The organism is Aeromonas sp. s5 (genome assembly GCF_040907865.1).
GTDB classification, from domain to species: Bacteria; Pseudomonadota; Gammaproteobacteria; order Enterobacterales; family Aeromonadaceae; genus Aeromonas; species Aeromonas dhakensis.
In genome coordinates, this window is record NZ_JBFOCO010000031.1 from 110,446 (window position 1) to 166,455 (window position 56,010).

At 63.7% G+C, this 56,010-nt stretch carries 48 protein-coding genes, 4 tRNA genes and 1 riboswitch (2 of these 53 cut by a window edge); of the genes, 29 read left to right on the top strand and 23 right to left on the bottom strand.

The genetic code is table 11. The features are described 5' to 3' along the window. From aceE to lpdA, 3 genes are all read left to right on the top strand, one after another. Positions 1–1,014: the end of a pyruvate dehydrogenase (acetyl-transferring), homodimeric type gene (gene aceE / locus AB5Y94_RS17365; protein WP_005305627.1), read on the top strand. It extends 1,647 nt beyond the left edge of the window; only the last 1,014 of its 2,661 coding nucleotides appear in the window; the start codon falls outside the window, past its left edge; it ends in the stop codon at positions 1,012–1,014. A 113-nt stretch (positions 1,015–1,127) separates the two neighbouring features. Beyond that, positions 1,128–3,023 carry a pyruvate dehydrogenase complex dihydrolipoyllysine-residue acetyltransferase gene (aceF, locus tag AB5Y94_RS17370; protein ID WP_368206221.1) on the top strand — a complete coding sequence of 632 codons (1,896 nt, stop codon included), beginning with the start codon at positions 1,128–1,130 and terminating at the stop codon, positions 3,021–3,023. Positions 3,024–3,172: 149 nt separating this feature from the next. After that, positions 3,173–4,600 carry a dihydrolipoyl dehydrogenase gene (gene lpdA, locus AB5Y94_RS17375; RefSeq protein WP_005305622.1) on the top strand — a complete coding sequence of 476 codons (1,428 nt, stop codon included), beginning with the start codon at positions 3,173–3,175 and terminating at the stop codon, positions 4,598–4,600. A 72-nt stretch (positions 4,601–4,672) separates the two neighbouring features. Here lpdA and AB5Y94_RS17380 read toward each other — a convergent pair whose 3' ends face one another. The 3 genes from AB5Y94_RS17380 to AB5Y94_RS17390 form a co-directional block, all read right to left on the bottom strand. Beyond that, a complete protein-coding gene (locus tag AB5Y94_RS17380; protein ID WP_005305619.1) occupies positions 4,673–4,855 on the bottom strand; it encodes a hypothetical protein in 183 nt (60 codons plus the stop codon). 144 nt (positions 4,856–4,999) lie between these two features. Next, entirely contained in the window at positions 5,000–6,646 is a 1,647-nt protein-coding gene (locus AB5Y94_RS17385) for a methyl-accepting chemotaxis protein (protein ID WP_368206222.1), read from the bottom strand. A 132-nt stretch (positions 6,647–6,778) separates the two neighbouring features. Then, on the bottom strand, positions 6,779–8,686 hold the full coding sequence (locus tag AB5Y94_RS17390) for a methyl-accepting chemotaxis protein (protein WP_026141003.1): 1,908 nt from the start codon (positions 8,684–8,686) through the stop codon (positions 6,779–6,781). 247 nt (positions 8,687–8,933) lie between these two features. Here AB5Y94_RS17390 and AB5Y94_RS17395 point away from each other — a divergent pair, with 247 nt between their 5' ends. From AB5Y94_RS17395 to AB5Y94_RS17405, 3 genes are all read left to right on the top strand, one after another. Continuing rightward, positions 8,934–11,192: a patatin-like phospholipase family protein gene (locus tag AB5Y94_RS17395; protein ID WP_368206223.1), complete on the top strand. Its 2,259-nt coding sequence runs from the start codon at positions 8,934–8,936 to the stop codon at positions 11,190–11,192. A gap of 228 nt (positions 11,193–11,420) precedes the next feature. Further along, positions 11,421–14,018 (top strand): bifunctional aconitate hydratase 2/2-methylisocitrate dehydratase, encoded by a 2,598-nt coding sequence (acnB, locus tag AB5Y94_RS17400; protein ID WP_005305603.1) that lies wholly within the window; start codon positions 11,421–11,423, stop codon positions 14,016–14,018. A 164-nt stretch (positions 14,019–14,182) separates the two neighbouring features. Beyond that, positions 14,183–15,763, top strand: coding sequence for an EAL domain-containing protein (locus tag AB5Y94_RS17405; RefSeq protein WP_368206265.1), 1,581 nt, complete (start codon positions 14,183–14,185; stop codon positions 15,761–15,763). Positions 15,764–15,767: 4 nt separating this feature from the next. Here AB5Y94_RS17405 and AB5Y94_RS17410 read toward each other — a convergent pair whose 3' ends face one another. Next, positions 15,768–16,676, bottom strand: coding sequence for a LysR family transcriptional regulator (locus AB5Y94_RS17410; RefSeq protein ID WP_042049829.1), 909 nt, complete (start codon positions 16,674–16,676; stop codon positions 15,768–15,770). A gap of 76 nt (positions 16,677–16,752) precedes the next feature. Here AB5Y94_RS17410 and AB5Y94_RS17415 point away from each other — a divergent pair, with 76 nt between their 5' ends. The 4 genes from AB5Y94_RS17415 to mdtD all read left to right on the top strand — a co-directional run bounded on the left by AB5Y94_RS17415 (position 16,753) and on the right by mdtD (position 21,475). Then, entirely contained in the window at positions 16,753–17,370 is a 618-nt protein-coding gene (locus tag AB5Y94_RS17415; protein WP_368206224.1) for a LysE family translocator, read from the top strand. A gap of 123 nt (positions 17,371–17,493) precedes the next feature. Then, complete coding sequence (locus AB5Y94_RS17420) at positions 17,494–18,888, top strand: D-arabinono-1,4-lactone oxidase (RefSeq protein ID WP_368206225.1); 1,395 nt, start codon at positions 17,494–17,496, stop codon at positions 18,886–18,888. Between the two features lie 9 nt (positions 18,889–18,897). Then, on the top strand, positions 18,898–20,025 hold the full coding sequence (locus AB5Y94_RS17425; protein WP_368206226.1) for a GTP-binding protein: 1,128 nt from the start codon (positions 18,898–18,900) through the stop codon (positions 20,023–20,025). A gap of 61 nt (positions 20,026–20,086) precedes the next feature. Continuing rightward, the gene (gene mdtD / locus AB5Y94_RS17430) at positions 20,087–21,475 is read left to right on the top strand and encodes a multidrug transporter subunit MdtD (protein WP_362850577.1); all 1,389 of its coding nucleotides are present in this window, start codon (positions 20,087–20,089) and stop codon (positions 21,473–21,475) included. Between the two features lie 9 nt (positions 21,476–21,484). On the opposite strand, the gene AB5Y94_RS17435 is transcribed toward mdtD, so the two are convergent. From AB5Y94_RS17435 to folB, 3 genes are all read right to left on the bottom strand, one after another. Further along, positions 21,485–21,967: a YbaK/EbsC family protein gene (locus AB5Y94_RS17435; RefSeq protein WP_017766433.1), complete on the bottom strand. Its 483-nt coding sequence runs from the start codon at positions 21,965–21,967 to the stop codon at positions 21,485–21,487. Positions 21,968–22,088: 121 nt separating this feature from the next. Then, positions 22,089–22,598 (bottom strand): 2-amino-4-hydroxy-6-hydroxymethyldihydropteridine diphosphokinase, encoded by a 510-nt coding sequence (folK, locus tag AB5Y94_RS17440; RefSeq protein ID WP_368206227.1) that lies wholly within the window; start codon positions 22,596–22,598, stop codon positions 22,089–22,091. A gap of 52 nt (positions 22,599–22,650) precedes the next feature. Further along, entirely contained in the window at positions 22,651–23,022 is a 372-nt protein-coding gene (folB, locus tag AB5Y94_RS17445; RefSeq protein WP_005305573.1) for a dihydroneopterin aldolase, read from the bottom strand. A gap of 176 nt (positions 23,023–23,198) precedes the next feature. Between folB and plsY the strand changes: the two genes are divergently transcribed. The 6 genes from plsY (at position 23,199) to AB5Y94_RS17475 (ending at position 25,874) form a co-directional block, all read left to right on the top strand. Then, positions 23,199–23,861: a glycerol-3-phosphate 1-O-acyltransferase PlsY gene (plsY, locus tag AB5Y94_RS17450; protein ID WP_016352149.1), complete on the top strand. Its 663-nt coding sequence runs from the start codon at positions 23,199–23,201 to the stop codon at positions 23,859–23,861. A gap of 47 nt (positions 23,862–23,908) precedes the next feature. Further along, a tRNA-Phe gene (locus tag AB5Y94_RS17455) sits at positions 23,909–23,984 on the top strand. A 52-nt stretch (positions 23,985–24,036) separates the two neighbouring features. After that, positions 24,037–24,112: transfer RNA gene (locus tag AB5Y94_RS17460), tRNA-Thr, on the top strand. Between the two features lie 3 nt (positions 24,113–24,115). Beyond that, positions 24,116–24,191, top strand: a tRNA-Phe gene (locus AB5Y94_RS17465). 8 nt (positions 24,192–24,199) lie between these two features. Continuing rightward, positions 24,200–24,275: transfer RNA gene (locus tag AB5Y94_RS17470), tRNA-Asn, on the top strand. Positions 24,276–24,530: 255 nt separating this feature from the next. Continuing rightward, positions 24,531–25,874 (top strand): potassium channel family protein, encoded by a 1,344-nt coding sequence (locus AB5Y94_RS17475; RefSeq protein ID WP_124249718.1) that lies wholly within the window; start codon positions 24,531–24,533, stop codon positions 25,872–25,874. A gap of 27 nt (positions 25,875–25,901) precedes the next feature. Here AB5Y94_RS17475 and AB5Y94_RS17480 read toward each other — a convergent pair whose 3' ends face one another. Next, the gene (locus AB5Y94_RS17480; RefSeq protein WP_139725680.1) at positions 25,902–26,234 is read right to left on the bottom strand and encodes a hypothetical protein; all 333 of its coding nucleotides are present in this window, start codon (positions 26,232–26,234) and stop codon (positions 25,902–25,904) included. Between the two features lie 381 nt (positions 26,235–26,615). Here AB5Y94_RS17480 and AB5Y94_RS17485 point away from each other — a divergent pair, with 381 nt between their 5' ends. Beyond that, on the top strand, positions 26,616–27,788 hold the full coding sequence (locus tag AB5Y94_RS17485; protein ID WP_368206228.1) for a nucleoside recognition domain-containing protein: 1,173 nt from the start codon (positions 26,616–26,618) through the stop codon (positions 27,786–27,788). A gap of 60 nt (positions 27,789–27,848) precedes the next feature. Here AB5Y94_RS17485 and AB5Y94_RS17490 read toward each other — a convergent pair whose 3' ends face one another. Continuing rightward, the gene (locus AB5Y94_RS17490) at positions 27,849–28,862 is read right to left on the bottom strand and encodes a chemotaxis protein CheV (RefSeq protein WP_005305558.1); all 1,014 of its coding nucleotides are present in this window, start codon (positions 28,860–28,862) and stop codon (positions 27,849–27,851) included. A gap of 205 nt (positions 28,863–29,067) precedes the next feature. Here AB5Y94_RS17490 and AB5Y94_RS17495 point away from each other — a divergent pair, with 205 nt between their 5' ends. After that, a complete protein-coding gene (locus tag AB5Y94_RS17495; protein ID WP_368206229.1) occupies positions 29,068–29,787 on the top strand; it encodes an SDR family NAD(P)-dependent oxidoreductase in 720 nt (239 codons plus the stop codon). On the opposite strand, the gene AB5Y94_RS17500 is transcribed toward AB5Y94_RS17495, so the two are convergent. Together AB5Y94_RS17500 and AB5Y94_RS17505 are read right to left on the bottom strand one after the other, a co-directional pair. After that, entirely contained in the window at positions 29,774–31,840 is a 2,067-nt protein-coding gene (locus AB5Y94_RS17500) for a tRNA(Met) cytidine acetyltransferase TmcA (protein WP_368206230.1), read from the bottom strand. The two genes, AB5Y94_RS17495 and AB5Y94_RS17500, sit on opposite strands and share 14 nt — an antisense overlap. After that, on the bottom strand, positions 31,837–32,148 hold the full coding sequence (locus tag AB5Y94_RS17505; protein WP_368206231.1) for an HlyU family transcriptional regulator: 312 nt from the start codon (positions 32,146–32,148) through the stop codon (positions 31,837–31,839). The genes AB5Y94_RS17500 and AB5Y94_RS17505 overlap by 4 nt, the downstream gene beginning before the upstream one ends. A gap of 137 nt (positions 32,149–32,285) precedes the next feature. Between AB5Y94_RS17505 and AB5Y94_RS17510 the strand changes: the two genes are divergently transcribed. The 4 genes from AB5Y94_RS17510 to AB5Y94_RS17525 all read left to right on the top strand — a co-directional run bounded on the left by AB5Y94_RS17510 (position 32,286) and on the right by AB5Y94_RS17525 (position 35,969). Next, the gene (locus tag AB5Y94_RS17510; RefSeq protein ID WP_017779074.1) at positions 32,286–32,492 is read left to right on the top strand and encodes a bacterioferritin-associated ferredoxin; all 207 of its coding nucleotides are present in this window, start codon (positions 32,286–32,288) and stop codon (positions 32,490–32,492) included. A gap of 142 nt (positions 32,493–32,634) precedes the next feature. After that, a complete protein-coding gene (gene bfr / locus AB5Y94_RS17515; protein ID WP_005314068.1) occupies positions 32,635–33,114 on the top strand; it encodes a bacterioferritin in 480 nt (159 codons plus the stop codon). Positions 33,115–33,316: 202 nt separating this feature from the next. Next, positions 33,317–35,422 (top strand): DUF885 family protein, encoded by a 2,106-nt coding sequence (locus AB5Y94_RS17520; protein ID WP_368206232.1) that lies wholly within the window; start codon positions 33,317–33,319, stop codon positions 35,420–35,422. Positions 35,423–35,510: 88 nt separating this feature from the next. After that, on the top strand, positions 35,511–35,969 hold the full coding sequence (locus tag AB5Y94_RS17525) for a methylglyoxal synthase (protein WP_005305534.1): 459 nt from the start codon (positions 35,511–35,513) through the stop codon (positions 35,967–35,969). A gap of 59 nt (positions 35,970–36,028) precedes the next feature. Here AB5Y94_RS17525 and AB5Y94_RS17530 read toward each other — a convergent pair whose 3' ends face one another. Then, complete coding sequence (locus AB5Y94_RS17530; protein WP_005305531.1) at positions 36,029–36,616, bottom strand: superinfection exclusion B family protein; 588 nt, start codon at positions 36,614–36,616, stop codon at positions 36,029–36,031. Between the two features lie 194 nt (positions 36,617–36,810). Beyond that, positions 36,811–36,917, top strand: a riboswitch (yybP-ykoY riboswitch). An 89-nt stretch (positions 36,918–37,006) separates the two neighbouring features. Between AB5Y94_RS17530 and AB5Y94_RS17535 the strand changes: the two genes are divergently transcribed. Further along, entirely contained in the window at positions 37,007–37,993 is a 987-nt protein-coding gene (locus tag AB5Y94_RS17535) for a sodium:calcium antiporter (protein WP_043158789.1), read from the top strand. 85 nt (positions 37,994–38,078) lie between these two features. Here the strand turns inward: AB5Y94_RS17535 and ansB are convergent, their stop codons facing one another. The 3 genes from ansB to AB5Y94_RS17550 all read right to left on the bottom strand — a co-directional run bounded on the left by ansB (position 38,079) and on the right by AB5Y94_RS17550 (position 40,514). After that, positions 38,079–39,137, bottom strand: coding sequence for an L-asparaginase 2 (gene ansB / locus AB5Y94_RS17540; RefSeq protein ID WP_368206233.1), 1,059 nt, complete (start codon positions 39,135–39,137; stop codon positions 38,079–38,081). A gap of 131 nt (positions 39,138–39,268) precedes the next feature. Next, positions 39,269–39,463, bottom strand: coding sequence for a heavy-metal-associated domain-containing protein (locus tag AB5Y94_RS17545; protein WP_005305523.1), 195 nt, complete (start codon positions 39,461–39,463; stop codon positions 39,269–39,271). A 100-nt stretch (positions 39,464–39,563) separates the two neighbouring features. After that, on the bottom strand, positions 39,564–40,514 hold the full coding sequence (locus tag AB5Y94_RS17550) for an AEC family transporter (RefSeq protein ID WP_368206234.1): 951 nt from the start codon (positions 40,512–40,514) through the stop codon (positions 39,564–39,566). 139 nt (positions 40,515–40,653) lie between these two features. Here AB5Y94_RS17550 and treR point away from each other — a divergent pair, with 139 nt between their 5' ends. The 6 genes from treR to AB5Y94_RS17580 all read left to right on the top strand — a co-directional run bounded on the left by treR (position 40,654) and on the right by AB5Y94_RS17580 (position 47,784). Further along, on the top strand, positions 40,654–41,601 hold the full coding sequence (treR, locus tag AB5Y94_RS17555) for a trehalose operon repressor TreR (RefSeq protein WP_065017247.1): 948 nt from the start codon (positions 40,654–40,656) through the stop codon (positions 41,599–41,601). Positions 41,602–41,792: 191 nt separating this feature from the next. Beyond that, complete coding sequence (treB, locus tag AB5Y94_RS17560) at positions 41,793–43,223, top strand: PTS trehalose transporter subunit IIBC (RefSeq protein ID WP_019840679.1); 1,431 nt, start codon at positions 41,793–41,795, stop codon at positions 43,221–43,223. Between the two features lie 68 nt (positions 43,224–43,291). Further along, on the top strand, positions 43,292–44,953 hold the full coding sequence (treC, locus tag AB5Y94_RS17565; protein WP_368206235.1) for an alpha,alpha-phosphotrehalase: 1,662 nt from the start codon (positions 43,292–43,294) through the stop codon (positions 44,951–44,953). Beyond that, on the top strand, positions 44,954–45,583 hold the full coding sequence (locus tag AB5Y94_RS17570) for a sugar O-acetyltransferase (protein ID WP_017766448.1): 630 nt from the start codon (positions 44,954–44,956) through the stop codon (positions 45,581–45,583). Positions 45,584–45,925: 342 nt separating this feature from the next. Continuing rightward, entirely contained in the window at positions 45,926–46,258 is a 333-nt protein-coding gene (locus AB5Y94_RS17575; RefSeq protein WP_017779082.1) for a hypothetical protein, read from the top strand. Positions 46,259–46,686: 428 nt separating this feature from the next. Then, positions 46,687–47,784, top strand: coding sequence for a PotD/PotF family extracellular solute-binding protein (locus tag AB5Y94_RS17580; protein WP_258118582.1), 1,098 nt, complete (start codon positions 46,687–46,689; stop codon positions 47,782–47,784). An 8-nt stretch (positions 47,785–47,792) separates the two neighbouring features. Here the strand turns inward: AB5Y94_RS17580 and AB5Y94_RS17585 are convergent, their stop codons facing one another. The 8 genes from AB5Y94_RS17585 to AB5Y94_RS17620 all read right to left on the bottom strand — a co-directional run. Next, positions 47,793–48,560 carry a BPL-N domain-containing protein gene (locus AB5Y94_RS17585; RefSeq protein WP_279485227.1) on the bottom strand — a complete coding sequence of 256 codons (768 nt, stop codon included), beginning with the start codon at positions 48,558–48,560 and terminating at the stop codon, positions 47,793–47,795. 78 nt (positions 48,561–48,638) lie between these two features. Continuing rightward, a complete protein-coding gene (locus AB5Y94_RS17590; RefSeq protein ID WP_368160157.1) occupies positions 48,639–49,262 on the bottom strand; it encodes a GNAT family N-acetyltransferase in 624 nt (207 codons plus the stop codon). A 264-nt stretch (positions 49,263–49,526) separates the two neighbouring features. Beyond that, positions 49,527–50,957, bottom strand: coding sequence for a gamma-aminobutyraldehyde dehydrogenase (locus AB5Y94_RS17595; RefSeq protein WP_368206236.1), 1,431 nt, complete (start codon positions 50,955–50,957; stop codon positions 49,527–49,529). A gap of 29 nt (positions 50,958–50,986) precedes the next feature. Then, positions 50,987–51,805, bottom strand: a complete 819-nt coding sequence (locus tag AB5Y94_RS17600) for an ABC transporter permease (RefSeq protein WP_017779087.1) — start codon at positions 51,803–51,805, stop codon at positions 50,987–50,989. After that, positions 51,795–52,763, bottom strand: coding sequence for an ABC transporter permease (locus tag AB5Y94_RS17605; protein ID WP_368206237.1), 969 nt, complete (start codon positions 52,761–52,763; stop codon positions 51,795–51,797). Before AB5Y94_RS17605 ends, AB5Y94_RS17600 begins: the two co-directional genes overlap by 11 nt. Then, positions 52,760–53,773 (bottom strand): ABC transporter ATP-binding protein, encoded by a 1,014-nt coding sequence (locus AB5Y94_RS17610; protein WP_368206238.1) that lies wholly within the window; start codon positions 53,771–53,773, stop codon positions 52,760–52,762. The genes AB5Y94_RS17605 and AB5Y94_RS17610 overlap by 4 nt, the downstream gene beginning before the upstream one ends. 63 nt (positions 53,774–53,836) lie before the next feature. Beyond that, positions 53,837–54,982: an ABC transporter substrate-binding protein gene (locus tag AB5Y94_RS17615; protein WP_368206239.1), complete on the bottom strand. Its 1,146-nt coding sequence runs from the start codon at positions 54,980–54,982 to the stop codon at positions 53,837–53,839. Between the two features lie 188 nt (positions 54,983–55,170). Next, positions 55,171–56,010 carry the 3' portion of a LysR family transcriptional regulator gene (locus tag AB5Y94_RS17620; RefSeq protein ID WP_005305481.1) on the bottom strand. It continues 84 nt past the right edge of the window, so the window shows 840 of its 924 coding nt (coding positions 85–924); the start codon falls outside the window, past its right edge; its stop codon occupies positions 55,171–55,173.

Sequence of the window (56,010 nt, forward strand, 5' to 3'; positions counted from 1 at the left end):
CGCGACATCGTCTCCTACTACAAGGAAGACAAGCAGGGTCAGGTTCTGCAAGACGGTATCAACGAGCTGGGCGCCATGTCCTCCTGGCTGGCTGCTGCGACCTCTTACAGCACCAACGATTGCCCGATGATCCCGTTCTACATCTACTACTCCATGTTCGGCTTCCAGCGGATCGGCGACATGGCGTGGGCAGCCGGTGACCAGCAAGCCCGTGGCTTCCTGCTGGGTGCGACCTCCGGTCGTACTACCCTGAACGGCGAAGGTCTGCAGCACGAAGATGGTCACAGCCACATCTTGGCCAACACCATCCCGAACTGCGTCTCCTACGACCCGTCCTACGCCTATGAAGTAGCGGTGATCGTACAGGACGGTCTGCGTCGCATGTACGGTGAGAACCCGGAGAACGTGTTCTACTACATCACCACTCTGAACGAGAACTACGCCATGCCGGCCATGCCGGAAGGCGCCGAGGAAGGCATCCGCAAGGGTATCTACAAGCTGGAAACCGTGGCCGGCACCAAGGCCAAGGTACAGCTGCTGGGTTGTGGCTCCATCCTGGGTCACGTGCGCACCGCCGCCCAGATCCTGGCCAGCGAGTACGGCATCGGTTCCGACGTGTTCAGCGTCACCTCCTTCAACGAGCTGGCTCGTGACGGTCAGGACGCGGATCGCTGGAACATGCTGCACCCGACTGCCGAGGCTCGTGTTCCCTACATCGCTCAGGTACTGGGCAGCGAAGCCACCATCGCCGCGACCGACTACATGAAGTCCTTCGCCGATCAGGTGCGTGCCTTCGTGCCGACCGAAAACTACCGCGTGCTGGGTACCGACGGTTACGGCCGTTCCGACAGCCGTGCCAACCTGCGTCGTCACTTCGAAGTGAACGAGTTCTACGTAGTGGTTGCTGCCCTGACCGAACTGGCCAAGCGCGGCGAGGTAGACAAGCAGGTTGTGGCCGAGGCCATCGCCAAGTACGGCATCGATGCCGACAAGGTCAACCCGCTGTACGCGTAAGAGGATCAAGTGTCGTGCCGGGACTCGCTGCCCGGCACGACCTTGCAAAGGTTAACGCGAGAGACGCGTGACAGCAGTCGGTCACGCGGATGCACGCAAGAGGATAAAGCACAATGTCCAAACAGATTATGGTGCCGGATATCGGCGCCGATGAAGTTGAAGTCACCGAGATCATGGTGGCCGTGGGTGACAAGGTCGAACTCGATCAGTCCATCATCGCGGTAGAAGGCGACAAGGCCTCCATGGAAGTCCCGGCCCCGTCCGCCGGTATCGTCAAAGAGATCCTGATCAAGGTGGGCGACAAGGTTGCCACCGGTTCCCAGATCATGATCTTCGAAGCCGAGGGTGCTGCCGCTCCTGCGCCGGTTCAGGCCGCTGCACCGGTTGCAGCCGCACCGGCCGCCGCTCCTGCTGCTGCCGCTCGCAAAGACGTGCACGTGCCGGACATCGGTGACGACGAAGTGGACGTGACCGAGATCATGGTTGCCGTAGGCGACATGGTTGAAGCCGACCAGTCCATCATCGCCGTGGAAGGTGACAAGGCCTCCATGGAAGTGCCAGCACCGTTCGCGGGCCGCGTGGTCGAGATCAAGGTTGCCGCTGGCGCCAAGGTCTCTACCGGTTCCCTGGTGATGGTGTTTGAAGTGGCTGGTGCCGCTCCTGCCGTTGCTGCTGCACCGGCCCAGGCTGCCGCTCCCGTGGCTGCTGCCCCGGTTGCCGCCGCTGCCAAAGAGGTCAATGTACCGGATATCGGTGGCGACGAAGTCGAAGTCACCGAGATCATGGTCGCCGTGGGTGACAAGGTTGAAGCCGACCAGTCCCTGATCGCCGTGGAAGGTGACAAGGCCTCCATGGAAGTGCCTGCGCCGTTCGCCGGTGTGGTCAAAGAGATCAAGGTGAAGGCGGGTGACAAGGTCTCCACCGGTTCCCTGATCATGGTATTCGAAGTGGCTGGTGCCGCTCCGGCTGCCGTGGCGGCTCCGGCTCCTGCCGCTGCACCTGTTGCCGCTCCGGCTGCCGCTGCTCCTGCGCCGGTTGCCCAGGCTGCTGCCGCCTCCGACTTCGTTGCCAACGATGCCTACGTCCACGCCTCTCCGGCGGTACGCCGTCTGGCTCGCGAGTTCGGTGTCAACCTGGCCAAGGTGAAAGCCTCCGGTCGCAAGGGCCGCATCGTCAAAGAAGACGTGCAGGCCTACGTGAAGGATGCGGTCAAGCGCGCCGAGTCCGCTCCGGCTGCAGGTCAAGGCACTGGCAACGGCAACGGCATGAGTGTGCTGGCGTGGCCGAAGGTCGATTTCAGCAAGTTCGGTGATGTGGAAGAGGTCGATCTGACCCGCATCCAGAAGATCTCCGGTCCGAACCTGCACCGCAACTGGGTCATGATCCCCCATGTCACCCAGTTCGACGAAGCCGATACCACCGAGCTGGAAGCGTTCCGCAAAGAGCAGAACGCGATGCTCGAGAAGCAGAAGGCAGACGTGAAGATCACCCCGCTGGTGTTCATCCTGAAAGCCGCCGCCAAGGCGCTGGAAGCCCATCCGCGCTTCTGCAGCTCCCTGTCCGAAGATGGCAGCAAGCTGATCATGAAGAAGTACATCCATATCGGTGTGGCGGTGGATACCCCCAACGGTCTGGTTGTGCCCGTGGTTCGCGACGTCAACAAGAAGGGCATCATGGAGCTGTCTCGCGATCTGGCCGAGATCTCCAAGAAGGCTCGTGCCGGCAAGCTGACCGCTGCCGACATGCAGGGCGGTTGCTTCACCATCTCCAGCCTGGGTGGCATCGGTGGTACCAGCTTTACCCCGATCGTCAACGCGCCGGAAGTGGCCATCCTGGGCGTCTCCAAGTCCGAGATGAAGCCGAAGTGGAACGGCAAAGAGTTCGCGCCACGTCTGATGCTGCCGCTGGCCCTGAGCTACGACCACCGCGTCATCGATGGTGCCGATGGAGCCCGCTTCATCACCACCATGAACGGCGTGCTGTCCGACATCCGTCGACTGGTCCTGTAAGTGAGAGGGCGGGCCCAGAGCCTGCCCTTTTTACTTCTCATTTCGTTAACAGGATTGTAAACTTGCCCCGTTTTTTTCACGGCTGCAGCCGCCTTGTCCTGGCTTAAGACTGCGCTGTCCGGGGATATAAGAACGACAAAGAGGTCATGATGAGTAAAGAAATCAAAACCCAGGTCGTAGTACTGGGTGCTGGCCCTGCCGGTTATTCCGCTGCCTTCCGTGCGGCTGACTTGGGTCTGGATACCATTATCGTCGAGCGTTACTCCACCCTGGGGGGCGTCTGCCTGAACGTGGGCTGCATCCCGTCCAAGGCGCTGCTGCACGTCGCCAAAGTCATTGAAGAAGCCAAGGCGCTGGCCGAGCACGGCATCGTCTTCGGTGCCCCGCAGACTGACATCGACAAGGTGCGTCTGTGGAAAGAGAAGGTCATCAACCAGCTGACCGGCGGTCTGGCCGGCATGGCCAAGATGCGTAAAGTCCAGGTTGTGAACGGCTTTGGCAAGTTCACCGGCCCGAACACCCTGGAAGTGGAAGGCGCCGACGGCAAGACCACCGTCACCTTCGACAACGCCATCATCGCAGCCGGTTCCCGTCCGGTGAAACTGCCGTTCATCCCCCATGACGACCCGCGCGTATGGGACTCTACCGATGCGCTGGAGCTGACTACCGTTCCGGGCAAACTGCTGGTCATCGGTGGCGGCATCATCGGTCTGGAGATGGGTACCGTGTACTCCTCCCTGGGCTCCGAGATCGACGTGGTGGAATTTGCCGACCAGCTGGTACCGGCTGCCGACAAAGACATCGTCAAGATCTACACCAAGCGCGTTGCCAAGAAATTCAACATCATGCTGGAGACCAAGGTCACCGCAGTTGAAGCCCGTGAAGACGGCCTGTACGTCTCCTACGAAGGCAAGCACGCCCCGGCCGAGCCGGTTCGTTACGACAACGTGCTGGTTGCCGTAGGTCGCGTGCCGAACGGCAAGATGCTGGATGCCGAGAAGGCCGGCGTTGCCGTGACCGAGCGCGGTTTCATCGAGGTGGACAAGCAGCTGCGTACCAACGTGGCGCACATCCACGCCATCGGCGACATCGTTGGTCAGCCGATGCTGGCGCACAAGGGTGTGCACGAAGGCCACGTGGCTGCCGAAGTCATTGCCGGCAAGAAGCACTACTTCGACCCGAAAGTGATCCCGTCCATCGCCTACACCGAGCCGGAGATGGCCTGGGTGGGTCTGACCGAGAAAGAAGCCAAGCAACAGGGCCTGAACTTCGAAGTCGCCACCTTCCCGTGGGCTGCTTCCGGTCGCGCCATCGCGTCCGACTGCTCCGACGGCATGACCAAGCTGATCTTCGACAAGGAGAGCGGCCGCGTCATCGGTGGTGCCATCGTGGGTACCAACGGTGGTGAACTGCTGGGTGAAATCGGTCTGGCCATCGAGATGGGTGCTGACGCCGAAGACATCGCGCTGACCATCCACGCTCACCCGACTCTGCACGAGTCCGTGGGTCTGGCTGCCGAAGTGTTCGAAGGCTCCATCACCGACCTGCCGAACGCCAAGGCCAAGAAGAAGAAGTAATTCTCTTCCCGCTCCATGAAAAAGCCGCTCAATCGAGCGGCTTTTTGTTTTTCAGCGGCAGGCGGCTGGTTGTCAGCAGCGCCCCTTCTTCGCCTGGCCGGGCGGGCAGAAGGTGCCGTAACCGTCCCTGCTGCCATCGCTGACCCGGATGCGGGCGTCATCGACGCTCACGTCGGCACTGTGCACCCGTACCGGTCCGCTGCTGCAGGCGCTGAGCAGCCCCCCCAGCACTATCATCACTACCAGCTTGCCCATAACTCCTCCTCTCATTTTCCTGATTATGGGGCATTTTCAGAAGCCGGTGGAGGCGGCGCAAAAGCGCCTGCGTCACGGCTTGCCGTGGTTGCGACAGAGGGCGCCGCAGCGCCCTCTGTCGGGTGATGAAGTGGGAGTCAAAAGTTACAGCCGGAAGTTGCCGACCAGCTTGTCCAGCTCACCGGAGAGGTGCTGCAGGCTGCGGCTCGACTCGGTCAGCTGGTGGGCGATGTCGGCGGTCTCCATGGTGAGCTGGTTGATGTCTTCCACGTTGCGGTTGATCTCGCCCACCACGCTCGATTGCTCCTCGGTGGCGGTGGCGACCTGGATGTTCATGTCGCTGATCTGGGTGATGTGGGCGGTGATCTGGCCGAGGGCGCCGTTGGCGGCATCGGCCTGGGTGACCACTTCCAGGCTCTGGTTGCGGCCCTGGGCCATGGCGCTGACGGCGCGGGCGCTCTGCTCCTGCAGCCGGTTGATCATGCCCTGGATCTCGGCGGTGGAGGCGGCGGAGCGGCTGGCGAGGTTGCGCACCTCGTCGGCCACTACCGCGAAGCCACGGCCCTGCTCGCCGGCGCGGGCCGCCTCGATGGCGGCGTTGAGCGCCAGCAGGTTGGTCTGCTCCGAGATGCTGCGAATGGTGTCGAGGATGCTGCCGATGGAGTCGGTCTGGCTGGCCAGCGACTCGATGACTCCGGCCACCCCTTCAATCTCGTCGGAGAGGCCGACGATGCCGTGGCGGGCCTGGGCGACCACGCCGGCCCCCGCATCCGCCTGCTCGTTGGCCTGTCTCGCCACTTCTGCGGCGAGGGAGGCATTGCCGGCGATTTCGCTCACTGTGGCCCCCATCTCGTGGATGGCGGTGGCCACCTGCACGGTGCGATCGCGCTGGGCGGTGCAGTTGTGCTGGGTCAGCTGGGCCTTGGCGGCCACCTCGTTGGCGGTGGCGGCCAGTTGATGAGAGTTGCGGGCTACCTGCTCGATGGCGCTGTGGATCTTGCTGACGAAGTGATTGAAGCTCACCGTGATCTCCGCCAGCTCGTCATTGCCCTTCAGCTGGGCACGGGAATCCAGCGCCAAGTGTTCGGCGGCATAGCCAATGTACTGCTGCAGGAAGCTGACGCGATTGCGCAGGCCACGCAGTACCAGAAAGGAGACCAGCAGGCAGATGACGAGTGCGCCTCCTATGATGGCGAGCATCTGGCTTTCGCCCCGTGCGAAGCTCTGCTGACTGATGGCGTGACGCTGCTGGGCCAGCTTCATCAGTTCGTCGAGCTGGGTATTGGCACTCTTGCGCATGGTGCCGTAGGTCACCGCGTAGCGCTCCTTGTAGATGCGCCGTGCACTCTCCATGTCACCCTGCTCCATGGCGGCCAGCATGGGCTGCAACTCACTCTTTTCCATTGCCTCGAATTGTTCGAACAGCTGCTGGGCATTTTGCCGCGCGGCAGGATCGACCTGGGCGTTGACCGCCAGCTGCATGGCCTGGCGCATCTCGGGGATGTCCTCTTCCCGTGTCTCCTTGACCCGGGTCAACACCCCTTTTTCATCCTTGAGCGAGGTTTCTTGTAACAGCATCATGTCGAGCCCCACCCGCATGCGGGGGATGCGCGACACTACCTCTGCCATGGCCCGCATCGGGGTGGCAGTGTTCTCGTAGAGCTCGGTGGCCTGTCGTTCGATAGCGCCCATGCTGCGAAGGCTGGCGGCGCCCACCAGCAGCAGCGCCAGGCAGGGCACGGCGACAGCCAGTATCAACTGGCTCTTGATTGTCAGTTTACCCTCTAGCATGGGTTCTCCTCGCTGATCATGACGATGTGAATTATCACAGTATAAATCGACGGATCTGGCGCCAACTTGAGCCTTTGTTAACAAACGGCCAACAAAAAGGGGCGCCATGCGCCCCTTGTGATATCAAAAACCTCAAAGTCGGAAGTTGCCGACCAGCTTGTCCAGCTCGCCGGAGAGGTGCTGCAGGCTGCGGCTCGACTCGGTCAGCTGGTGGGCGATGTCGGCGGTCTCCATGGTGAGCTGGTTGATGTCCTCCACGTTGCGGTTGATCTCGCCCACCACGCTGGACTGCTCCTCGGTGGCGGTGGCAACCTGGATGTTCATGTCGCTGATCTGGGTGATGTGGGCGGTGATCTGGCCGAGGGCGCCGTTGGCCGCATCGGCCTGGGTGACCACCTCCAGGCTCTGGTTGCGGCCCTGGGCCATGGCGCTGACGGCACGGGCGCTCTGCTCCTGCAGCCGGTTGATCATGCCCTGGATCTCGGCGGTGGAGGCGGCGGAGCGGCTGGCGAGGTTGCGCACCTCGTCGGCCACCACCGCGAAGCCACGGCCCTGCTCACCGGCGCGGGCGGCCTCGATGGCGGCGTTGAGCGCCAGCAGGTTGGTCTGCTCCGAGATGCTGCGGATGGTGTCGAGGATGCTGCCGATGGAGTCGGTCTGGCTGGCCAGCGACTCGATGACCCCGGCCACTCCTTCAATCTCGCCGGAGAGGCCGACGATGCCATGGCGGGCCTGGGCTACCACCACGGCGCCGGCGTCAGCCTGCTCGTTGGCCTGCTTGGCCACGTCAGCCGCCAGCGAGGCATTGCCGGCGATTTCACTCACGGTAGCCCCCATCTCGTGGATGGCGGTGGCCACCTGCACGGTGCGATCCCGCTGGGCGGTGCAGTTGTGCTGGGTCAGCTGGGCCTTGGCGGCCACCTCGTTGGCGGTGGCGGCGAGCTGGCGGGAGTTGTCGGCCACCTGCTCGATGGAGCCGTGGATCTTGGCGACGAAGTTGTTGAATCCGGTGGCCACCTGGGCCAGTTCATCCCGCCCTTCCACCTTGAGGCGCTGGGTCAGATCGCCGTCGCCGCTGCCGAGTTCGCGGAACAGGCGGGCCAGCTGGTTGAGCGGACGGCTCACCGAGCCGGCCAGCAGCATGCCGAGCAGGCCCATGCCGGCGGCGATAGCCAGGCTCACCAGCAGGATGTGCAGGCGGGCGCGGTCTAGCTCGGCATAGATCTCCGCTTCCGGCACCTGGGCCACCAGATACCAGTCGAGCAGCGGGATATAGCTGCTGGCCAGCACCACCGGCTGACCATCCACCTCGGCGTGGGTGGCGGCAAAGGGTTGCTTGGCCAGCAGGTTGCCGCTGCCGCTTGCCAGCTGGGTCAGGCTGTCCCGGTCGATGCGGCTGGCGTCGGGGTGCAGCTTCACCTTGCCGCTGCCATCGGTCATGAAGACGAAGCCGCTGTCACCGATGCGGAAGTTGGCGAGCATGCTGACCATGCTGTCGAGGGACTTGGCGAGACCGGCGAGGCCGCGGCCATTGAGTTGCTGGAAGTTGACGAACAGCTTCACCTCGCCGTTGCTCTCGCGAAAGATGCTGAGCATCAGGTCTTGCTGGCTCTTGGTGTAGCCGTAGAACCAGGCGTCCTGCTCCGGGGTGAGGTTGCGCAGAAAGCCATCCTGGTTGTAGTAGGCGGCGCTCTGGCGATCGGCAAAGGAGGCGGTGACCAGACCATACTGGCTCGTCATGTCCTTGAGCTGGTTGATGAGGATGGACTCCTGCTCCTTGGGCATGCCGCGCTCGACCCAGTCCAGCACGAAGCGATCGTTGGCCAGTTGCCTGGCGGCACCGGCGACCGAGGTGAGATCCTTCTCGATCTCCTTGCCGATGCGCTGGGTCAGGTTGGGCAGCTCCTGCTCGAACATGCGGGTTTCGATCAGTTGTTGGGCCGAGCGCTGGCTGAAGTAGCCTACCAGCAGGCAGGAGAGCACCACGGCGAGGGTGACCGTGGCCAGGATTTTCTGTTTGAGTGTCAGGCTTGCAAGCATAAGAGTGACTCGGATGGATGAACGCGGGATTGAGCACATATTAGCGGCAGCCCGGCGCCACCCTTGATAGGCCGGCCCACTTTATTGATGGATTACGTTTGCGCTCACATCGCTGCCTGGCTGGGCCGTACCCGCCTGCGTCGGAATGCGCATCGATAACCCCTGCCAACTGTTGCGGTTCGCTTTGCGCACCTTATAGTAGGCTTCACTGCCTAGCTGGCTCGCCCTGGATTCAATGGAAAATCATATGCGCATCTTTCGTCGAGGATGGAACCCACTGTTCCTGATTTTGCTGGCCTGTCTGCCGCTGATGGCGGCGGCCCAGCCCGAACGGCCCAAAATTGCCCTGGTACTCAGCGGCGGCGGCGCCAAAGGGTCGGCCCACATCGGCATCCTCAAGGTGCTGGAGCAGAAGCGCATCCCGGTCGACATCATAGTGGGCACCAGCATGGGCTCCTACGTGGCGGGCATGTACGCCATGGGGCTGAGCGCCGAAGAGGTGGAGCGCACCACCCTGGCCATCGACTGGAACAAGGGCTATCAGGACAAGGTCGGGCGCGACGAACTCTCCCTGCGCAAGAAGCAGCAGAGCGAGCAGTACCAGCTGCGCACCGACATCGGCATCAACGGTGACTCGGTCCAGTTCCCCGACGGCTTCTTCCAGGGCCAGTCCATGGCCAGTCTGCTGCGCCACGCCACCTCCAACCTGCCGGTACAGAAGAGCTTCAACGATCTGCCCATTCCCTACCGCGCCATGGCCACCGACATGGAAACGGTGACTCCTTTCGTGCTGGACCACGGCAGCCTGGCCAAGGCGATGCAGGCCTCCATGTCCATTCCCGGCGCCCTCAAGCCGGTGGAGTGGGAGGGGCACATCCTGGCCGATGGCGGCACCGTCAACAACATGCCGGTGGACGTGGCCAAGGCGATGGGGGCCGACGTGGTGATCGCGGTGGACATCAGCGCCAGGCTGCGCACCCGCGAGTCTCTGAAATCGGGGCTCGCCATGATCGACCAGCTCACCACCTACATGACCCAGGTCGGCACCGAGAAACAGAAGGCGTTGATGGGGCCAGACGACATTCTGCTGACGCCCGAGTTTGGCAACATGGGCATCGCCGACTTCGCCCTGATGCCGGAGGGGATCAAGTTCGGGGAGGAGGTGGCCAACCGCGCCTCGGCCCGGCTCGACAAGCTCTCCCTCTCGCCGGCCGCCTATGCCGCCTATCGCAACCAGAAGCTGAGCCGGCGTGCCGAGCGCAGCGGCCAGCCCGCCTACTACATCGACAAGGTGGAGATCATCAACAAGTCCCGTCTCTCCGACGAGACGGTGCGCGCCATGCTGAAGGTGCGTCCCGACAAGATCCAGACCAACGAGAGCCTGGAGGCGGGCATTCGCCGGCTCTATGCACTGGAGTCGTTCGATCGCATCACCTACGAGGTGGTGGAGCGGGGTGGCGAGAACGTGCTGGTGGTCGACGCCAGCGAGAAGAACTGGGGGCCGGGCTACCTCAACTTCCAGTTCGGCTTCTCCGATGATTTCGAGAGCAGCTCCAACTACAACGTGGGCATGTCCTACACCCTTACCAACGTCAACGACTGGGGGGGCGAGTGGCTGACCGAGGCATCGCTCGGTACCGCCAAGCACTTCAAGACCGACTTCTACACCCCGCTGGAGCCCTCCCAGACCTTCTTCGGCGAGGCGAGCCTGGCCTATGACAAGACCCAGCGCCGCATCTTCATGCCCGAGGAGACGCGGGCGGCCGATGGGGTGAGCTATGTCGATTCCGAATACAGCTTCACCAGCGTCGATCTGGCGGTGGGCTGGAATCGTCAGCCCTGGAGCCGCCTCTCGCTCGGGCTGGAGGGAAAAATGGGGGATATCGACATTCGCAACGTGGCGGATGCCAAGGTGGATGCCTCCTCCTGGGGCCCCTATATCCGTTTCGAGCACGACACCCTCGACAGCCGCTACTTCCCCTATCAGGGCGCCTACTGGGACATCAAGGGGGGTTACTCCGCCGTCCGGCTGGATGACAGCAGTGACATCAATGATCGCTACGAGGGGGTCAACTACCACCTGGCGATGATCAAGCCCTGGTCCTGGGACAGACACAGCCTCAACCTGCTGCTGGAGGGAGGGGGCTCCACCTCCCAGGAGGAGTACCCGCTGTTCGTGCAGGATCTTGGCGGACTGTTCCGCATGTCCGGCTTCCAGCGCTACCAGCTGAGCGGCCGCTACAGCCTGTTTGGCGGGCTGCGTTACATCTACCGGGTGGCTGACAACGACTTCGGCGCGCTGCGGGCCCCGCTCTATCTGGGGGGCTCCATCGAGCAGGGTGGGGTGTGGAACAGCGGCAGGGATATCAGCGTGGAGAGCTCCTTCACCGCCGGCTCCGTCTACGTCGGGGTGGAGAGCTTCCTCGGCCCCATCTTCCTCGGCTACGGCATGGCGGAGGGGGGCAACGACATGTTCTATCTGCAATTGGGCAGCACGTTCGAATAACGGGAAAATGATGCCTTTTTGTTAACTTATTTCTGGTGTGCCATTTATCCGCTTGTAAAACATCAGCAAGTTTAGATGGTTATGTTGTTTTGATGAATATCTGTACAGGCTTTGGATTTTAATTAGTCGTTAAAACTTATATAGTGGGGGGCACCCTACGGGTGTCCCGCAAGGACGATCGCCGCGAGCGTGGGCGAACCCCAAAAAAAGACCAAAGAGGAATTAGTCGTGCTTGAAACATACCGTAAACACGTCGCAGAACGTGCCGCCGAAGGCGTGGTTGCCAAACCTCTGGACGCAGAGCAGGTCGCCGCCCTGGTTGAACTGCTCAAGAACCCGCCCGCCGGTGAACAAGACTTTCTGAAAGAGCTGTTGTCCTCCCGTATTCCCCCAGGCGTTGATGAAGCGGCCTATGTCAAAGCCGGTTTCCTCACCGCCGTTGCCAAGGGCGAAGCCCACTCTCCCATCCTCACCGCTGCCGAAGCCGTCGAGCTGCTCGGTACCATGCAGGGTGGTTACAACATTCAGCCGCTGATCGACCTGCTGGACGACGCGACCCTGGCTCCTCTTGCCGCCAAGGGCCTCTCCCACACCCTGCTGATGTTCGACTCCTTCCACGACGTGGAAGAGAAGGCCAAGGCCGGCAATGCCCACGCCAAGCAGGTGATGCAATCCTGGGCCGACGCCGAGTGGTTCCTCTCCCGCCCCGAATTGGCCGAGAAGATTACCGTCACCGTGTTCAAGGTGACCGGTGAAACCAACACCGACGATCTGTCACCGGCGCCGGACGCCTGGTCCCGCCCGGACATTCCGCTGCACGCCCTGGCCATGCTGAAGAACGCCCGTCCCGGCATCACCCCGGACAAGGATGGCGTCATCGGCCCGATCAAGACCATCGATGCCCTGAAAGAGAAAGGTTTCCCGCTGGCTTACGTGGGTGACGTGGTCGGTACCGGCTCTTCCCGTAAATCCGCCACCAACTCGGTGCTCTGGTTCATGGGCGACGACATTCCGTTCGTGCCGAACAAGCGTGCCGGCGGCGTTTGCCTCGGTGGCAAGATTGCCCCCATCTTCTTCAACACCATGGAAGATGCCGGCGCCCTGCCCATCGAGGTGGATGTCTCCAAACTGGAAATGGGTGATGTGATCGACATCTACCCGTACCAGGGCAAGATCTGCAAGCACGGCACCGACCAGGTGCTGGCCCAGTTTGAACTGAAGACCGACGTGCTGATCGACGAAGTGCGCGCCGGTGGCCGGATTCCGCTGATCATCGGCCGCGGCCTGACCGACAAGGCCCGCGAGGCGCTGGGTCTGCCGTTCTCCACCGTGTTCCGTCGTCCGCAGCCTGTCGCCGACACCGGTAAGGGCTTCACCCTGGCCCAGAAGATGGTGGGCAAGGCGTGCGGCGTGAAGGGCATCCGCCCCGGCACCTACTGCGAGCCCAAGATGACCACGGTCGGTTCCCAGGACACCACGGGCCCGATGACCCGCGACGAGCTGAAAGACCTGGCCTGTCTCGGCTTCTCCGCCGACCTGACCATGCAGTCCTTCTGCCACACCGCGGCCTATCCCAAGCCCATCGACGTGCAGACCCACCACACCCTGCCGGACTTCATCATGAACCGCGGCGGCGTGAGCTTGCGTCCGGGTGACGGCGTCATCCACTCCTGGCTGAACCGCATGCTGCTGCCGGATACCGTGGGTACCGGTGGTGACTCTCACACCCGTTTCCCCATCGGCATCTCCTTCCCGGCGGGCTCTGGCCTCGTGGCCTTCGCCGCCGCCACCGGCGTGATGCCGCTGGACATGCCGGAATCCGTGCTGGTGCGCTTCAAGGGCGAACTGCAACCGGGCATCACCCTGCGTGACCTGGTCCATGCCATCCCCTACGCCGCCATCCAGAAAGGGCTGCTGACCGTCGAGAAAGCAGGCAAGAAGAACATCTTCTCCGGCCGCATCCTCGAGATCGAAGGTCTGCCGACCCTGAAGGTGGAGCAGGCGTTCGAGCTGGCGGATGCCAGCGCCGAGCGCTCCGCCGCCGGTTGCACCATCAAGCTGGATAAAGAGCCGATCATCGAGTATCTGAAGTCCAACATCGTGATGCTGAAATGGATGCTCTCCGAAGGCTACGGCGACGTGCGCACCATTACCCGCCGCATCAAGGGGATGGAAGAGTGGCTGGCCAACCCGGTGCTGATGGAAGCGGACAAGGACGCCGAGTACGCCGAGATCATCGAGATCGATCTGGCCACCATCAAGGAGCCCATCCTGTGTGCGCCGAACGATCCGGACGATGCCCGCCTGCTGAGCAGCGTGGCCGGCGACCAGATCGACGAGGTGTTCATCGGTTCCTGCATGACCAACATCGGCCACTTCCGCGCCGCCGGCAAACTGCTCGAGAAGTACCAGGGCGAACTGCCGACCCGCATGTGGATCGCCCCGCCCACCAAGATGGACAAGGATCAGCTGACCGAAGAGGGCTACTACGGCATCTTCGGCCGGGTCGGTGCCCGCATCGAAATACCCGGCTGTTCCCTCTGCATGGGCAACCAGGCGCGGGTAGCGGAAGGGGCCTCCGTGGTTTCCACCTCCACCCGCAACTTCCCGAACCGTCTGGGCAAGGGTGCCAACGTCTATCTGGCTTCTGCCGAACTGGCTGCGGTTGCCGCCATCCTCGGCAAGATCCCGACCGTGGCCGAGTACCTGCAGTATGCCAAGTCGCTGGATGCCACTGCCGCCGACACCTATCGCTACCTCAACTTCAACGAGATCGCCTCCTACACCAAGAAGGCCGATGCGGTGATCCTGCAGCAAGCGGTATAAGGGGAGGCGCCGACAGGGCGCATCCGTACTGACTCCAAGCCCCGGCCCGTGCCGGGGCTTTTGTTTGTCTCGCTGTCCGCAGCTGGTCAATCTTTGCGCATGTTAGGGCCCGATTCAGCATCGGCTGTTAAGGTGGGCTGCCATGTTTGCTGTATGGTCCCGCCATGTCGATGTCGCCGCTCAACCTGGATTTCTCCCGCACCTGGCTAAGGTTCGGATGCACCTTGCTGCTGTTCATGCTGCCCTTTTCACTCGGGCTGTGGACCATCTACCACGGTCATCTGCAGACGCTGGATCGCCAGTCGCAACGCTCGGCCCGGCAGGCGGTCACCCTGATGGAGACCATGCTGACCCACGCAGAGGGGGCCAACCAGGCCTTGCGTCCCTTCGTTGACAAACCGTGCGAGCAGGCCCTGTTCACCCTGCGCCAGCAGGTGGCGCTGGTGCCCTTCGTGCGCACCGTCAACCTGGTGGGGGAGCAGGGGATCTACTGCAACTCGCTGTTCGGTGCTATCCAGTGGCCGGATCGGCTCGAACACTACAGCGGTGGCCGGCTGCGGTTGATGGCCGGCAATCAGGTGCGGGCCGATCACCCCCTGCTGGCGCTGCGCGACAGCGAGGGCAAGGGCGCCATCTTCAGCACCATAGACGGCGACTACCTGCGCTTCATGCTGGTGCTGAGTGGCCACCCCTGCACCCTGCTGCTGCACGTAGGCAAGCAGTGGCTGGATGAGCGGGGCGTGCTGAGTGAAGAGCCGCAGGCGCCCTCCATGCTGGCCGGCCATGAGATCCGCTCTGCCCGCTACCCGCTCTCCATCTATGCCGGGCACGATCTCCCTTCGCTCTGGCGCTCCCTCTGGCAGACCCGCCCCTGGGCCATCCTGCTGTTGCTGGGGATCTGCTTCGGTTTTGCCCTGCTCATCTGGTGGTTGCTGGGGCGACCCCGTTCCCCCGGGATCGAGCTGGCCCGTGCCCTGCGCAACCGGGAGTTCGTACCCTATCTGCAACCGCTGGTGGAGGCGGGGAGTGGTCGGGTGATGGGAGGCGAGGTGTTAATGCGCTGGCTGCACCCGACGGCCGGGTTGATCCGCCCCGATCTCTTCATCCCCCAGGCTGAGGCGAGCGGCCTGATCGTGCCGATGACCACCCTGCTGATGGAGGAGGTGGCCCGCGAGCTGAGCATGGCGCGAGAGCTGGTGCCCGACGGCTTTCACATCAGCTTCAACATCAGTGCCGTCCATTGCCGCGACATGACGCTGCTTGCCGGGTGCCGGCGCTTCCTCGATCACTTCGCGCCTGGCCAGGTGGTGCTGGTGCTGGTGCTGGAGCTGACCGAGCGGGAGTTGCTGGTGGCGGATCCCAAGACGCTGGCGCTGTTTCGCCGGCTCGACGAGATGGGGGTCAGGCTGGCCATCGACGACTTTGGTACCGGCCACTCCAGCCTGCACTATCTGCAGCAGTTCCATGTGGACTATCTCAAGATAGACAAGTCATTTATCGGCAGGATCGGCACCGAATCCCTCTCCGAGCACATAGTCGACAACGTGATCGATCTGGGAACCCGGCTCGGCCTCGCGCTGGTGGCCGAGGGGGTGGAGACGCGCCGGCAGGCCGACTATCTGAGGGGCAAGGGGGTCGACTACCTGCAGGGCTATCTGTTTGGCCGCCCGCTGCCGCTGCGCGAATTTCAGGAGGTGCTGCGCCACTCCTGCGTCGATCCCGCACGGCAGGCGCTCTCGGCCTGAGTCGTCAGGTGAGGGCGTGCAGCCACTCCGCGAGCCTGGCGTGGGCACTGCCGGGAGCGGGAGGCGCGGGGGCGAGCAGGTGATAGCCGGTGCCATCCGCAATGAAGCCGAGCGGCGCCACCAGCAGGCCGGCTTCTATGTCGTCGCACACCTGCCGGTAGGGGCCGATGGCGACTCCCAGCCCGGCAACCGCCGCCTGCAGGCTGAAGTAGAAGTGCTCGAAGGTCTGCCCCGGTGCCTCCTCGCCGGCGGACTGGCCGGCGTGCTGCAGCCACTCCTGCCAGGCCCCCGGCCGGGTCTTGGTGTGCAGGCGGGGGGCGCCAGGGCGCAGGGCCGGGCCGTTGGCCCCCGTTTCGAAGAAGTGCGCCACCTTGCCCGGCTGGCAGACCGGCCCGGTCAGCTCCTCGAACAGCGGCTGGCTGTAGAGCTCGGCGGGCCACTGGAAGTCGTTGCGCCGGATGGCGAGATCGATGCCGCTGCCGAAGTTGAGGGCACCGCCACCGGCCATCAGATGCACGTCCAGCTCGGGGTGCAGGGCCTGGAAGGCGGGCCAGCGCGGGATCAGCCAGCGCATCAGCAGGGTCGGCTCGCAGGAGATGACCAATGAGGATGGTCGCCCCTGCTGGCGCAGTGCCTGCGCCGTCTGGCGGATGCCGCCCAGCCCCTCCCTGACCGCCTGATAGAGCCGTTCGCCCGCCTCGGTCAGAAAGACCCGGCGCTGGCGCCGCTCGAACAGCATGACCCCCAGATCCTCCTCCAGCAGGCGCACCGCCCGGCTGACTGCGCCGTGGGTGAGGTGCAGCTCGTCGGCGGCGCGGCTGAAGTGTTCGGTGCGGGCCGCCACCTCGAAACAGCGCAGCGCAGTCAGGGCCGGCAGCGACAGGCTTTTCTGTGAATTATTCTCACCGTTCATGTCAGAAGTTATCGTTCGTTATTGGTGCTATGGCCAAATAAAATAGCCGATATTCCATCTGATCAGGACTGTTTTCATGACCGAACTGTTAGCCGTAGTGGCCATTACCTTCTTTGCCGTCATCAGCCCCGGGCCCGACTTCGCCATGGTGTCGCGCAACAGCCTGCTGCTCTCGCGCCGCAGCGGGGTGCTGACGGCGCTCGGCATCGGCGCCGGGGTCTGCGTGCACGTCACCTACACCCTGCTCGGGGTGGGGCTGCTGATCCAGCAGTCGCTCTGGCTGTTCAACCTCATCAAGCTGGCGGGGGCCGCCTACCTCATCTTTCTCGGCATCAAGATGCTGCGGGCCAAACCGGCGACCGCCGAGGTGCTGGCCGAGCAGCCCGCCCTCTCCAGCCTGGGGGCGCTGCGCACCGGTTTTCTGACCAATGTGCTCAACCCAAAGACCACCATCTTCATCGTCAGCCTGTTCATGCAGGTGGGGCAGCCGCAGACGCCGCTGGCGGTCCAGCTCGGTTACGGCGCCTTCATCGTGCTGGCCCACGCCGTCTGGTTCAGCGCGGTGGCGATCTTCTTCTCCACCGACTCGGTACGGGGTCGGCTGCTGGCGGTGCGCCACTGGATTGATCGGGTGTTTGGCGCTCTGCTGGTGGGATTCGGCATGCTGCTGGCACTGACCCAGCAGACGCGCTGAGGCGAGGGGAGAGGCGCTCTCCCTTATCCACCCCCGACTGTAGGGGCTTGTTTTTCATGCCTTGTGGTCCGCTTTTCGGTAGAATTGGCGCTCATTTTGACGTCAATAAAGATGAGGGGCGGTATGACGGTCAGGTTCCAGGCATTTCACAGCATCAAGGCGATAGGTCAGCGGGAGGTGCTGTTCAACTGGTCCAGGACCAATCCCCTCGGTGCGCTGGAACAGGTGTGGCGTCCGAAGAGTCGCGACGAACTGCAGCAACTGCTGCGGGAAAATCCCGAGCGCAAGCTGCGCCTCATCGGCTCCGGCCTCTCCTTCGAACCCATCCACAGCGTCTATGCCGAGGGCAGCCAGGCGCTGCTGGTGGACTTGCACCACCTGCGCGGTCAGTTGGCGCAGACCGCCGATACCGTCACCTACCAGGCGGGCACCCCGCTCGATACCGTCTACGCCGATCTCATCGCCATGGAACGGATGCTGCCGGCCTCCCCCGGCGTCATCGGCATCCAGACCCTGGGCGGCGCCCTCAGCACCGGCACTCACGGCCAGGGGCTGCACCAGTCCGCCCTCTGTGATGCGGTGGCGGCCCTGACAGTGATGCTGGCCAGTGGCGACATCATCCGGGTGGATCGCACCGACTCGCGCTTCGGTGCCTTCGTGATGGGGATGGGCATGCTCGGCATCCTGCTCGACGTCACCCTGCAGACTGTGCCCAACCGCATCATGCGCTGCACCAAGTTCACCACCGACTACCCCTTCCTGCTGGAACACAACGAGCGGCTCAACCGCGAGCACGCCTTCGTGAAAAGCTGGTGGTTCGCCTGGACCGGCGAGAGCCACATCTGGCTGGTGGACCCCGCCTCTGAGGAGGAGGTGGCCCGCTACCGCGCCGGTGGCAGCGAGCCGCTGCTGCTGGAGGGCGACATCGACGCCCGCATGAATGCCACCATAGATGCGACTCTGCAGAAGATGGCCAAGGACACCAAGGATGAGGCGCTGGCCGGCGAGCACTTCGAGACGGTGCGCCGCTTCAAGGATGCCTCCGATCTGGTGGGCAACGTCTACCAGATCCTCTGCAAAGGGATCCCGGCGCCCCAGATCAACTGCGAAGTGGCGGTGCCGCTCCATCGCATGAACGAAGCGCTGGAGACCCTGCAGGCCTGGCAGCAGGCCAACCCGGGCGTGCTGCACTACCCCTTTATCCTGCGCTGCACTGGCCCCTCCAAGGCCTGGCTCAGCGCCGCCTATGATCAGTCGGTCTGCTGGATCGGGTTCCTGGTCTATCTGGCGGCGGACGGCACCTTCGTCAACGGCTCCATGGAGCAGATGCGCGAGCTGCAGCAACTGCTGGTGCCGCTTGGCGGCATCCCGCACTTTGGCAAGCACCTGGCGATGGATCTCTACGACTTCCCGGCCCTGCTGCCGCGCTGGCACGACTTCCTGGCCCTCAAGGGCGAGCTCGACCCCCACGGCCGCTTTGAAAACCGCTGGCTCGCCGACCTGTTTGCCAACCGGTAAGGATTTGACATGACCGATATGCAAGATACTCGCATCCCCGTGACCCTGCTGACCGGCTTTCTCGGCAGCGGCAAGACCACATTGCTCAACCACTGGGTCAAGCAGCCGGAGCTCGGCGAGTGCGCTGTGCTGATCAACGAGTTCGGCTCGGTGGGGCTGGATCACCACCTGGTGCAGCAGGTGGACGAGCAGGTGGTGCTGCTCGATTCCGGCTGCATCTGCTGCTCGGTGCAGGGCTCTCTGGTGGAGGCGCTGCAGGGGCTGTTTATGAAGGCCATTCAGCGCAAGATCAAACCGTTCAAGCGACTCATCATCGAGACCACAGGCCTCGCCGATCCGGCCCCCGTGCTGTTCACGTTGAGAGAAGAGGGTTTTATCGCCCAGCGTTACCGCTTCGACGGTACCGTCACCGTGGTGGATGCCGGCCATATCGAGCAGCAGCTGGCGGCTCAGTATGAAGCGGTGAAACAGGTGGCGCTGGCGGATCTGCTGGTGGTGAGCAAGGGCGACCTGGTGGATGAGGAGACGCTGGCACGGGTGGAGGCCCAGCTGGCGGCCCTCAACCCGGCGGCCCCCATCGAGCAGGTCAGCAATGGTGTGCTCTCGCCCGCCGTGCTGGAGAAGCTGGGGGCCTACAACGAGGCGGCCGGGCGCGACGTGCGCCAGCTGCTGGCCTGGCTGCGCACCGAATCCCCGAAACAGGGGCTGGCCTCGCCGATGCAGCCGAAGATGAAGCCGTTCGCCGCCAAGGTGGGTACGGCCGCGCCGACCCACTTCGAGCACGGCAATATCGAGAGTTTCTCCCTGCGCATCGGTGAGCCGCTCAAGCCCTCCCGCCTGCTGGCCGCCATCGACGCGGTACAGGCGCAATACGGCGATGCGCTGCTGCGGCTCAAGGGCATCTTGCAGCTGGAAGGAGAGAGCCAGCCGGTGGTGATCCACGGCGTCCACGGCCAGCTCTATCCGCTGCAGGCGCTAGGGGAGTGGCCGGAGGGCAAGGCCCAGTCCCGACTGGTGTTCATCGTGAAGAGTCAGGACAAGGCGGGCATAGAGCGGTTGTTCCTTGATACGCTCAAGGCCCCCGAGCCCAGCCTGGAAGAGCAGCTCAGAGCCATGCTCGGCCAGCCTGATGCCTGATGTAATGAGATGACCCGCGCTTGTGCGGGTCTTTTTTTGTCTGAAGAGGAGGTGGCTGCAGATGCCCGATAGCACACACATGGTGACCCCTGCCCAGCGCAAATGGCTGCCGCCGCTCACGGCGGTCGGTTTCTTCATGCAGACGCTGGATGGCACCATCCTCAACACCGCCCTGCCCAGCATGGCCGAGACCCTGGGCGAGAGCCCGCTGCAGATGCAGTCGGTGATCATCGCCTACATGCTGACGGTGGCGCTGCTCATTCCCGCTTCCGGCTGGCTGGCGGACAGATTCGGCACCCGCCGCATCTATCTGGCCGCCATCCTGCTGTTTACCCTGGGCTCTCTGGCCTGCGCCGCCGCCAACTCCCTGCCGGTGCTGGTGGCCGCCCGGGTGCTGCAAGGGATCGGTGGCGCCCTGCTGATGCCGGTCGGCAGGCTGGCGGTACTGCGGGTCTACAGCAAGCACGAGCTGCTGCGGGTGATGTCGTTCGTCACCATCCCCGGCCTGGTGGGGCCGCTCATCGGCCCGGCACTGGGTGGCTGGTTGGTGGAAGTGGCGAGCTGGCACTGGGTGTTTCTCATCAACCTGCCGGTGGGGTTGCTCGGCTTCATCGCCAGTTGGTACTTCATGCCGGACTTGCGACAGAGCACGGCCAAATTCGACTGGCAGGGATTCGTGATGTTCAGCGCCGGCATGGTGCTGGTGTCGGTGGGCCTGCAGGGGCTGGGGGAGCACAGCATCTCCACCGGCTGGGCGCTGTTTGCCCTGTTGTTCGGGCTGGCCGCCATGGCGAGTTACTGGCTCTACGCCGCCAATGCCGAGGAGCCGCTGTTCGGGCTGGGGCTGTTCAAGACCAGCACCTTCGCCATCGGCATCTGGGGCAACCTGTTCGCCCGCCTCGGCAGCGGCGCCATGCCGTTTCTCACCCCGCTGTTTCTGCAACTGGGGCTCGGCTTCTCGCCGAGCAAGGCGGGGATGACCATGATCCCCACCGTGCTGGGGGCCATGCTGACCAAGACGCTGGTGAACAAGCTCATTCCGCGCATCGGCTATCGCCGCATCCTGATCGGCAACACCCTGGCGCTCGGGGTGATGATCGCCAGCTTCTCCCTCATCGACAACCAGCTCCCCTACGGGGTGCTGCTGGGCTGGTTGATGGTGTTTGGCGCCATCAACTCGCTGCAGTTCTCCGCCATGAACACCCTGACCCTGCAGGATCTCAGCCCGGAGTTCGCCAGCAGCGGCAACGGCCTGCTGTCGGTGGTGATGCAGCTCTCCATGAGCCTGGGGGTGGCCATCGCCGCCAGCCTGCTGGGGCTCTTCTCTGCCGGCTCGTCGGCGGCGGATAGCCAGTGGCTGGGAGGCTTTCACCTCACCTACCTCTGCATCGGCCTGATGTCGATGCTGGCGGCGCTGATCTTCGCCCAGCTGGCGCGGGACAAGCGCTGAGCTGCAGGCTCAGGGGGCCGGCAGGTAGCTCACCTGGCAGGGCAGCTGGGCCAGCAGTCCGGCCAGGTGGGCGGTTTCCAGCAAAAAGGTTTGCTCGGGGTGGCCGGGGGTCCAGGTAAAGGCGTGGTGATTCATGAGCACAGGATCCACCAGCAGCGGGATGTCGGCGCGGGGCAGGAAGGGGCAGACCGCGCCCGGCAGGCAGCCGATCTCGGCCTGCATCTCGTCGGCGGTGCAGATGGAGGGCTTGGCGCCGAGCGCCGCCTTGACCGCCTTGTTGTCGAGCCGGCCGTCCCTGTGGGTCAGCAACAGCGCGAAGCGGCCATCCTTGAACTTGAGAAACAGGGTCTTGCTGAACTCGGCTTGCCAGCCGAGACGGGCTCTCACCTTTTCATCGGTGGCGTAGTCGAGGATGGGCTCGTGCTCGAAGCGCTGATGGGGCAGTTCGGCCAGCAGCCGGCAGTTGAAGTCGTGAATGGTATCGAGTGGCATGGGGTTCTCCTGTGATGGCGGCCATCCTGCCACTTGCCGCGGCGCAGGCCCAATCACGGTTTCTTATCCGTTATCAGCTCTGTCCATCAGCAACAAGGGCACCCGTGGGTGCCCTTGTCGTTCAGTGGTGCTGCAATGCGCCCGCTTCCCAGTGAAAGGGAATAGGGCAGAGCCGTTGGGAGGCCTTGTCGTAGCACGCCCACAGCTCGTCGATGGTGCGGCCATCGACGGGGTGGCAGAACTTGGGCGCCAGCTCGGCCAGTGGCCAGAGCACGAAGGCGTTGCTGAGGATCTCGCCGCGCGGCAGCACCAGCGGCGTCTCGCAGACCAGCTCGCCGTAGAGCAGCAGATCGAGATCCAGGGTGCGCGGGGCGAACTTCTTGGCATCCGGCTCGCGGCCGTGGGCGAATTCCATGGCGCGCAGCCGCTGGCACAGGGTCGCCAGCGGCAGCTCGGTGTCGGCACCCACCACCAGGTTGTAGAAGGGGCGGCCGTTGAAGCCTACCGCCTCGCTCTCGAACACCCGGGAGACCTGCAGCTCGCCAAACTCGGCCTGCAGCGCATCGAGGCCGGCGCGGATATGGCGTTCCCGCTCGATGTTGGATCCCAGGCTGATATAGACACGAGTCATGCGGTGCTCCCTGTCATCTGGCTGGATCCCAGGCTGATATAGATGCGGGTCATCAGTTGGCGCTCGCGGCCGGGGTGCGGTGACGCAGGATCTCGACACCGACACCGGCGGCATTGGGGACGGCGCCCGGCTTGGTCAGGGTGACCTTGACCCAGTGCACCCGTTCGTCGGCCAGCACCAGCATGGCGACCTGTTCGGCCATGGTTTCGACCAGCTCCACCACCTTGCTGGCGACGTGATCACAGATCTTGCGAGAGAGGGTGGCGTAATCCAGTGCCAGATTGATATCGTCGGTTGCGGCGGCGGGGCGGTTGTCGAACCCCATCTCGAGGTCGAAACAGAGCTTCTGGCGAATGCCTTTCTCCCACTCGTATACACCGATAGTGGTCAAAACCTCGAGTCCGCGAATAAACACCTTGTCCATGACAGTACTTCTTCTTTACTCTTGATGGGCTGTGATGACAGCGCAGGGATGCAGGCCTGGCCAGCGGATGAGTGCCGGCGGCCGGTTTGGGCGACACGCGGTGGGCAACCCCACGCAGGCGCCAGAGAATGTGGCCCGCATCATACCCCATTCATATCGTGGTAAAAACGACCAAGATGACGGCCCTGACGATTTTGATGATTATTCTGGCCTACCTGGGCGGCTCGCTGTCCAGTGCTGTGCTGGTTTCCCGCATCACGGGTCTGCCGGATCCCCGTGATCATGGCTCCCACAACCCGGGGGCCACCAATGTGCTGCGCCTCGGTGGTCGGCTGGCGGCCGTGGTGGTGCTGCTGCTCGATGTGCTCAAGGGCACGGCTCCCGTCTATCTCGCCTGGTATCTGCAGATCAAACCCGTCTACCTCGGCTTCATCGGGGTGGCAGCCTGTCTCGGCCACATGTACCCCATCTTCTTCCACTTTCGTGGCGGCAAGGGGGTGGCCACGGCGCTCGGCACCATGATGCCCATCGGCTTCACCATGGGGGGCGCGGTGATCGGCACCTGGCTGCTGGTGCTGCTGGTGAGCGGCTATTCGTCGCTGGCCTCCATCATTACCGTGCTGCTGACCCCGCTCTTTACCTACCTGCTCAAACCGGAATACACGCTGCCGGTGTCGCTGCTCTCCTGCCTCATTCTGATCCGTCATCACGAGAACATCGCCCGCCTGCTGAAAGGGGAGGAGCCCAGAGTCTGGGGCCGCCAGAACCGCGCCGAGCAGGAAGAAGTGCTGGAAATGGATGATCCTGAGCAAAAAAGAGACGAACGAGACAAAAAGTGAAATTTCCCGTTGACCACCTGCCTTAAAATCCGTTTAATAGCGCCCACGCCCAGATAGCTCAGTCGGTAGAGCAGGGGATTGAAAATCCCCGTGTCGGCGGTTCGATTCCGTCTCTGGGCACCAAATTTTGGTGTCGTGAAAGAAAAACTTGTTCATGCACAATGGTTTAAAGTGTGCCGGCTTAGCTCAGTAGGTAGAGCAACTGACTTGTAATCAGTAGGTCACCAGTTCGATTCCGGTAGCCGGCACCATTTGCCCAGATAGCTCAGTCGGTAGAGCAGGGGATTGAAAATCCCCGTGTCGGCGGTTCGATTCCGTCTCTGGGCACCACTTATAATTCCTCCTTAGCTCAGTCGGTAGAGCGACGGACTGTTAATCCGCAGGTCGCTGGTTCGAGCCCAGCAGGAGGAGCCAATTCAAAAGCCCAGCAGCAATGCTGGGCTTTTTCTTTGCCCGTTTTCCGGCATCCGGTGCCCCATTGAGCAAGATCTCGCCAGCTCGGCGGCAAGTTGTCGCAGTGCCCGTGCTGTACCGTTCCCGCCAGTGACTTCCCCAGCCCGCCTAGTATGATGGCGTGATGAGTCCCTATTCTGCCCATCTTGCCCTGGCGGCCTCTGTCGCATCGGTGGGCGCAGGAACACGGGACCGCTTTCTTGAGTGAGGTCATGCATGAATGCAACAGAGCTTTGGCAGCTTTCCCCCGAACAGTTCAACGAGTGGCGCCGGGCCAACGACTATCCCCTGATCTGGGATCTGCTGGTGGCGTCGCTGCCCCATTTCGACGACTGGATGACGGAGCAGAAGATCGACAAGCAGGTGATCTTCCAGATCGGCATCGCCCGCTTCATCAGCTCCCGCTGCGTGCTGAGCCTGTGCCTCTACATGAGCGACGACAAGATCAGACTCTATGAGACAGCCTCGAGCGCGCTGGAGTCCCTGCGCAAGAGCGGGCTGATCCGCGCCGAGACGCGCTTTGAACCCTATTGCATGTGGCTGGCCGGCAAGCATGGCAAGGACGAGGTGAAGCGGGTGCAGAGCCTGCTCTCGGTCTCCGAGAACAACAAGGGGGAGGCCCAGGTACTGGGCAGGCACCGGCTGCTCAACATCGGCGGCATCGAGCTCAAAAGCCCCATCATCTCCGGCCGGCTGCTCGACTTCACCTGCCTGGACGAGCTCTCGCTGGATGGCGCCGTCAACAACTCCAAGGTCTATCTGTGGCACTGCTCGGCCAAGGGGGTGAGGGTCAACGGCGGGGTGATCGGGCTCGATCTGTTCGACTCCCTGCTGTGGGACCACAGGGCCTGGGCCAAGAAGCGGGAGCTGGCGCTGGAGGACGGGGTGTTTCAGGACTTCACTATCGAGTGTGAAGAGATCCGCTTTCACTCCTCCCGGGCGGTGCTGAAAAACTTCAACGTGCGGGCCAAGAACTTCGACGCCACCATGGAGCACACCAACCTGGACAAGGTGCAGGTGGCCTACAACGAGAATGGCCGGGTCGATCACAGCGAGGCCAGCAAGCTCTACCGCAACGCCAAGCGGCTCTTCTCCAGCGTGGGCGACACCGTCGATGCCGGCGAGTGCTACTACAAGGAGAAGCTGCACGAGATGAAGTCGCTGGCGAGCCCCAGGGAGCTGTTCAAGGAGTGCTGGCTGCGCAGCGGCTGGCTCAAGAAAGGCTGGCTCACCCTGCTGTGCTACCTGAAATGCGCCGCCAAGTTCATCAGCTTCATCACCTGGGGCTTCGGCGAGCGGCCGATCCGCAGCCTGCTGCTGTCGATGGGGGTGATCCTGCTGGCGACCCTGACCTATTATCTGGCGCCGGGATCGGTCACCCATGACCATCTTGGGCGCTCGCTCTATTTCAGCATCGTCACTTTCGTAACCCTGGGCTATGGCGACATCTCCCAGACTTCCTCCCCGCTGCAGCTGCTGTCGGCCATCGAGGCCTTCTGCGGCATGTTCCTGACCGGACTGTTCCTGGCGGGGTTTGCCTCCAAGACCAAGCAGTATTGACGGCGCGCCGGTCACTGGTCGAGCGGGTCAGCGGGCTGGCGTGATCTCCTGCATCTTGAGCCAGAAGGCCTCCTGGCAGGGGTTGTGGAACAGCTTGCGCGCAGGGGTGATGGGGATGGGGCTGGCGACCACCCGGTAGCTGATCCAGCACTCCGGACAGACTTGTGGGGAGGGCTCTTCGTCCAGCTCCAGCTGGTGGCAGATGACCACGCCATTGGCGAACCAGTAATGGGTCTGCCGGTGGTGGGTCAGGGTGCCGCTCTCGTCCTGCTCGCTGTGTTGTTCGCTCTGCTGGCGGACGAGTATCGCCGGTCCTGCCTGGCGGTGGATGGCCTTGATATAGGTCACGAGGTCGTTCATGGTGCTGCCGGATGGTAAATGACGGAGTCGATTGCCGATGGGGAAGCTTACCCGCGCAGGCGCTGGGCGGCAATCCGCTCCGGTCGCCCCCTTGTTTCGCCGACCGGCCCCAGTTGCTATACTGCCGCCCCGTTTCGTCGCCGGGCTGGCCGTGGTGCCGGTGCGCTGGCGCGAGACAGGCAGACTGGACAGGATCGTCCGGCCACCCGTTTTCTACTCCCCGGTTCAGTCGCCAGCGTGGTGGGCAGTCAGCCCACATGGCACAGTTCGAGTCCGGAAGAAGAATCAATGCAAGGAGCCCTTGTCGCAAGACAAGGGCTCCTGCTTTATGGGTGCCATAACAACAATACTCACCACACAGCGACAGATTTCAGGATTGGTATGGAAAATCAAGCAGTTAAAGATTCTCACCAGGGGGCGGCCTCCCTTCGCCGCTGGTTGGAACCGGTATTGGTACTGGCCATCCTCGGCAGCCTGTTTGGCTACCTCGGCAGCCAGATGGGCCTCTCCGCCCTGGTCAACACCCTGTTCAACACCGCTCACCAGCTGCTGCTCAACACAGTGCTCTTCATCATGGGCATTACCGTGCTGTCGGGGGCACTCAGCCAGCTGCTCAGCGAGTTCGGGGTGATCCGCCTGCTGGAGGTGCTGCTGGCGCCGCTGATGAAGCCGGTGTTCCGGCTGCCGGGCCGCACCGCACTGGCGGCCCTGATGACCTTCTTCTCCGACAACCCGGCGGTGATCAGCCTCGCCAGGGACAGCCGCTTTCGCAAGGGCTTCACCCCCTGGCAGCTGGTCTCGCTCACCAACTTCGGCACCGCCTTCGGCATGGGGCTGATCGTGGTGACCTTCATGGCCACCCTGCAGCTGCCGGGGGGCGAGTCCACCGCCAGCGCGGCGCTGATCGGCCTGCTCGGCGCCCTCATCGGCTCCGTGGTGTCGACCCGCCTGATGCAGCGGATGATCCGCCCGCTGGTGGGGGAGACCCCGATCGCCGACGAGGTGGCGAGCGTGGGGGCCAAGCCCGGACTGCGCCGGGAGGCCGCACCCACCTGGCTGCGGGTGCTCAATGCCCTGCTGGACGGCGGCAAATCCGGGGTGGAGCTGGGGATGGCGGTGATCCCTGGGGTGCTCATCATCAGCACCTTCGTGATGCTGCTGACCTTCGGCCCTGGTGAGAAGGGGTATACCGGCGAAGCCTTCCAGGGGGTGGCGCTGCTGCCGGTGCTGGCGGCCAAGGTGGGCTGGCTGTTCGAGCTGCTGTTCGGTTTCACCCACGCCGAGCTGGTGGCCTTCCCGGTCACCTCGCTGGGGGCGGTCGGGGCCGCCATGTCGCTGGTGCCCCCCTTCATCGGCAAGGGCTGGATCACCGGCAACGAGGTGGCGGTGTTCACCGCCATGGGCATGTGCTGGAGCGGTTTTTTGAGCACCCACACCGCCATGCTGGATGCGCTCGGCTATCGTCATCTCACCTCCCGCGCCATCGTGGCCCACACCGTCGGTGGCCTGTGCGCCGGGGTGGCGGCTCACCAGCTCTACCTCTGGCTGGGCTGATCCATCAAGCAGCAAAAGGGCGCCGAGGCGCCCTTTTGCTTGCATGGCCGACTGGCGGCCTCACAGGTTGCCCGGTTTGGGAATGGGGATGCCGAGCAGGAAGTTGTCCATCATGCCGACCATGCGGCCCAGCTCCGGTTTGGTGATGGTGTCGTTGGCCCCCAGCTGCAGCGCTTTTTGGCGGTTGTCATCGCTCATCAGCGACGAGAACATGACGATGGGAATGGTCTTGAAGGCGGGGGTATCGCGCAGTCGCTTGAGCAGGTGCATGCCGTCCATGCGGGGCATCTCCACGTCGGTGATGATGCCGCTGACGAACTCGGCCACCGGGATCTTCTCCTCCTGCGACAGGCGATCGAACTCCATCAACATCTCCAGCCCGTCGCCCCCGTCCTTGGCGGTCACCACGTTGTAGCCCGCAGTGCGCAGGGTGGTCTCGATCATCTTGCGGATGAAGGCGGAGTCGTCCACCACCAGGATGGTTTTGGCCTGGCGCATGGCCATCATGCGATCGTCGATGATGACCTTGCGATCCTGGGTCACATCGTACTTCTCCATGCTCAGCTCTGGGTTGATGTCGGCGATGATCTTCTCGAAGTCGAGGATCATGATGAGGTTGCCATCGCGCCTGACCACCGCCACCACGCAGTCATTCTCGCCCGCCTCCAGGAACTGGCTGGGGGACTCCACATCCTCCCAGGAGACCCGGTGGATCCTGCTGACACTGTCGATGAGGAAGCCGTTCGCCATCTTGTTGAAATCGGTGACGATGACCACCTTGTTGCTGTTGTCCGGGTTGGTTTTGATACCAAGCCAGCCGGCCAGATCCACCAGCGGGATCAGCCGCTCGCGCAGGGAGAAAACCCCCACCATGTGACGCTGGGCGTTGGGGTAGTCGGTGGTCTCCGGCACCCGGATCACCTCGCGCACCTTGGCGACGTTGATGCCGTAGTAGGCTATTTTCTCGCGGCCATCGGGCAGCTGCTTCTTGAGGTGGAATTCGATGATCTCGAGCTCGTTGGTGCCGCTCTCGGTCAGAATGGATTTACGCTCTTCCCCGTCTTTGGCCATCATGGTCACTCTCGTGCTTCTGGTTGCGCTGGCAGCAGCCGCTGCGGTTTTCCCTCAGTATAGGAATGGATCCGCCGCTGACGACGGGATCCACACAAGATCGCCTCCATAACCGCTTGATCCCGCAGGCTGGAAGGCGCGTATCAGCCTATCAGGAAAAGCGCGGGGCGATGGAGAAGGCCATCACACTCGCCGCAAGGGGGGAGTCATGGAAGAGAGTGTCGTGGTGATCGGTGCCGGCGGTGGGCTGGGGAGCGCCCTGGTGGCGCACTGGCTGGCGGCGGGTGCTGCCTCCGTTATCGCCATCAGCCGCCAGCCGCAACCGGCGGGGCTCGACAGCAACAAGCTGCACTGGCTGCGCTGCGATTACAGTGATGAACAGCTGGCAGAGGCGGTGGCCCGCATCGGTGAGCTGGCGCCGAGGCCGCGCTGGCTGGTGATCTGCAACGGCCTGCTGCAGCAGGGAAGCATCCGGCCGGAGAAGCGGCTCGAGGCGCTCAACCTCGAGGCCATGACCCAGCTCTACCAGACCAACGCCCTGCTGCCGCTGCGCTGGATCAGCCGGCTGCTACCCCTGCTGGGGTCTGGCCCCTGTACCCTGGCGGTGCTCAGTGCCCGGGTCGGCAGCATTGGCGACAACCGCATCGGGGGCTGGTATGGCTATCGCGCCGCCAAGGCAGCCCTCAACATGCTGCTCAAGTGCGCCGCCATCGAGCTCGCCAGACGGGCGCCCGGCGTCAAGCTGCTGGCGTTTCATCCGGGCACGGTGGACACCCCGCTCTCGCGGCCGTTTCACGGCAACCTGGCCGCCGGCAGCCTGCACAGCCCGCAGCAGGCTGCCGCGCATCTGGTGACGCTGATGGCGCGGCTGACGCCGGATGGCGAACTGAGCTACCTCGACTGGCGAGGCGAACCTATCGAGTGGTAGCGGGCGGCAACAGCCGGGCCAGCAGGCCGCGCAGCGCCTTGATGACCGCCGGCTTGCCCGCCAGTTGCAGCCTGGCCGCCAGTGTTCCCCAGTCGGCATATTGCCAGATGGTGGCGATCAGCAGTTGCCGCTCGGCGGGGTCAAGCTGTGCCAGTTGTGTCAGGTTGCCCGCCAGCCAGCGTTGCAGGCTGGGTTGGCACAGCTCGAACGGCTTGTGGTGGTGGGCAAAGCAGGCCAGCTCATCCTGATCAAACTCATCGAGCCCGCTCGAGCTGGCCTCCGCATCCTGCAGGCACTGCCACACCAGCTCGGATTCAAGGGTTTTCAGCTCACCCGCCAGCAGGGTGGGCAGCTGACGCACGAAGCGCTGGTGCCAGTCGGCCAGCTCGGCGGCGCGGGCCGGTTTCAGCGCCTTGAGCAGCAGGGCGGCGTGGCTGCCGCTGGCGGCATCCCGCTGCAGGCCGATGCGCAGTACCCTGAGCCCGGCCTTGCGCCAGAAGGGCAGCAGATCGGCGCTGGCCGAGAAGGCGGAGCCCAGATAGTCGAGCCCTGCCGCCTGATAATGTTGTTCGAGGCGGGTTAGCAGGAGCGACCCCAGCCCGTGGCGATGGAGAGTCGGGTGGATGGCGATGCGCATCACCCGGGCGTAGCTGCGCGTACCTGCGGTCTTGAAGCCGGCGTGCGCCAGCAGCGACTGGGGCAGCAGATGGCCGCGCGGGCGCCGGCGCCCGGCCCAGATCGCCTCGGCCAGCTCAGGATCTATCTCTCCTTCCCGGGCCACCAGCGCCACCCCGAGCAGATGCGGACCCTGCTCCAGCAGGTGGATGTCGAGGGCGGGGCTCTCCAGCAGGTAGCGCAGATCGCTCGGCGTGGTCTGGTAGTGGGCCAGCACCAGCAGGCCGAACACCCGATGGAGCAGCCCCTCGTCGGCAGCCAGTGCATCCTGCTCGAGCCGGCGCCAGCCAGGCTGGGTGGGCGCTGGCGGCGTCTCGACCTCGGCGTTGAGGCCGAGCAGTCGGAACACCAGCGGCTCCAGCGGATCCCGGCTGCTCCAGCGGATCGGCTCGGCCAGGTGGATCTCCTGCCAGCCGGGTGTCTCGCGATCAAGTACCCGCTTGAAGCGCAGGTGAAAACCGCGCCCGGTGCCCTCGTAGCCGTGCTCCGTGGTGGCGAAGACGATGCGACCGTGGCGGGCCAGCATGGCCTCCAGCAGCGGGGTGGGAATGGCGGCGGCTTCGTCCACCAGCAACAAGTCGGGCTGCAACGGCTCGTGCACCAGCCGATCCGGCGAACAGTAGCTGAGCCCTGCCAGCAGTTGTGGTACGTCTTCAAGGACACGAGCTGCGCGGGCAAACAGGGTGGTGACCGTGGCCTGGGAGGGGGCCGTCACCACGATTTGCAGATCGGGTTGCTGGCGCAGCAGCTCGGCGGCGGCCAGCCCCAGCAGGCTGCTCTTGCCGCGCCCCCGATCCGCGCTCAATACCAGCGGGCGGCGGCGGTGACCGTGCAACACCTTGTGGATGGCGGGCAGGGCGCGGGCCTGATCGCAGCTCAATGGCCGCGCCGGCCCAACCGGCTGCCACGGGGTTGTCGTAGCAGGAGGGGCTAGCTCGAGGGCAGGGTCGCCCGCAAGCTGCCGCACCAGCCGGGCGAGAAAGCCGTGGCCCGCCAACACCATGTCTTCCGGTTGTGCCACCAGCCGAACCCGGTCCGGATCCGGCCAGGCAGGCCATTGTGCTCGCGGCGGGGTCAGCAGCAGCAGCAGGCCTCCCGCCCGCAAGGTGCCCGCCAGCGCCCCGAACGCATCGGGGTGAAAACCGCTGAACGCATTGAACACAAGCGTGTCGCACTCCTGACCGAGTCGCTGCAGCGCCTTGGCCGCCGGTTGCGGGTGGTGCTCGCTCGGGCCATCTCCCAGCCAGTAGCTGACGCCGCTTAGCAGCGCCTCGGCTCGGGAGATGCAATCGGCCTCGTCACCTTCCAGCCAGATCAGCCGCCGTTCACCGGCGCGGGCCAGCGCCTGGCGCAGCTCGTCGAGTGCCGCCGGCATCATGAGGCGGTGCTGTCGGCCGGTTTGCGGGGCTCAAACATGCGATCCCCCATCTGGCCGATGAAGGTGTGCGCCTTCTGCACCATGAAGCGCTCCGCATCGGCGGGGTTGGCAAACAGATCGGAGCGGATGAAGCGGTGGGTCTGCAGCACGCCGTCCAGCTCCTTGGTGATGCGGCCAGCCAGCCGATACTGACCCCCTTCGGCCATGGGCTCGGGATAGATGAGGTAGCCGGCGTACTCGGTGGGGGTGACTTCGGCGGCGGGAGCGGGCTGGCCGCTAAACAGGGCAGTGAACAGTTTCTTGAGCATGATATTTCCCTCAGTGACAGGGCATTGTCACCAAGGGGTTGATGGCTGGCAAGCGGGGGATCTTATTACCAATCGTTATTTGCACTACGAACCATTCTCATTTAGATTTCATGGCAATCCAGCATGAGGTAAACACTATGTACGTCTGTTTGTGCCGCGGCATCACAGATTCCCAGATCCGCAAGGCGGTACAGGCAGGCAAGACCGAGTTTCGCCAGCTCAAGCAGTCGCTCGACGTCGGCGCCCAGTGTGGCAAATGCGTGCGCATGACCATGGAGATCATCGCCGCCGAACTCGACAAGGCCGAGCTGGAGCAGGTGCCGCTCTACTACGAGGTGGCCTGAGCAGAGCCCGTCGCCGGCAAAACCGGCCCGTCTTTTCAATCCCTTCCCGCTGGCGAGCAAGCTCGCCGGACCTCTTGTTGTCATCTTTCTGGACTAAGCTCTAAGGATCTAAGCCTCAGGCACGAACCAAGGAGCACTGTCGATGAAAGGAGATCCCAAGATCATCGCCCACCTCAACAAGGTGCTGGCCAATGAGCTGATAGCCATCAACCAATATTTTCTGCATGCCCGCATCTATGATGACTGGGGCCTCAAGGCGCTCGGGCACAAGGAGTATCACGAATCCATCGATGAGATGAAACACGCCGACGAGCTGGTCAAGCGGGTGCTGTTTCTGGAAGGGCTGCCCAACTTGCAGGATCTGGGCAAGCTGCGCATCGGCGAGACGGTGGAGGAGATGCTGCGCTGCGACCTGTCGCTGGAGATGGATGCCATCCCGGATCTGAAGGTGGCCATCGCCTATGCCGAGTCGGTGCAGGATTACATCAGCCGCGACCTGTTCCAGGATATTCTGGAAGACGAGGAGGAGCACGTGGACTGGCTGGAGACCCAGCTCGATCTCATCGATCGCATCGGGCTGGAGAACTATCAGCAGTCCCAGCTGCATCACGGCTCGTCCTGAATAGTTATGGCATGAAAAAACGATTAAAAAACCCGCTCAGGCGGGTTTTTTAATGTCCGTCTGCATAGCTTTTCATGGGCCTTATCATCATGAAAAGTAAGCTTATTTTTGTTAATCATGTCGCAGAAAAGCGAGCAGGAGAGGTGCACTATTGGAACCCCTTTTCGGGGGCAAACAATAACAACGGTTAAAGGACTACACCATGCACTTCTTGTCCAACAAACTGGCGCTGGCTTGTGCCATCGCACTCTCGCTCGCTGCCTGCAATGACAACAGCTCCAACGCGCCGGCGGATCCCGCCGCCACCAAGACCTCCCTGATGCAGACCATGGACGAGGCCCTGCGCGAGAGCCAGGCGCTCGACCCCTACGGTTTTGCCATCGATGCCGCCAGCATCGCCAAGCGCAAGACCCTCGACAGCGCCCTGCTCAAGCGGCTGGATGCCCTGGACGCGAGCGTGCTGAGCGAACGGGACCGGTTGTTCTACGACATGATCCGCTGGGATCTGCAGATCAACCTGACCGGTTACGATCTGCCCCAGTCCCAGATCCCGATCCACCACTTCAGCAACCGGGTGGTTGATCTGGTCGATGAGGTGGGGGCCGCCCCGGCCAGCGGCAAAGCTGCCCGCACCGTCGAGCCCGGCTTCGACTACTTCGAGCAGAGCTCGGCCGAGCGGGTCGCGCCGGGGGATGCCACCTGGCGGCGCGACATCGATCGCCCGGCAGCGGCACCGGTTGTGGCCAGCAAGGCGAGGGTCGCCACCGCACCACTGGCCTGGTATCAGGAGCATCTCAGCTGGCTCAAGGCCTATGACGGCTACCTTGCCGAGGTGAAGCACCAGTTCGAACTGGGCAGCGCCCAGGGCAACACCCTGCCGGACGAGCTGGTGGACCGGCTGCTGGCCCAGCTCGACAGCAAGCTGGAGGGCGAGGCGATCGCCGGTTCCTACCTCGGCTGGCAGCAGCTGCCGGGAGAGGCGGACGAGGCGCTGCGCACCGAGTACAAGGGGGTGCTGGACAGCATCAACGGCCGCTATCTGGCGCTGCGCGACTACCTGGATTACCAGCATGGCGGCGCCTATGCGGTGCGCCTTGGCAGCGGTGAGTGCGACGACGGCTTCTGCGGCATGACCAACGGGCGCGACTGGTATCGCTGGCTGCTGAAGAAGCACACCACCACCGACATGACGCCGGAGCAGGTGCATGAGCTGGGGCTGAGCGAGGTGGCGCGGATCTTCGGCGCCATGGTCAAGGTGTGCCATACCCTCGGCAAGTGCGACAGCGACGACGTGGCCCAGAGCAAGCAGAGCGGCCAGATCTACGCCTTCTTCCGCTACCTGAACGAGCCGGCCTTCTTCTATCAGAACCCGCTGGCGGTCTGGTCGGCCGGCCTCAACCCGGACAATGCAGCCGGGGCGACCCTGAGCGGGTCGCAGCAGCAGGCGCTGGCCGAGCACGAGCGGGCACTGCAGGAGTACAACGCCTTCAAGAGCAAGGCCGCGCTGGTGCTGCCGGACTTCTTCGATGCCGAGCGCACCATTCCCAAGCTGGATTACGAGGTGGTGCCCGTCTCCTATAAGGACGCGCCATACGGCGGGGTGGCCTGGTATCAGGACGGCAACCCGCAGACGGGCCGCAAGGGGCGCTTCTTCCTCAACACCTACTACCCCTATGGTCTGCAGAGCTGGAACATCAGCACCCTGCTGGCCCACGAGGCGGCGCCGGGTCACCACTTCCAGATCACCATCGCCCAGGAGCTGGCCGCCAAGGATCCCGACTTCCCGCAGTACGTGGCGAACGCCTCCTACACCGCCTATGCGGAGGGCTGGGCACTCTACACCGAATACCTGGCGGATCACGACATGGGGCTCTATCAGGGGCGCGGTCTCTACGATCCGGCGGTGGGAGACGTGAAGGTCGAGGGCTCGTCCGCCTTCAACAACCAGCTGCAGTACTTCGGCCGCCTCAACGAGGAGATGCTCAGAGCCATGCGGCTGGTGGTGGATACCGGCATCCACTGGTATGGCTGGAACCACGACCAGGCCGCCAGCTACATGAAGGAGAACTCGGCGCTGGGGGACGGGGACATCAGCTCCGAGGTGCCGCGCTACATGGCCTACACCGGCCAGGCGACCTCCTACAAGGCGGGCCAGCTGGCGCTGATCCGGATGCGGGAGTCGGCCGAGCAGGCGCTGGGCGCAGGCTTTGACCTCAAGGCGTTCCACCACCATGTACTGGAATACGGCATGCTGCCCATCTCGGTGCTGGAGCAGAAGAACAAGCAGTGGATTGAACAGTCGAAGTGATCACAGTTACGGCGCCCGGCAAGGCAACGGGCGCCGCTTTCGATTAGGATACGGCTCTATTCAAACAACAATGCTACGGATGATGTCCATGGAACAGATCGCCCGTGAGATGGCGCCCCACAAGCGAGTGGCGCTGGTGGCTCACGACAACATGAAGACCCCCCTGCTGAACTGGGTGATGCGGCGCAAGGAGGAGCTCAAGCTCCACCACCTCTACGCCACCGGCACCACAGGCACCATGCTCGGCAAGCAGGCACAGCTGCCCATCACCTGTCTCTTCTCCGGCCCCATGGGGGGCGACCAGCAGCTTGGCGCCCTGATAGCCGAGGGCAAGATCGACGTGCTGATCTTCTTCTGGGATCCCCTCAATGCGGTGCCCCACGATCCGGACGTGAAGGCCTTGCTGCGCCTCGCGGCAGTCTGGAACATCCCGGTTGCCACCAACGAGGCGACCGCCGACTTCATCATGGACAGCCCCCACATGCGCCAGGCGTTCAGCGTGCAGATCCCGGACTACGCCGGGTATCTCAAGGCCAGAACCCAGTAACGGGCAGAAACGACAGAGCCGGCCACAGGGCCGGCTCTTTTTATTGGCGGGAACGACGATCAGCGCTGGAAGCTTTTCTGCGCGAACTTGGGTCTGGCGTTCATGATCTGCTCCACCTGCTCGTCACTCATCTTGCCGCGCGACAGCCCCAGCACCTTGTAGGTGAGCAGCGGGCGGGCCGGCAGGGCGATCATCAGGGCGCGGATCTGGTTCTCGTCCTCTTTCTCCCGGGCCGGCTTGCCGTAGGCGTAGGTGAGCACGCCGGCATCCATCAGGTTTTTGACGGCGGGCTCGGTGATCGGCAAGTTTATGACGCTTTTACGTTGCAGCACGAACTCCCGCAGCACCGCCTTCTCGTTGAAGTCGAGGAAGGAGATCATCTGGGCCAGCTGATCCTGCTGACGGCGCGACTGCCACTCGTCACAGGCCCACTCCCAGGCGATCAGGAAGCCCTGACTGCAGAAGTAGGAGATGGCGATCAGCATGCCGACCCCGAGCCAGGCGGCGTGTGTGGCGGCCCACTGGCTGACGGCCCCCTGCATCAAACCGGCCGGAAACAGCAGAATGATGCTGCAGCAGAGCAGCAGCCAGACCATCAGCCAGTTGAGGCGGTTCAGTTGATAGAAATGTTGGATCCACCGTTTCATCGTTCACCCTTCCCAAATCAGTGTGGACAGTAGTCATCTCATAGCAAACGGTGTGCCAAGGCGAGGAACTCACCGGCATTGGAGTGGATCCGGATGGCAAAGCCGGTGGGGGGACGGTTACATTCCCTTACAACTTGTTGAGTCAATGATCATTAATTTGCCTTGTGGGGTGGCGGTCAACTTGGTAAAAAGCCCGCACTGTCATAGGGGAGTAGCAACCCGCCCGTGATCCGGGCAGGGCTCATGTCAACATTCTTGGATCTTCAGATCCATGGCATGGGCGGCGATGGCATCCATCGCTCTGCAAGACCTTTGGCCTCGATATGCAAGCCAGCCGGGCGAGCCGTATCGGGTCCATTGGTTGTTCTGCTCGCCTGGCGGTTACTCATCATGCTGATCACCCTGCTGTTATTTCTGTTCTCTGCCGTCACCATCTATCTGGCCTGCGAATATTTCGTCAATGGCATCGAATGGACCGGCCACCACTTCAAGTTATCCCAGAGCGCCACCGGCTCCCTGCTGGCGGCCCTCGGCACGGCCCTGCCCGAATGCATCGTCACCCTGACCGCCTTGCTGATGGGGGATGCCCCCGCTCAGCAACAGATAGGCATAGGTGCCGCCCTCGGCGGCCCGCTGGTGTTGGCCACCATAGGTTATGCCGCCGTCGGCGTGACCCTGCTGCTGTGCATGAGCCGGGAGCACAGGGCCATCGATGGCGAGGTGCAGCGCGAGATAGGCCGTGATCAGGCCTGGTTCGTCGGCATCTTCCTGGTGGCGGTGGCCCTCGGCATGGTGGCCTTCACCGGTAAAACCTGGCTGGCTCCGCTGTTCGTGCTGGTGTATCTGGTCTATGTGCGGCGCGAGCTGAAACAGACCGACAGCCACGAGGTCGAGCTGCCAGAGCCCCTCAAGCTGGATCCGGGCGCCGAGATCCCGGCGCTCGGCAAGGTGCTGCTGCAAACCCTGGTGGCGCTGGTGGTGGTGGCGCTGGCGGCCCAGCTGTTCGTTCACCAGCTGGAGAGCATGGGCGAGCTGTTCGGTCTCTCGCCGGTGCTGGCGGCCCTGTTGCTGAGCCCGGTGGCGACCGAGATGCCCGAGCTGATGAACGTGCTGATCTGGGTGCGACAGGGCAAGCACCGGCTGGCGCTGGCCAACATCTCGGGGGCCATGATGATCCAGGGCACCATTCCCAAGGCGTTCTGCCTGTTGTTCACCCCCTGGCTGCTGGACAGCACCATGATGGTCTCCTCGCTGGTGACGCTGCTGGCGGTCGTGCTGTTGTGGTGGGGGTTCAGTCGGGAGCGGATGACGGCGGGCAGGCTCGCCTGGGTGGGGTTGATCTATCTTGGCTTCTGCGGCTGGCTGATCATGGGCTGACGTGCCATTTGTCACGAGCAAGGGCGGGATAGTATCCCGCCTTTTTTATGGTCATTCCCTCTGCCGGCCGAGGCCGGCAGGGAGATCAGAACTGCTGGAACCAGCGCTGGATCTGGGCCGGATCCTTGCTCTGGGTCAGGGCGAGCATCAGCAGCACCCGCGCCTTCTGCGGGTTGAGGGTCTCGGCGGCAACGAAGCCGTACTTGGCGTCATCGATCTCGGCATCCAGAGTGGTGGAGCCGGTCGGCACGCGGGCGGAGCGCACTACGCGGATGCCGTCCTTGCTCGCCTTGGCCAGGGTATCGAACAGGGTGTGGTAGAGGTTGCCGTTGCCCACCCCGGCGCTGACGATGCCGTCGAACTTGGCATCCACCAGGGCCTTGGCCGGCAGATCCGAGGCGTTGGCGTAGCTGTAGACGATGCCGACCTGGGGCAGCTTGTCGAGCTTGCTCACGTCAAACGGGGTCTTGCTGGTGTGCTGGCGGGCCGGGCTGCGCTGATAGTCGATCTTGCCGTTGTGGATGTAGCCGAGCGGGCCGAAGTTGGGGGAGGCGAAGGTCTGCACCCCTGTGGTGTTGGTCTTGGTGACGTCGCGGGCATCGAGCACGGTGTCGTTCATCGCCACCATGACGCCACGCCCCTTGGAGGCGGGGTCAGAGGCGGTCACCACGGCGTTGTAGAGGTTCATCGGGCCGTCGGCGCTCATGGCGGTGGAGGGGCGCATGGCGCCGACCAGCACCACCGGCTTGTCGCTTTTGACGGTCAGATTGAGGAAGTAGGCGGTCTCTTCCATGGTGTCGGTGCCGTGGGTGATGACGATGCCATCCACGTCATCCCTGGCCAGCAGCTCGTTGGCCCGCTTGGCAAGCTTCAGCCACACCTCGTCGTTCATGTCCTGGGAGCCGATCTTCACCACCTGCTCACCCTGCACGTCGGCCACGTTCTTCATCTCGGGCACGGCGGCGATCAGCGTCTCGATGGCCACCTTGCCGGCCTCGTAGTTGGACTGGGTGGCGGACTGCCCCGCCCCGGCAATGGTGCCGCCGGTGGCCAGGATATGGACGTTGGGCAGGGCCATGGCCATCGGGGAGAGGGTCAGGCCGAGGACGGCGGCGAGCAGGGTCTTGCGGATCGGGAGAGTCATGCTGCAATTCCTTCTGGGTGATAAAAATTGCAGCAAGTTTGCGCTTTCTGTTGCAGGGGTTTGTGATGACTCTCACCAAAAAACAGCTGGGTACAGAATTTTAACCTGTTTTCTACCTATATGGAGATAATTTAACTCGCCGAGAAGCCTTTGGTTTCGATCAGGGCGATCAGCTCGGCTTTGCTCAGTTCGCTCTCGATGATGGCCTTGCTGCTGGCAAAGTCGACGCTGGCGCTGCTGACGGCAGGCTGGGCCAGCAGGGCTTTTTGCAGGCTGGCAGCGCAGCCACCGCAGGACATGCCGGAGACGGTGAGTTCGATGGTCATGGGATATCTCCTCTGTTGATTGAGAGTCAGCGTAAAGCTGCCGCCCGCGGCAAGGTCAAGGGGGTGATGAAGGGGTGAGGGTCAGCACGTTTGCTGCTGGCTAGCCCATCAGCCCCAGGTAGTTCATCAGGGTAGCGCCCAGGCTGGTGGTGACGAGCGAGCCTAGCGTGGTGGTGGCGATGATGTTGGCCGCCAGGGCGCTGTCGCCCCCCATGGCGCGGGTCATCACATAGCTGGCGGCGGCGGTGGGGGTGGAGCTGATGAGAAACAGGATGCCAAGGGCCTGCGGGCTGAAGCCGAGCGCCCAGGCGCCCATCACCAGCAGCACCGGGATGCACAGCAGCCGGTTGGCGGTGGCCCAGCCGGTCAGCAGGGCGCCGCCGCGCAGGGCCTTGAGGTTGAGGCTGGCGCCGGTGCAGAGCAGCGCCAGCGGCAGGGTCATGTTGGCGAAGTAGTTGCCCGTGGTGATCACCAGCTGGGGCAGCTCGATGCCGAGCAGGCCGAACGGCAGGGCCGCCAGGATGGCGATGATCAACGGGTTTTTGGCGATCCCCCTGAGGATCGGTTTGATCCCCTTGCTGCCCCCCAGGCTGCGGGTCAGGGTGATCACCGCAAGCACGTTGTAGAGCACGGTGACCGAGCCCACCAGCAGGGCGGCGGCGCCGATCCCCTCGGCGCCGTAGGCGTTCTGCACATAGGCCAGCCCCATGATCCCCATGTTGCCGCGAAAGCTGCCCTGCACGAAGATGCCGCGCTGGCGCCGCTCCAGGATGAAGCGGGCCGCCAGCAGCTCCAGCACCAGAAAGCCGGTGAGGGTGCCAAGCAGGCCGTAGACGATGAGCCAGGGGCTCGGCATGGTGGAGAAATCGGTGCGCACCATGCTGAGAAACAGCAGGGCCGGCAGGGTGACCTGAAACACCAGGCGGGAGGCGGACTCGACGAAGCTGTCCGGCAGCAGGCCCAGCTGCTTGAGCCAGATGCCGAGCAGCAGCACCACGCAGATGGGGCCCGTGATGGAGAGGGAGAAGTGCAGACTGGCCAACAGATCCATGATGCGCGTCCTGTGCGATGGCGGGTGGCACGGCATGCGCCGGCGCCAAAAGGGCATTCTAACGCCATGGGCTTGTATTCACAGGGGTTAATCACAACAATGTGGGCAATTCCACCGCCGAGCCCCTGTGAGCCACTTCATGGACAAAAAACTGACCATCCTCGATATCGCCCGACTCAGTGGTGTTGGCAAGTCGACCGTCTCCCGGGTGCTCAACCAGGATCCCAAGGTGAAGCAGGCGACCCGCGAGCGGGTGGAGCAGATCATCGCCGAGCACGGCTTCGTGCCGAGCAAGTCGGCGCGGGCCATGCGCAGCCAGAGCCAGCAGGTGGTGGGGATCATCGTCTCGCGGCTCGACTCCAGCTCGGAAAACCAGGCGGTGCGCGGCATGCTGGAGACCCTCTACCGGCGCGGCTACGACGCCGTGCTGATGGAGAGCAAGTTCTCCCCCGCCAAGGTGCAGGAGCATCTGGCGGTGCTGGAGCGGCGCGGGGTGGATGGCATCATTCTGTTCGCCTTCAACGATCTGGACTATGCCGCCATGGCGCCGCTCAGGGAGAAGCTGGTGCTGGTGGCCCGCGACCATCCCGGTTTCTCCTCGGTCTGTTTCGACGATGCCGGTGCGGTGCGCACCATGCTGGACCAGCTCGCTAACCGCGGCATTCGCGAGATTGCCTACCTGGGGGTGGACACTGCCGACCTCACCACCGGCCAGCGCCGACTCGATGCCTACCTCGGCTACTGCGCCGAACAGGGGCTGACAGCGCGCAGCGCCCTCGGCGATCTCAGTCTGCAGAGCGGCTACCGGCTGGCGGCTGAGCTGCTTACCCCGACCACGGGCGCCCTGGTCTGCGCCAGCGACACCCTGGCCATCGGTGCCGCCAAGTACCTGCAGGAGCAGGGGCGCAGCGAGGTGTTGGTGACCGGCCTTGGCAACAACCCCATGCTCTCTTTTCTCTTCCCCAACGCCCTCAGCCTGGATCTCGGCTACAAGGGGGCGGGGGAGCAGGCCGCGCGCCAGCTGCTCGGCCAGATCGAGCAGGATCTGCCCCCGCTGGCGACCATAGCTCCCTGCCACTCTTTGTGAACGCCATCACCTAGCGCCGCACAAAAAACGCGCTTTTTGTGACCTCGACCACGAATTGGGAACGTTCCCATTTTGATCTGGACCAATTGGCGGCATGCTAAATGGGAACGATACCAAAAACGCTCGGGTCCACAGACTGGCCCAAAAGGGCGACGCAGACCAATATCAATGGAGTCACAGAGGGAAGGCTCATGTCCAAGATCAACGCACAACATCTGGCCACGCTCATCGACAAGATCGGTGGCAAGGAGAACATCGCAACCGTCAGCCACTGCCTGACCCGGTTGCGCTTCGTCCTCAACGATCCGGCCAAGGCCGACAGCAAGGCCATCGAAACCATACCTGCGGTGAAGGGGAGCTTCACCCAGGGCGGCCAGTTCCAGGTGGTCATAGGCAACGAGGTGGAGCAGTGGTACAAGGCGCTGACCGAAGAGATCGGCGTCAGCGGCGGCAGCAAGGAGGCCGCCAAGCAGGCCGCGCGCCAGAACATGAACCCGCTGGAGCGGGGCATCTCCCACTTGGCGGAGATCTTCGTGCCCCTGCTGCCGGCCATCATCACCGGCGGTCTGATCCTGGGCTTTCGCAACGTCATCGGCGACATCAAGATGTTCGACGATGGCACCCACACCCTCACCGAGATCAGCCAGTTCTGGGCTCAGGTGCACGCCTTCCTCTGGCTGCTGGGTGAGGCTATCTTCCACTTCCTGCCGGTGGGCGTCTGCTGGTCTGCGGTGAAGAAGATGGGCGGCTCCGAGATCCTGGGTATCGTGCTCGGTATCACCCTGGTGTCGCCCCAGCTGATGAACGCCTACGGCATCGGCCAGCAGACTCCCGAGGTGTGGGACTTTGGTCTGTTCGTCATCCAGAAGGTGGGTTATCAGGCGCAGGTCATCCCGGCCCTGCTGGCGGGTGTCTTCCTCGCCTGGGTGGAGACCAATCTCAAGCGGATCATCCCGGCCTACCTCTACCTGGTCATAGTTCCCTTCATCTCCCTGCTGCTGGCGGTGATCGTGGCCCACGCCTTTATCGGTCCGTTCGGTCGCTGGCTGGGTGACGGCGTCGGCTTTGCCGCCAAGGCCGCCATGACAGGTTCGTTTGCCCCCATCGGCGCTGCCCTGTTCGGCTTCCTCTACGCGCCCCTGGTCATCACCGGTATCCACCACACCACCAACGCGGTGGATCTGCAGTTGATGCAGAGCATGGGTGGCACCCCGATCTGGCCGCTGATCGCCCTCTCCAACATCGCCCAGGCGTCTGCGGTGGTCGGCATCATCCTGATCAGCCGCAAGGAGAACGAGCGGGAGATCTCGGTGCCTGCCGCCATCTCCGCCTATCTGGGGGTGACCGAGCCGGCCATGTACGGTATCAACCTCAAGTACAAGTTCCCCATGCTGTGCGCCATGGTGGGCTCGAGCCTTGCGGCCCTCATCTGCGGCTTCGCCGGGGTAATGGCCAACGGTATCGGGGTAGGGGGCCTGCCGGGCATCCTCTCCATCCAGCCGCAATACTGGGCCGTCTATGCTATCGCCATGCTGGTGGCCATCGTCGTGCCAATCGTGCTGACTCTGCTGGTTTACCAGCGCCAGCAGGCGGCCGGCAAGCTGGCTCAGGCCAGCGCCTGACTCCACGCATCAGGGCGACCCGCCGGGGTCGCCCTCTCCCTTTTTCATTCGAGACAAGAGCAAGACCCATGAGCCAAACACCCTGGTGGCAGAGCGCCGTGATTTACCAGATCTACCCCAAGAGTTTTCAGGACAGTGGCGCGCGCGGCACTGGCGATCTCAAGGGGATCATGGCCCGCCTCGACTATCTCAAGACCCTCGGCGTCGACGCCCTCTGGCTGACCCCGGTGTACGTCTCGCCGCAGGTGGACAACGGCTACGACATTGCCGACTACCTGAATATTGATCCCGCCTACGGCACCATGGCCGACTTCGAGGCGCTCTTGGCCGCCGCCCACGCGCGCGACATTCGGATCGTGATGGACATCGTCGTCAACCACACCTCCACCGAGCACGCCTGGTTCAAGTCGGCGCTGGGGGACAAGAACAGCCCCTACCGCGACTACTACATCTGGAAAGACCCGGTGGAGGGTGGTGTGCCCAACAACTGGCAATCCAAGTTTGGCGGCAGCGCCTGGGAGCTGGATAAGGCCACCGGCCAGTACTACCTGCATCTGTTTGCCCGCGAGCAGGCGGATCTCAACTGGGAGAACCCGGCCGTGCGCGCCGAGGTCAAAAACATCATCCACTTCTGGGCGAAGAAGGGAGTGGACGGTTTCCGCCTCGATGTCATCAACCTCATCTCCAAGGATCAGCGCTTCCCGAGCGACGACAGTGGCGATGGCCGCCGCTTCTACACCGACGGGCCGCGCATCCACGAATTTTTGCAGGACGTGAGCCGCGACGTGTTCGCCCCGGTGGGCGCCATGACGGTGGGGGAGATGTCCTCCACCAGCCTGGAGCACTGCCAGCGCTATGGCGCGCTGGATGGCTCCGAGCTCTCCATGGTGTTCAACTTCCACCACCTCAAGGTGGACTACCCCAATGGCGACAAGTGGACCAAGGCTCCGTTCGATTTCCTCGAACTCAAGCGCATCTTCAACCACTGGCAGAGCGGCATGCACGGCAAGGGGTGGTCGGCCCTGTTCTGGTGCAACCACGACCAGCCGCGCATCGTCTCCCGCTTCGGTGACGAGGGCGAACAGCGGGTGGTAGCGGCCAAGATGCTGGCCAGCACACTGCACGGCTTGCAGGGTACCCCCTACATCTATCAGGGGGAGGAGATCGGCATGACCAACCCCGGCTATCAGCGCATCGATGACTATCAGGACGTGGAGAGCCGCAACATCTTCGCCATCAAGCAGGCCGAAGGGATGAGCGAGGCCGAGATCCTGGCCATCCTCGGCGCCAAGTCCCGTGACAACTCGCGCACGCCCATGCAGTGGAGCGCTGCGGCCAATGCGGGCTTCACCAGTGGAACGCCCTGGCTCAAGCCCGCCGCCAACTATCCCGCGATCAATGCCGAGGCGGCGCTGGCCGACCAGAACTCGGTGTTCTGGCACTACCGGGATCTGATCCACCTGCGCAAGGCGCACCCCATCTTCACTCACGGGGATTATCAGGAACTGCTGGCGGGGCACCCGCAGATCTGGGCCTATGCCCGCCGCGCCGACGGTCAGACCCTGCTGGTGGTGAGCAATTTCTACGGCGAGCCGATCAGCTTCGCACTGCCGAAGGAGCTGGCCACCGGCAAGGGGAGTCTGCTGCTTGGCAACTACCCGGATAGCCCGGCCCGGCCGCAATCCTGTATGCTGCGCCCTTATGAATCCCTGATCTGGTTGGTGGAATAGATGACTGACGCAACGACAACGACCCAGCCGGGCTTCCCGGCGCCGCAGCTGGTGCGTGGCCCCGAGTGGCAGAAGATGGTGGCGGGGGAGCCCTATGATGCGGGCAACCCCGAGCTCAAAGCGGCGCGCGAGCGCTGCCGCAGGCTCTATCACACCTTCAACACCCACTGGCAGGAGAAACCGGCGCGCGATGCCCTGCTCCATGAACTGCTGGGCGGCCGCGGCAAGGAGTGCGCCATCAACCCACCCTTCTTTTGCGACTACGGGGCCAACATCTTCGTGGGCGAGAACTTCTACGCCAACGTGGGCTGCACCATCCTCGACGTGTGCGAGGTGCACATCGGCGACAACGTGCTGCTGGCGCCCGGTGTGCAGATCTACACGGCCGCTCACCCGGTGGCGGTGGCGCCGCGCATCAAGGGGGTGGAGTTCGGCAAGCCGGTGCGGATCGGCCACAACGTCTGGATCGGTGGCAGCGTCGTCATCTGCCCCGGCGTCACCATAGGGGACAACAGCGTGATCGGCGCGGGCTCCGTGGTGACCAAGGATGTGCCGGCGGGCGTGGTGGCGGCCGGCAATCCCTGCAAGGTGCTGCGGCCCATGACGGCAGCAGAGTTGGCTGGTGGCTAGTGGTACCGGCCAGCGCGCACTTTCCAACACCAAGGGCAGGTTATCCTGCCCTTTTTCTTGTCCGTCATTGGCTGAACCTGGGATGTACAGCCACTTCAGATTTTTTGAACATCTAGGCCAGTTTATCTCGCTAACAATGACGAGCCTGGATGTTTAATATTCACTCAACGCTTAGGCAGGAACGCCAAGCGGCCAAATAACTGGTCGTTCAAGGCTGTGAGACCTTCAAATAGGAGGTCTGATGTTGGTGAAAGAACTACACACTATTTGAATAACCTCTTGCATGGATGCATTGATTCGGGGCCGTCGGCCCAGGCAATGACATAGAAACCAAGAGAGTGAATGAACATGAAAAACGTAATCAAGATGCTGGCCGTTGCAGGCCTGATGACCGCAGGTTTTGCCCAGGCTTCCGTTCCGGCTGACTTCAACGCCGCCCCGGGTGTGCTGTTTGTAAACTGGCACGCCACCGCAGCCGTCGAAGGCAAGGGCAACCCCATGCTGGAAGTACGTGACGAGTCTGGTGATGTGGTTGCCTCCGTGCACGCCAACCTGATGGGCAGCCAGCAGGTGCAGATCCCGAGCCGTACCCAGGGCAACCTGACCGTGAGTCTGGGTGAGCAGAGCAGCGACTACCGCATTCCGTTCGGTATTGGCAGCGGGCGTCAGCGCTAAGGGATCCCCGGGCAACCGGACACCCACGCGAGACAAGACAGGGAGGCCGAGGCCTCCCTGTCTTCGTTGACAAGCGTCCGACCCGGCTCTGGCCACCGAGCTCAAAGGTGCAAGCCGGCCGTTGATCGCCATACGGCAGATCCTCGGCGCGGCCAGCTCGCATCACACTCTCGCACCGCGAAGCGCGACAGATCCTCTGTTCCGATAGACCGCCTTTCATTTCCCTGCCCGACCATGCCGTCGGTGCCGTGCCGCTTGCACACATTCTGCCTGTTCAACGCATTGCGCGGGTCTGCTTGGCGACATCCGTCCGCTGGCAGCATCCTGCCGCCTGCCGTTTCCCCGTTCGACGGGAGCCTATACTCCCTGAAGAACCTGTTGTGGGAGTGGTGATCATGCGTAGTCTCGTCTTGTTGGCCTGCTGTTGTATGGGGTCGGCCCTGGCTGCCCCGGTGCAGCTCAGGCTGCTGGAGTGGGGATATCTGCCCGCCGGATATGAACAGCAATTTGCCGAGTACGCCAAGCGTGAGGGGGTGGAGGCGACGGTGACCCGGATCGAACCGCTGCTCACCGATTTTGACAGCGTCTATCGTGCTCTGCGCACCCGCAGTGCCGACGTGGTGATGCCGACCAGCTACTTCTACAAGGCGCATCATCAACCCCTCTTCAAGCTGCTGCTGCCCATCGACTTTGCCCGCTTGCGCCATTACCAGGAGGTGAGGCCGGCCCTCAAGAATACCGAGTATGACAAGTTGGGGGAGCGCAACTATTCCGTGCCCTTCTCCTATGCCATGTTCAGCCTGGCTTACGACAGCAAGCAGGAAAGCACCCCGCCCACCAGCTGGCAGGCGTTGGCAGAGCCGGCGCGGCAGGGGCAATTTGCGGTTTTCTGCGATCAGTTTGAGCCCTTGCTCTTCTCCGTACTGCTCTCCCTTGGCAAGTCACCCGCCCTCTTTGCCAGCGGTGAAATGCTGGCCGATAGCCCGTTGCAGAACGAGGTTGAAGGGCAACTGACCCGGCGGCTCAAGGCGAGCCGGGGCTTCTGGTTCAATCAGTCCAATCGGTGCGAGGATCTGCGCCATCAGCGCCTGGCCACCACCTGGGGGCTGGAGCTGGTGGAGTGCAATCGGCAAAACGGTCAGCAGTGGCGCATCGCCATGGTAAGGGAAGGGGCCATCTATGCCCTTGATGCCCTCTCGATTGCGCGGGATGTCGGGGATGATCCGGCCAGGCTCAAGGCGGCCTACCTGCTGATCGATTTCCTGTTGAGCGAACCCCTGCAGAGCCGCATGTTGATGGGCACGCCGACGGTTTCCGGCAGCAATGGATCGGCCCGCCCCCCGCTGACCCCGGAGGAGCAGGCCGTGTTGCCACCGCAGGCCCTGCCTGAATTTGACGAGCGCCTGCTGGTGCCGGCCCTGCCCGCGCACATCAAGAATCGCTACAAGCGGATGGTACAGCAGGCCCTGGCCAGCAGTGGCAAGGAGGGGCTGGCCAAGGTGTGTCCCTGGGATCTGGCGAACTGATGCCGGCGCTAGCGAGGTGTCAGGACGGGGCGATCGGAGAGAAGCTCCTGCACCAGTTGCACGGCCAGGTGGATATTGGACTCCATGGTATCGCCATCCTGCGCATTGGCTTTCCAGCTGGCGGGGGCTTCCGGATGGGGCCCTGAGACGGCCACCTTGCCCCTGCCGTAGGCGCTCATCAATGCGGCGATCCGGCCATCGTCGAAGTAGGCAAGTTCACGCACCGGTTCGGTGCCTGGCTGCAGGGCGAAGGTAGGGCCGGCCTGGTAGTACATGCGGCGCACCTCCCCGAGCCAGCGAATGTCATAGATCTTGGGGGAGAAGTCCCCGTCATAGTCGTCTGACTCGGCAGGCACCAGGCCGAGCGCCTTCACATGGTTGCCCTCGTCGGCCCAGCCCAGCGAGGCGACAAAGGCACCGCCGCAGATCCCCAGATAGCGCCCGCCCTGGCGCAGGTAGCGTTTGAGCGCCCCGGCGATGGCGGGGGTGAACCGATGAACCAGGGGCTCTACGTCATCTTCGGTGCCACCGATGATAAACAGACGGGCGCCCGCCAACTTGGCCGGGAGATCGTCCAGGTTGTCGAGATAGACCACGGGGAGCCCGGCCTGCTTGACCACGGCGGCGATCGCCTCGTTGCTGTCCGGATCGGAGATTGGGCCGTTGTAGATAAGGGCGTAGTCTTGCGGGGTGCCGAGATTGGCCGGCGTCTTGCTCTGGGCCTCGCCGGCGAGGCAGCAGAGCATCACAAGGCTGGACCACAGCAGCCAGCGCACGGGTCGGCTCGCTGATGACCTCAACGCGTGAAGGCCAGGGTGTCGGTTGCTCAACATATCATCTTCCTGTGTGGGTCATCACTGTGGGGGGCAGGCCGACTCATCAGTCGGCCCGGTTGGGGGATGGGGTGAGCCGCAAGTGGCCGGCTCTGTGGGCGCCGCGCAGCCCTGATGGGACCATTCGCTTCGCAGCAGGGCAAACACTACTGTGCCCCACCACTGCCCCTTGAAGTAGCGATGCTCGCGAAAGTGCGCCTCCTGGCGCATCCCGAGCGAGGAGCAGAGCCGTATGGCAGCCCGGTTCCGGGACAGGGTCTCGGCATAGATACGGTGCGCCCCGAGCGATGCAAACCCGAAGCCCGTTAGGGCCGAGGCCGCCTCCTGCATCAGTCCGCGTCCCTGGCTGTGGCGCGCCATGCCGCACCCCATCGAGGCCTGCTGATCACTCTCCAGACGCAGGCAGACTGTGCCGATCAGGGCATTCGTCGCCTTATGCTCTATCGCCAGCTGATAGGCGCGCCGGGGGCGCTCGCCGGCCTGCTCGACAAACAGTCGGGTCAGCTCCCGGTACTTCTGCGCCCGGCCATCCTCCTCGCTGTAGAAGCGCTGATAGCGCTCGTCCTGGATGATGGTCACGAAGGCTGCCTCGTCGTCGAGGCGCATATCGCGCAGCCTCAGGCGTTCGGTCTCAAGGATAAACATGAAGGCCTCCTCCAATGAGCGGCCATTATGGGGCCTGGGATGAGGGAAGGGACAATCCCCAAGCGGGGGGGCGTCTCGGTGGTTGGTCGCACACCTCGCCTCGGCGAGGGTCAGGGGAGTCAATACCGTGCCCCTATTGCCTTATGCGGCGCAGCCGCATCTTCCTTACCCGGTGTATTTCCAAGACGAATGAGCCCTCCCGGCCAGGGAGGGCTCGTGCTTGCCACAGGCCAGGCACTCGGTCGAGCGCCTCCTGATACGCCTCTACAACTTCACCATGATATGCCGCGGCACCGTGTAGTCCTCTAGGGCGTAGAGGGAGAGATCCTTGCCGTAGCCGGACATCTTCATTCCGCCGTGGGGCATCTCGGAGGTGAGCATGAAGTGGGTGTTGATCCAGGTGCAGCCGTACTGCAGGTGGCTGGCCACCTTGCTGGCAAGGCTCAGATCCTTGGTCCAGACCGAGCTGGCGAGGCCGTAGTCCGAGTCGTTGGCCCACTGCACCACCTGCTCGGCGTCTGTGAAGCGGGTCACCGACACCACGGGGCCGAACACCTCCCGGCGCACGATTTCATCCTCCTGGCGGGCATGGGCGATCAGGGTCGGCTCGAAGAAGAAGCCGTTGCCGGGGCGGATCTTGCCCCCCGCCGTCACCTCCACGTGACCGCTGCTCTGGGCCCGCTCCACGAAGCTGGCCACCCGGTTGCGCTGCCGGTCCGAGATGAGCGGCCCCATCTCCACCCCCTCCTCGCGTGGGCCGCCCACCTTGATGGAGGCCACCGCATCCGTCATGGCGGCGACGAACTTGTCGTAGATCTTGCCCTGGGCATAGATGCGGCAGGCGGCTGTGCAGTCCTGGCCGGCGTTGTAGAAGCCGAAGGTGCGAATGCCCGCCACCACGGCCTCCAGATCCGCGTCGTCGAAGATGATGACCGGCGCCTTGCCCCCCAGCTCGAGATGGGTGCGCTTCATGGTGCGGGCGGCGCTCTGCAGGATCTTCTGGCCGGTGGCGATGTCCCCGGTGAGCGACACCATGCGCACCAGCGGGTGCTCCACCAGCGGTGCCCCCACGCTCTCGCCCCGGCCGCAGACGATGTTGATGACGCCGCGGGGGAAGAGCTCGCTGGCGAGCTCCGCCAGGCGCAGGGCGGTGAGCGGGGTCTGCTCGGAGGGCTTGAGCACCACCGTATTGCCGGCGGCGAGCACCGGGGCCATCTTCCAAGCCGCCATCATCAGCGGATAGTTCCAGGGGGCGATACTGCCCACCACCCCGATGGGATCGCGGCGGATCATGCTGGTGTGCCCCTCGATGTACTCCCCCGCCAGCGGCCCCTGCAGGCAGCGGGCCGCGCCGGCGAAGAAGCGGAAGCAGTCCACCACCGCCGGTAGCTCGTCGTTCAGCACCGCCAGATAGGGTTTGCCGCAGTTGAGGGATTCCAGCGCCGCGAACTCCTCGGCGTGGCGCTCGATGGCATCGGCCAGGCGCAGCAGCAGGGTACTGCGCTGGGCTGGAGTGGTGCGGCTCCACTGGGCGAAGGCGCGTTGGGCGCCGTTCACCGCCCGGTTCACCTGCTCGAACGAGGCTTCGGGCACCGAGGCGAGCAGCTCGCCGGTGGCCGGGTTGAGGATGGGCTCGGCCTGGCCGTCACCGGTGACGAACTGGCCGTCGATCAAGAGTTGGGTAGAGAGTTTCATGGTTGCATCCTTGCGCACGCGTTGAGTCGTTATTTGCCACTGCCGGCGACGTCCTGGCCGTCGCGGGTGAGGTAGTAGGCAAGCAGAATGGGAATGGTGGTGAAGGCCACTATGATGAGCGCCACCACGTTGGTGACCGGCCTGTCCCGTGGCCGGATCAGCTCCTGATACATCCAGATCGGCAGCGTGGTCTGCTGGCCGGCGGTGAAGGTGGTGACGATCACCTCGTCAAAGCTCAGCGCAAACGCCAGCATGCCCCCCGCCAGCAGCGCGGTGGCGAGGTTGGGCAGGATCACGTAGCGCAGAGTCTGGAAGCCGTCGGCGCCGAGATCCATCGACGCCTCGATGAGGCTCTGGTTGGTACGGCGAAAGCGCGCCAGGGCATTGTTGTAGACCACCACCACGCAGAAGGTGGCGTGACCGATGACGATGGTCCAGAAGCTGAAGGGGATCTCCATAACCCCATAGGCGGAGCGCAGCGCGATGCCGGTGACGATGCCGGGCAGGGCGATGGGCAGCACCAGCAAGAGCGACACCACCTCCTGGCCGAAGAAGCGGCTGCGGGCGATGGCCCCCGCCGCCAGAGTGCCGAGCACCATGGCTACCAGGGTGGCGAGCCCGGCCACCTCCAGCGACAGCTGGATGGCGCGCCACACGTCGGGGCGGTTCAGGGTCACCTCGAACCACTTGAGGGTGAGCCCGGGGGGCGGGAACTGGTAGCTCTTGCTCTCGCTGGTGAAGGCGTAGAGGAAGATGAACAGGATCGGGAAGTGCAGGAACAGGAGGCCGCCGATGGCCGCGTACTTGAGCAGGCCGGAGGGCTGGTTCGTAGAGGGATTAGAGCGCATCGAAGGCCCCCAGACGTTTTGCTATCGCCAGATAGATGGCAATGATGAGGATGGGCACCAGCGAGAAGGCGGCGGCGAAGGGCAGGTTGCCCGCCGTGCCCTGCTGCATGTAGACCACCTGACCGATGTACATGGTGGAGTTGCCTATGATGCCGGGGATGATGTAGTCCCCCAGCGTCAAGGAGAAGGTGAAGATGGAGCCCGCCACCACACCGGGCAGGGCCAGCGGCAGGATCAGGGTGCGAAAGGTCTGGGCCGGGGTGGCGCCGAGATCGCCGCTCGCCTCGAGCAGGGATCGCGGGATCCGCTCCACCGCCGCCTGGATGGGCAGGATCATGAAGGGCAGCCAGACGTAGACGAACACGATGAAGGTGCCGATGCGGGAAAACGAGAGCGACGGCCCGCCGATCACCGGCAGGGAGAGGATGGCGTCCAGCAGCCAGTCCAGCCCCAGGGTGTCAGCCAGCCAGCTGACGACCCCCTCCTTGGCCAGGATCAGCTTCCAGGCGTAGACCCGCACCAGATAGCTGGACCAGAGCGGCAGCATGATGCCGACGTAGAACAGGGCCCGGGTCTTGCCGCTGGTGTAGCGCGCCATGTAGTAGGCCACCGGGAAGCCGAGCAGGGCGCAGGCCAGGGTTACCAGCAGCGACATGCCGACGGTACGCAGGATCACGTCCAGATTCTCCGCCCGCAGCAGGGCGGCGAAGTTCTGCAGCCCCAGCTCGTGGCGGATCTGGCCGCTGAACTCGTCCAGCCCGAAGAAGGCGTTGGAGAGCAGCATCAGCAGGGAGCCGACATAAATGATGCCGAGCCAGAGCAGGGGCGGCCCGAGCAGGATGGCCAGCAACAGACCTGGCCGCCCGTAGAGCAGGGTGGAGAGGCGCCGCAGCGGCCTGACGCGAACGGAGTCGGTAGCGTGGCTCATGGCAAGGCTCGCACTGTGGGGGGCGCTCATGGTTGAGCTCCCTGGTGGGCGGTGTGCAGACGATGGATCGCCTGTTCCGGCCAGCTGAGGCTGACCCGGGTGCCACGGGGCAGGCGGGCCTGACCCTCGTTGGGGTGGTTGACGATGAGCTCGAGTTGTTCGCCGAGATCGACCCGATAGCGCACGAAGGGGCCGAGATACTCCACCTCGCGCACCTCCCCTGACCAGCCGGGCGTACCGGCCTCGGCGAGGCGGATCCGCTCCGGGCGCACCATTATCTGGCGCTCATCGCCGCACAGGCGGCGGGCCTGCTCTCCCTCGAACAGGTTGACGGTGCCGACGAAGCGGGCGACGAAGGGGGTGGCGGGGGCGTCGTAGATGGTGTCCGGCGCGGCGATCTGCTCGATCTTGCCCTGATTGAAGATGCAGATGCGGTCGCTCATGGAGAGCGCCTCCTGCTGATCGTGAGTGACGAAGATGAAGGTGATGCCGAGTTGGCGCTGCAAGGCTTTGAGCTCGAGCTGCATCTGCTCGCGCAGCTTGAGGTCGAGCGCCCCGAGCGGCTCGTCCAGCAAGAGGATGCGCGGCTGGTTGATCAGCGCCCGGGCGATGGCGATGCGCTGGCGCTGGCCGCCGGAGAGCTGGCCGGGCTTGCGGTTGCCGACGCCGGGCAGGCGCACCAGCTCCAGCATCTCATCTACCTTGCGGTAGCGCTCCGTCTTGGCCACGCCCTTGAGCATCAGGCTATAGCCTATGTTGTCGCGCACATCCATGTTGGGAAACAGGGCGTAGTCCTGAAACACGGTATTGAGGTTGCGGTCGTAGGGGGGCACGGTGGAGCAGGGCTCACCGAACAGCCGGATCTCCCCCTCGCTCGGGTATTCGAAGCCCGCAATCATTCGCAGGCAGGTGGTCTTGCCGGAACCGCTCGGCCCCAGCAGGGTGAAAAACTCGCCGGCCGGGATCTGGAAGGAGATGTCGTCGACCGCCTTCACCTCGCCATAGTGGCGGCTGACCCGGTCAAATTGTACGGCGTTCATGGGACGTCCTTGTCTGTGTGGGAAGCGGGCCGGACTCCTGTCCGGCCCTGTGGTTAGCCGGCCTTAGCGACCACCCAGGATGGCGATATAGTCCGAGACCCAACGGTAGTAAGGCACGCAGGTTCCCTGGCTCTTGCACTGGGAGACGGGAGTACGCCAGAAGCGCACCCGATCGAAGTTGTCGATGCCGTTGGTCTTGCACCCCTCTTTCCCGAGCAGGGCATTGCCCTCGCAGGCGGCCGGCACCACGGGCACGGAGCCGAACCAGGAGGCGAGATCCCCCTGCAGCTTGTTGTTGAGGGAGTGCTCCAGCCATTTGTAGGCGCAGGTGAGGTTCTTGGCCTCGCTGTGCACCATGCTGGTGTCGGCCCAGCCGGTGACCCCTTCCTTGGGCACTGTGGTGGCGATGGGCTGCTTGTCGGCGATCAGGGTATTGGCCTGGAACGGCCAGGAGCCGGAGGCGACCACCCCCTCGTTCTTGAAGTCGTCGATCTGGACGAAGGCGTCGTGCCAGTAGCGCCCCACCAGCTGACGCTGCTGGCGCAACAGGTCGAGGGCGGCCTTGTACTGATCTTCGTTCAGCTCGTAAGGATCCTTGATGCCGAGCGCCGGCTGGTGGCTCATCAGATAGAGGGCCGCATCGGCGATGTGGATGGGGCCGTCGAAAGCCTGCACCCGTCCCTTGTTGGACTTGCCGTCCGGCAGGGTCTGCTCCTCGAACACCACGCTCCAAGAGTCGGGGGCCTTGGGGAAAACCTTGGTGTTGTACATCAATATGTTGCCGCCCCACTGATAGGGCACGCCGTAGTGCTTGCCGTCCACCGTGTGCCAGGGGGCATTCTGCAGACGGGGATCTATCTTGCCGTAGCTCGGGATGAGCGCCAGGTTGAGCGCCTGCACCTTGCCGCCGGCGATGAGGCGCAGGCTGGCGTCGCCGGAGGCGGTCACCAGATCGAAGCCCCCCTCGTTCATCAGCGCCACCATCTCGTCCGAGGTGGCCGCCGTCTTGACGTTGACCTTGCAGCCGGTCTCTTGCTCGAAGCCGGTCACCCAGTCGTAGTTCTTGTCGGTCTCGCCGCGCTCCACGTAGCCGGCCCAGGCTACGATGTTGAGCTGGTCTTCACCTTTGCCTAGGGTGGTGGGGGCTGCCTGGGTCTGGCCTGCCAGCAGGGCGGGGATCAGGGCCAGGGTGAGGGGGGTCAGTTTCATCTTGCTCTCCTTGCTGGGGCGGGCACTGTGGTGATGCCTCGCTGACAATTAACATCCTGTTAACCAGTCATGATCGTAGGAGAAGCGCTGAGCAATGAGAATTTCAATTTTTAACGCCAAAGGTATCTGCTAAATCGATATCGAGTGCAGATGAATCTGAATTTTAGTGGTCACCCGGTAAGAGAGGGCTAGCGAGGGAGTGCCTGCCGGGCCCGCAGCCGGCTCTGATCCCGCACTATGTCGATGAACTCGCGGGCGGTCCACTCCAGCCGTGAACCGCGCCGCCACACCAGGCCGATGTCGATGGCGGGGATCGGCTCCTTGATGGCGCGGGCCTCGACCCGCTCCTGCTCCAGCGACCAGGGGCGGTAGGCAAAGTCCGGCAGCAGGGCGAGCCCGAGCTGGCTGGCCACCAGGCTGCGCACCGCTTCCACCGAGGCGGTCCGCAGCACGATGCGCGGCGCTATGCCGTAGCGGCGCAGGCCGCCACCGATGATCTGGTCCAGCTGGTCGGCGGTCAGCGAAATCATGGGCTCTTCGCCGAGCGCCTTGAGAGAGAGGGTCGACTCGGCGCAGAGCGGGTGGTTGGCGGCGAGCCAGACCCGCAGCGGCGAGCGGGTCAGCAGCTCGGTATCGAACGCCTCCTGGCGGATGGTGCGGTTGGTCATCAGGATCCCCACGTCCACCTCGCCGTTGACGATCTGGTGCTCGAGATAGGGCTGCTCGTCCTCCTTCACCTCGATCTGTACCGCCGGGAAGGCGCGGCGAAAGCGGCCGAGCGCCTCCGACAGGTAGTAGCCGGCCACCAGGGTCGTTACGCCGATAGTGAGCCGCCCCTGATCCTGCTGGGCTACCGCCTTGAGGGAGTGGCTCGCCTCGGTCATGGCGCCGAGGATGCGACGGGCGTGGAGCAGAAACTGGTGGCCCTGAGTGGTGAGGCTGACCCCGCGCGGGTTGCGATCGAACAGGGGGGCGCCGAGCTCGCTCTCCAGCTCGCGGATGGCGCTGGTGACTGCCGACTGGGAGAT

Bases quoted from the DNA above. Each gene is read 5' to 3' on its own strand.
- AB5Y94_RS17385 (WP_368206222.1), bottom strand. From the start codon at position 6,646: ATGCTAGAGGGTAAACTGACAATCAAGAGCCAGTTGATACTGGCTGTC.
- AB5Y94_RS17590 (WP_368160157.1), bottom strand. From the start codon at position 49,262: ATGTTTATCCTTGAGACCGAACGCCTGAGGCTGCGCGATATGCGCCTC.
- AB5Y94_RS17505 (WP_368206231.1), bottom strand. From the start codon at position 32,148: ATGCTCAAGAAACTGTTCACTGCCCTGTTTAGCGGCCAGCCCGCTCCC.
- aceF (WP_368206221.1), top strand. From the start codon at position 1,128: ATGTCCAAACAGATTATGGTGCCGGATATCGGCGCCGATGAAGTTGAA.
- AB5Y94_RS17475 (WP_124249718.1), top strand. From the start codon at position 24,531: ATGAATGCAACAGAGCTTTGGCAGCTTTCCCCCGAACAGTTCAACGAG.
- bfr (WP_005314068.1), top strand. From the start codon at position 32,635: ATGAAAGGAGATCCCAAGATCATCGCCCACCTCAACAAGGTGCTGGCC.
- AB5Y94_RS17425 (WP_368206226.1), top strand. From the start codon at position 18,898: ATGACCGATATGCAAGATACTCGCATCCCCGTGACCCTGCTGACCGGC.
- treB (WP_019840679.1), top strand. From the start codon at position 41,793: ATGTCCAAGATCAACGCACAACATCTGGCCACGCTCATCGACAAGATC.
- treR (WP_065017247.1), top strand. From the start codon at position 40,654: ATGGACAAAAAACTGACCATCCTCGATATCGCCCGACTCAGTGGTGTT.
- AB5Y94_RS17600 (WP_017779087.1), bottom strand. From the start codon at position 51,805: ATGCGCTCTAATCCCTCTACGAACCAGCCCTCCGGCCTGCTCAAGTAC.
- AB5Y94_RS17500 (WP_368206230.1), bottom strand. From the start codon at position 31,840: ATGATGCCGGCGGCACTCGACGAGCTGCGCCAGGCGCTGGCCCGCGCC.
- AB5Y94_RS17580 (WP_258118582.1), top strand. From the start codon at position 46,687: ATGGGGTCGGCCCTGGCTGCCCCGGTGCAGCTCAGGCTGCTGGAGTGG.
- treC (WP_368206235.1), top strand. From the start codon at position 43,292: ATGAGCCAAACACCCTGGTGGCAGAGCGCCGTGATTTACCAGATCTAC.
- AB5Y94_RS17575 (WP_017779082.1), top strand. From the start codon at position 45,926: ATGAACATGAAAAACGTAATCAAGATGCTGGCCGTTGCAGGCCTGATG.
- AB5Y94_RS17410 (WP_042049829.1), bottom strand. From the start codon at position 16,676: ATGAACGGTGAGAATAATTCACAGAAAAGCCTGTCGCTGCCGGCCCTG.
- AB5Y94_RS17490 (WP_005305558.1), bottom strand. From the start codon at position 28,862: ATGATGGCCAAAGACGGGGAAGAGCGTAAATCCATTCTGACCGAGAGC.
- AB5Y94_RS17485 (WP_368206228.1), top strand. From the start codon at position 26,616: ATGGAAAATCAAGCAGTTAAAGATTCTCACCAGGGGGCGGCCTCCCTT.
- plsY (WP_016352149.1), top strand. From the start codon at position 23,199: ATGACGGCCCTGACGATTTTGATGATTATTCTGGCCTACCTGGGCGGC.
- AB5Y94_RS17390 (WP_026141003.1), bottom strand. From the start codon at position 8,686: ATGCTTGCAAGCCTGACACTCAAACAGAAAATCCTGGCCACGGTCACC.
- AB5Y94_RS17480 (WP_139725680.1), bottom strand. From the start codon at position 26,234: ATGAACGACCTCGTGACCTATATCAAGGCCATCCACCGCCAGGCAGGA.
- ansB (WP_368206233.1), bottom strand. From the start codon at position 39,137: ATGACTCTCCCGATCCGCAAGACCCTGCTCGCCGCCGTCCTCGGCCTG.
- AB5Y94_RS17415 (WP_368206224.1), top strand. From the start codon at position 16,753: ATGACCGAACTGTTAGCCGTAGTGGCCATTACCTTCTTTGCCGTCATC.
- AB5Y94_RS17545 (WP_005305523.1), bottom strand. From the start codon at position 39,463: ATGACCATCGAACTCACCGTCTCCGGCATGTCCTGCGGTGGCTGCGCT.
- AB5Y94_RS17605 (WP_368206237.1), bottom strand. From the start codon at position 52,763: ATGAGCGCCCCCCACAGTGCGAGCCTTGCCATGAGCCACGCTACCGAC.
- AB5Y94_RS17615 (WP_368206239.1), bottom strand. From the start codon at position 54,982: ATGAAACTGACCCCCCTCACCCTGGCCCTGATCCCCGCCCTGCTGGCA.
- AB5Y94_RS17380 (WP_005305619.1), bottom strand. From the start codon at position 4,855: ATGGGCAAGCTGGTAGTGATGATAGTGCTGGGGGGGCTGCTCAGCGCC.
- AB5Y94_RS17405 (WP_368206265.1), top strand. From the start codon at position 14,183: ATGTCGATGTCGCCGCTCAACCTGGATTTCTCCCGCACCTGGCTAAGG.
- AB5Y94_RS17395 (WP_368206223.1), top strand. From the start codon at position 8,934: ATGCGCATCTTTCGTCGAGGATGGAACCCACTGTTCCTGATTTTGCTG.
- lpdA (WP_005305622.1), top strand. From the start codon at position 3,173: ATGAGTAAAGAAATCAAAACCCAGGTCGTAGTACTGGGTGCTGGCCCT.
- AB5Y94_RS17550 (WP_368206234.1), bottom strand. From the start codon at position 40,514: ATGGATCTGTTGGCCAGTCTGCACTTCTCCCTCTCCATCACGGGCCCC.
- AB5Y94_RS17535 (WP_043158789.1), top strand. From the start codon at position 37,007: ATGCTGATCACCCTGCTGTTATTTCTGTTCTCTGCCGTCACCATCTAT.
- mdtD (WP_362850577.1), top strand. From the start codon at position 20,087: ATGCCCGATAGCACACACATGGTGACCCCTGCCCAGCGCAAATGGCTG.
- AB5Y94_RS17595 (WP_368206236.1), bottom strand. From the start codon at position 50,957: ATGAAACTCTCTACCCAACTCTTGATCGACGGCCAGTTCGTCACCGGT.
- AB5Y94_RS17530 (WP_005305531.1), bottom strand. From the start codon at position 36,616: ATGAAACGGTGGATCCAACATTTCTATCAACTGAACCGCCTCAACTGG.
- AB5Y94_RS17495 (WP_368206229.1), top strand. From the start codon at position 29,068: ATGGAAGAGAGTGTCGTGGTGATCGGTGCCGGCGGTGGGCTGGGGAGC.
- AB5Y94_RS17435 (WP_017766433.1), bottom strand. From the start codon at position 21,967: ATGCCACTCGATACCATTCACGACTTCAACTGCCGGCTGCTGGCCGAA.
- AB5Y94_RS17610 (WP_368206238.1), bottom strand. From the start codon at position 53,773: ATGAACGCCGTACAATTTGACCGGGTCAGCCGCCACTATGGCGAGGTG.
- AB5Y94_RS17510 (WP_017779074.1), top strand. From the start codon at position 32,286: ATGTACGTCTGTTTGTGCCGCGGCATCACAGATTCCCAGATCCGCAAG.
- folK (WP_368206227.1), bottom strand. From the start codon at position 22,598: ATGACTCGTGTCTATATCAGCCTGGGATCCAACATCGAGCGGGAACGC.
- AB5Y94_RS17570 (WP_017766448.1), top strand. From the start codon at position 44,954: ATGACTGACGCAACGACAACGACCCAGCCGGGCTTCCCGGCGCCGCAG.
- AB5Y94_RS17520 (WP_368206232.1), top strand. From the start codon at position 33,317: ATGCACTTCTTGTCCAACAAACTGGCGCTGGCTTGTGCCATCGCACTC.
- AB5Y94_RS17420 (WP_368206225.1), top strand. From the start codon at position 17,494: ATGACGGTCAGGTTCCAGGCATTTCACAGCATCAAGGCGATAGGTCAG.
- AB5Y94_RS17525 (WP_005305534.1), top strand. From the start codon at position 35,511: ATGGAACAGATCGCCCGTGAGATGGCGCCCCACAAGCGAGTGGCGCTG.
- folB (WP_005305573.1), bottom strand. From the start codon at position 23,022: ATGGACAAGGTGTTTATTCGCGGACTCGAGGTTTTGACCACTATCGGT.